Origin of the sequence: Streptomyces sp. SudanB52_2052 (genome assembly GCF_964272415.1) — a bacterium.
GTDB classification, from domain to species: Bacteria; Actinomycetota; Actinomycetes; order Streptomycetales; family Streptomycetaceae; genus Streptomyces; species Streptomyces olindensis.
The window spans coordinates 337,986-393,440 of record NZ_OZ186796.1; the positions used below are offsets into that span (position 1 = coordinate 337,986).

The window sequence follows — 55,455 nt, forward strand, 5'->3', positions numbered from 1 at the left end:
CGGGCAGGCCGTGGGGTTCGCCCTCGTCGAGGTTGCCGCGCCAGCCGACGTGGCCGTTGGACAGGGCGAACACGGACTCGCTCTGGGCCAGCACGTCCAGGTTGAGCTCCGTCTCGCGCACGGCCCAGGGTTCGACGCCGAACGCCCGTTGTGAGATCACTTCGTCTCCCCCAGTTCGGCGAGGTCCCGCACCACGATGTCGGCGCCGTGCGCGTACAGGGCGTCGGTCTGTCCGACGCGGTCGACACCGACGACGTATCCGAAACGGCCCGCGCGGCCCGCGTCCATACCGGCGAGGGCGTCCTCGAAGACGGCGCACCGGGCCGGTTCGACGCCGAGGTCCTCGGCGGCGGCGAGGAAGGTGTCGGGGTGCGGCTTGCCGGGCAGCTTGCGCTCGGCGGCGACCACGCCGTCGATCCGCACGTCGAAGAAGTGCTCGGCGCCGATCGAGCGCAGCACGTCGCGGCAGTTGGCGCTGGAGGAGACGATCGCGGTGCTCAGTCCGTGGGCGCGGACCACCTCCAGGTAGCGCAGGGTGCCCTCGTAGGCCTCGACGCCCTCGGTGCGGATCTTCTCCAGGACCAGCTCGTTCTTGCGGTTGCCGAGGCCGTGCACCGTCTCGGCGCCGGGTGGGTCGTCCGGGTCGCCGTCGGGCAGGTCGATGCCGCGGGAGGCGAGGAAGGTGCGTACGCCGTCGGCGCGCGGCCGGCCGTCGACGTACTCGTCGTAGTCGGCCGCGGCGAACGGCCGGAAGTCCTCGCCGTCCCGTTCGCGCAGGAAGGCGTCGAACATCTCCTTCCAGGCGGCCGCGTGCACGACGGCCGTCCTGGTGACGACGCCGTCGAGGTCGAAGAGGCAGGCGTGGATGTCGTCGGGAAGACCGAGCTGCGTCATACAGGTCCGGTTCCCAGACCGGGCACGTCCAGTGAGTGGCGCACGCCACACTCACCGCTACGGGGCAGCTCAGTCGTGCGGGAAGGAGTGGTGCTCGTGCGCCACGAGCCAGCGGCCGTGCTCCTTGCGCAGGCCGAACGTCAGGCGCAGGCGCAGCGTGGGCCGTTCGGCCAGTTCCTCGGGCGTGCCGCAGCGCAGCAGGGCGTGCGCGTAGGCGGTGTCGGTGCCTGCGGTGACGTCGAGGGTGTCGATCTCGAAGCGCGCGCCCTGGGCCTGCCACTCGAAGAACGGCGGCCACGCGGCGCGGTAGGCGGCCAGTCCGTGGATGCCCTCGTGCGGCGGCGGGACGTCGTACATGACGAGGTCCTCGGCGTGGTCGGCGAGGACGCCGTCGAGGTCGCCCCGGTGGACGGAGTCGGCCCAGTGGGTGATCAGTGCGCGGATCCGTGTTTCGTCGTCGGACACGGTACGGCCCTCCTTTCTCCCCCCGTGCCGGACGGTCCTGGGCGCAGGGTGACACACTCGGCTGTGTGCCGCTCACCTTCGACGACCTCGTCCGGCGCGCCCGAGCCCTGCCGCAGGGCGGCCGGCGCGCGATCCTCGGCATCGCCGGCAGCCCGGGCGCGGGCAAGTCGACGCTCGCCGAGCACCTGGTGCGGGAGCTGAACGGGTCCGGCGCCCCCTGGGTGGCGCACGTCCCGATGGACGGCTTCCACCTCGCCGACGCGGAACTGGAGCGGCTCGGCCGCCGGGACCGCAAGGGCGCGCCCGACACCTTCGACGCGGCCGGGTACGCGGCGCTGCTCGGGCGGCTGCGCGCGCAGGCGGACGACGACACCGTCTACGCGCCCGGCTTCGAGCGCGTCCTGGAGCAGCCGATCGCGGGGGCGATCCCGGTCCCGCCGACGGTCCGGTTGGTCGTCACCGAGGGCAACTACCTGCTGCTGGAGACCGGCGCCTGGGCCCGGGTCCGTCCCCGCCTCGACGAGGTGTGGTTCTGCGAACTCCCGGAGCGGGAACGCGTAAGCCGTCTGGTCGCCCGGCACGAGCGGTTCGGCAAGTCCCACCGGGAGGCCGTGGAGTGGGTGCTGCGCTCGGACCAGCGCAACGCCGAGCTGGTCGCCGCGACCCGGGACCGGGCGGACCTGGTGGTGCCGGGGCAGGCGCTGCCGGACCGTTTCCCGGCCCCACGGCGATGAGGCATGATCGACCGCATGATCAGGTCCGCCACCGTGCACGACATCCCCGAGATCCGGACGATGATCCGCGAACTCGCCGCGTACGAACGGGCCGTGGAGCAGGCCCGGGCCACCGAGGAGCAGCTGCGCGAGGCGCTGTTCGGTGCGCATCCGGCCGCCTTCGCGCTGATCGCCGAGGACGACGGGACGGGCCAGGCCGTGGGGTACGCCCTGTGGTTCCCGCGCTTCTCGACGTGGACGGGGACGCGGGGCATGCATCTGGAGGACCTGTACGTACGGCCCGCGGCGCGCGGCGGAGGACACGGCAGGGCGCTGCTCGCGTCCCTCGCCGCGCTCTGCCGGCGCCACGGCTACGACCGGTTCGAATGGTGGGTGCTGGACTGGAACGAGCCGGCGATCGGCTTCTACAAGTCGCTCGGCGCGGAGTTCCTGGACGAGTGGAAGGTCTGCCGGCTCAGCGGAGGACCTCTCGAGGAGCTCGCGGCCCAGGCACCCGCGGGCGACGCGTAGCGGGGCGGACGTCCGCCCCGGCCGGCACGCGGGTGGGTCGCCTCAGGCGGACAGCGTCAGTTCCGGTTCCGCGTGGGCGTCGCCCGCCGGGTCTCCGATCACCGCCGTGAAGGCCTCGGTGCGGACCCGGAGGGCCGTCCCCTCGCGGGCGAACTCCGGTGTGAACGCGTCGTCGCCCGGGCCGTAGCGGACCGCGAACACGTGCAGGTCCTCGGGGGCGCCGGGCGCCGGTTCGGCCTCCAGCGCGGTCGAGGCGACCAGGTGGCGCCAGCCCTCGTCGGGGTTGCCGTAGCCGCGGGGGTCGGCGGCCAGGGCGAAGGCGGCCTGCTCCTGGGTGACGGAAGCGCGGGCGTCGAAGTGGTGCGGGTCGTCGGGGGCCGGGTGGGTCAGGCGCAGTTCCGCCGCCGCCGTGGCCCGGGGTTCGGCGGTCCTGCGGACCCGGTCGCCGTCGTCGGCGGCGTAGGGCAGGCCGGCGAGCAGGTACGGCGTGCCCGGGAGGCGTTCCACCGCGACCGTCGTCCAGAGCGTGGTGCCGTCGGTGACGTACAGGGACCGCACGTGGCGCAGGACGTGGTCGCGGCCGACGACCGGCTTGGTGACCAGCTTCGCCGTCAGGCCGTCCGCGGTCACGTCCCGGACGCGGACCTCACCCATCGGGCGGCACAGCAGGAAGCCGTCGACGACCGGGCCGAAGCCGTGCTGCCGGTTGACCGCGGCCGGGAGGTAGTAGACGCCGGCCGCTTCGACCAGCGACGGGGTCATACGGGTGTCGAAGGCCACCGACACCGAGCCCGCGCGCAGCTGGTGGCGGGCGGGCGCGGTCGACGGGGTGCGGTGCCAGCGCGTGGTGTCCTGGATCTGCCAGACCAGCATCCACGCGAAGTGGCCGTCGACGCCGCCGTCCGCCTTGCACGCGTGCCGCGCCCAGCGGCTGTCGCCCCGGTAGCGGCCGAGGTCGGAGCCGATGCGGGCGCCGAAGTAGCGCAGGCCGAGGACCGACTCGAAGGCGGAGTGCTGCTCGCTGTAGCGGGGGCCGCCGTTGTCGAAGCCGCCGCCGGTGAGGCGGGCGTCGATGTAGCGGGCGAGCGCGTCGCCGTCCTCGGCGAAGACCTCCTCGCCGCTGACCCGGTGGGCCTGGGCGAGGAAGGACAGGGAGATCGGGCCGTAGTTGTTGTCGTAGGCGCCGCCGTGCTCGGGCGGCAGGAGGGCGCCGCGGTCGGCGACCCGGTGGGCGCGGATCTCGTCCTCGTAGAGCCGCAGGGCCGCCCGCCGTACTGTTCCGCCGTCGGCGGGCGGCAGGTGCCGGGCCAGCATCAGGCCGCCGACGACGCAGCCGATCGCCTGGTTGCCGGCCTCCTGCGGGTTGAAGAAGGTGACCTCCGTCAGCCAGCGCCAGTAGCCGTGGGCCACCTCCAGCAGTTCGGCGCGCTGTTGGTCGTCGACGAGGCCGTCCGCCAGGTCCAGCAGGTTCACCGCCTGGAGCAGGGCCCACACCGTGCTCGGCCAGTCGCCGATGGGGTGGGCGCCGGCCTCCAGGGTGTAACGGGCGTACGGGAGGCCGGAGTTGCGTACCTTCAGGTTCGGGTAGCCCGGGTTGTCGTCGGTGTACACCCGCTCACGCAGGTGGAAGGCGAGGCTGCGGCCGACCGCCTCCGGCAGCCTCGGGTCCTTCCCCCGCTGCCAGGCGAGCGCGAGCAGGGAGGTGACGCCGAGGGAGGTGTCGCCGATGTCGTCGACGCAGTCGGGGTGTTCGAGGTTGCCCTCGGGCGTGAGGCGCGCGAGGGCCTGCTCGGTGACGTCGGCGAGCACGGCGTCGTAAGCCTCGGGAGAGTCCGGCAGGTCGTGCAACGGGCCGAGCTGGCGAGGGAGGTGCAAGGAGATCAGCCCTTCATGCCTGAGAGGTGGCGCGCAGTGTGAGGGTCAGTGTCTGCGGTCCGTGCCCACCGAGGTAGACACGGTTTCCGGTCGTCGCGTCGGTGCCGCCGGCCACGGTGTAGTCCTGCCCGGGGTCGTACCGCAGGACGTCGCCGCAGTCCGGGCCGACGAGGGGTTCGCCCGTCTCGACGGCGGCCTCGACCCGGATCTCGTCGTCGCCGACACGGTAGGTCATCGGCTCGGTCGTCAGGCACCAGCGTCCGTCTCCGAGCGGTACGGCGCCCTGCGGCTCGCCGCCCGGCCGGAAGGTGAGCTCGAGGCACCAGGGCACCGGTGGTCCGCTGATGTCGATCCACAGCCCGGCGCCGTCCTCGCGCAGGTCCACCTCGACGCGGATCGTGTGGGAGAACTCGTGCCTCGGCCGGTCCGGGAAGGCCATCGCCGCGGAGAAGCGGCCCTCGTCCACCAGGCGGTAGGCGCCGTCGTCGCGCCTCCGGTCCTTCGGGAGCGGCTGGTAGTAGGCGGCTGCGAGGGTCTGGGTGAGGCGGTACCGGTTGCCGGAGAGCCGTTCCATGTCGGCGGCGCGGAACGGGCCCAGGTCGAAGAACACCCGCGAGAGACGGACCGCGTCGAGGACGGCGTCACCGGCGAACAGGCGCAGAAAGGTGGGGTTGCAGGCGAGGCCCGAGCGGATGCGCCGGTGTTCGGGCACGTCGGAGCCGCCGTACACCACGGTATGGGCGGTGGCCGAGGCGCGTGCGGCCAGGTGTGCGGTGCTGATGTACCGGTCGCGCGGGAGCTTCTCCGCGTCCGGGGCGGGCAGGGCGCGGCACAGATCCGGGGTGAGGAGGGTCTGGGCGAGCAGGTCGGGGTCGTCGATGCCGTCGGCGGCCGCCAGGCGGGCCGCGCGGGCGAAGTCGCCCCGGCCGGTGCGGATCGCGAGCAGCCGGTAGTGCGGCAGGTAGGGCCACAGCGGGAACGAATGCTTCTGGTCCTGGCGGCGCGAGTGGACGGTCTCCACCGTGCCGTCCGGCCTGATCAGGTCCAGGGTCGTGGTGAGGTTGCGTTCGACGGCGGCCAGCAGGTCGGTACGCCCGAGCACCTCGGCCAGCAACAGCAGCGCCGGGTTGGTCACGAGGGACGCATAGACGGCACTGCGTTCCGAGTACAGGCCCTCCGTGTCGATGTCGACGCCCTCGGCGAGCCACTCCTCGACGCGGTCGAGCAGCCGGTCGTCGGGGAACGAACGGTGCAGACGGGCGAGCGCCGCGCTCAGCTCCCAGCGGTGGTTCGGGGTGTGCACGCCACCGGTCAGGAGACTGGCGGTGGCGGCGCCGGCGATCTCGGCGAGCGCGCCCGTCACCTCGCCCAGTTCCGGTCCCGCGTCGGCGGCGAGGACGTACGCGTCGCACACGTCGTTGACGGTGAACGCGGAGTCGGGCGGTGACTGGACGTTGTCGCCGCCCGCGAAGAGACCGGAGGGCGTCTGCACGGCCCGCAGGGCCCGGAGGTGGGTCATCGCGGCGGCGACCGCCTGTCCGCTGCCGTGCAGTGCCGAGTCCGGGGACCGGTATGCCGCTGTCAGGGTTTTCACCCGCCTCGCCAGACCACGGTGCTGCACACCGACGGGTTCCTCGTCGGGGGCGGCGGCCAGCGGGACGGCCGTCCGGTCGGCGGCGCGGGCCACCGACCGGACGAACTCCTGGTCGAGCGGGACGGGCAAGGTCAGTCCTTCAGACCGGCGTTGATGTCGGCGTTCATGACGTACTTCTGGAACACCAGGAAGACGACGATCAGCGGAATCATGGAGATCACCGAACCGCCGAGCAGCACCGACCAGTTGATGTTCTGGGCGCCGACGAGACTCTGGATGCCGATCTGCACGGTGAACTTCTCGGGGTCGTTCAGCATCAGCAGCGGCCAGATGTAGTCGTTCCACCGCCACTGGAAGGACAGGATGGCGAGGGTCAGCATGATGGGCCGGGAGATCGGCACCATGATCCGCAGGAAGATCGACAGTTCACGGGCGCCGTCGATGCGGGCGGCCTCGATCAGCTCGTCGGGGACCGTCAGGAAGAACTGGCGGAACATGAAGCAGCCGGTCGCGGTGAGCAGGGCCGGGAGGATGATGCCGGCGAGCGAGTTGTACAGGCCGAGGTCGCGGACCACCAGGAACAGCGGGGCGAGCATGACCTCGCCCGGCAGCATGGTAGTGGCCAGGATGCCGACGAAGAAGGCCTTGAGCCACTTGTTGTCGTACTTGGCCAGCGCGTACCCGGTGCAGCAGCTGACCCCGACGGTGAGGATCGTCGCGATCACGCACACGATGGCCGTGTTGATGAAGTACTGGGAGAAGTTGGCGCTGTCCCACGCCGCCTCGTAGCCCGACACGGTGGGGTTGCGGGGGAACAGGGTCAGCGGCAGGGAGAACAGGTCTCCGGCCGGCTTGAAGGAGCTGAGGACGAACCACAGCACCGGCAGCGCGTAGACGGCCGCCAGGACCCACAGCAGGGTCGTCGCGGGCACCGCGCGCCGCAGCCCGCCGCCACTCCCGCCACGGGGCCTCTTCTTGGAGACGGCCCGTACGGAACCGGTGTCGACCTTGCGCGGCATGTCTGTGGTTGTCATCGGTTCTCCACCCGCCGGTTGACCATCATCTGGATGATCGCGACGACCATCAGGATGAGCATGAGCACGAACGACGCGGCGCTCGCGTAGCCGATCTGGCCCGTCTTGAAGCCGGTCTGGTAGATGTACTGGACGAGCAGGTTGTTCGACGTTCCGGGTCCGCCGTTGTTGAGGGAGGCGAACAGCGGATACTCCTTCATCGCGTGGATCGTGTTGAGCAGGATGACGATGAAGGACGTGGGCGCGATGCTCGGCAGCGTGATGTTGATGAACTGGCGCCAGGGACCGGCGCCGTCGAGCGCGGCCGCCTCGTAGTACGAGGTCGGCACGTTCTTGATCGCCGCGATGAACAGCAGCATGGAGAAGCCCGTCCAGGCCCAGGACGCCGCCACCACGACCACGATCAGCGACAGGTCCGCGTTCGACTGCCACGGGACGGCGCTGCCGCCGACCTTCTCGATGAGGTAGTTGACCAGTCCGAAGTTCTCACCGAACAGCCACCGCCACAGGACGCCCACGACGATGGGCGACAGCAGCCACGGGATGAAGAAGAAGACCCGGGCGACCGACACGCCCTTGGCGTGCTTGCTCACCAGCACGTTGGCGATGAGCAGGGAGAACACGAAGTTCAGCGGGACGAAGAGCACGGTGTACAGCAGCGTCCGGGTCAGCGCGTCGAAGAAGGTGGAGTCTCCGAACAGGCGGCTGTAGTTGTCCACCCCGACGAACTGGAACGCCCCCACGCCCGTGTAGTTCGTGAAGGAGTAGACGAGCCCGATCACCGCCGGCCAGAGGAAGAACAGCGCGAAGAGCACGACGTTGGCCGCGATGAGGACGAGCGGCGCAAGGGTGTACTTACTGCGGCTCCTGGGCGGGCTCGCGGACACGTCCGGGGCGCGTTTGGTCATCTTCCTGACTCCGTGCTGGTGGAATGGGTTCCTGTGGGCTCAGGCCATGAGCCCGGCGTCGGACAGGCCCTGGCCCGGGCGGCGGCGTCTCGACCCCGCCGCCCGGGCCCCGAAGGCCTGCGGTCAGCCGCCGACCTGCTGGTTGTAGCCGGCCACGATGTTGTCCAGGGCCTTGTCGGCCGACTGCTGGCCGTTGATCGCCTTGCCGAGCTCCGTCTTGGTCGGGTCCTCGGTGAGGCTCTTGCCCTTCAGCACCCAGTTCGTCTGCGCGGTGTTGAAGTAGCCGGAGATGGGGGCGTAGAGCGGGATCGACTCGTTGTAGAGCTTGAACGCCGCCTGCGCCGCCTCCGACTTGAAGGGGTACTTCGGGTTCAGGCCGCTCTCGACGGGCAGGAAGCCGGACGTCTCGCACAGCACCTGGTAGTGGGCCGGTTCGTACAGCCAGGACAGGAACTTCTTCGCGGCGGCGGCCGCGTCGGCGTTGTTGTTGAAGCCCACCGTCATGCCGCCGCTGTTGACGTCACTGGCCTGCACCGGCTGGGCGGGGGTCGGGACGCTCGCCCACTCGAACTTCTTGATGCTGTCCGCGAAGGCGGCGACCTGCCACACGCCGGACCAGTAGGCGACGACGTCACCGCTCTGGAACATGGCGGACGGGTCGGCGCCGCTGGTCCACACCGACTTCGGCATGGTCTTGTCGTCGTTCCAGCCGACGAAGGTGTTCACGGCCTTCTTGGTCGCCGCGTCCACCGAGAACTTGCCGGAGGAGTCCGCGTGGACGTACTTCCCGCCCATCTCGTACACCATGGCGCGGAGCCGGGACGGCGACTGGTCGAAGGTCAGGGAGTACTTGGCGCCGGTCTTCTCCCGGACCGTGTTCGCCGCCTTGATGAACTCGGTCCAGGTCCAGGTCTTCTCGGGCGAGGTCGGGAAGGAGACACCGGCCTTCTCGAACAGCGACTTGTTGATGAACATGCCGGACGCGGTGATGTCCGAGGGGATGGACAGCACCTTCCCGGACGAGTCCTTGGCCACGAAGTTGGCGTTGATCTTGTTGGACTTCTTGTTGGCGATGTCGCTGAGGTCGATCAGCTTGTTCGACCAGATCGGGTCCAGCGCCGGGACGGCCGCCACGTCGGGCAGGGAGTTCGCCTGCGCGGCGTTGTGCAGCTTGGTGGTGTAGCCCTCGTAGGGGATGTTGACGAGCTTGACCTTGACGCCGGTTTCCTTCTTGTACTGCGCCACCATCTTCTTCCAGCCCGCGTCCTGCCCCGGAACCGTGGAGATCCAGAACGTCAGCGACTTGGAGGTCCCGCCGGAGCCGGATTCCGATCCGCAGGCGGTGAGCAGGAGGGCCCCTGCCGTGGCCACGGCAGCGAGGGGAACAACACGGCGTATGCCGCCGCGGCCGAGCCGGCGGGAACGCCGTACACCCAGACTGGTCATCTTCAGTCCCTTTTCGTCGTAGCGGAAGAAGCACGGCGCCAGCCGAGGCGGCACGGGTGCATGGTGCGGGGGGTTTCGCTTTCCGGGGGCACGGCCTCGCCCGGCCGCTTCGCCCTGACGGGTGGGGTCCCCGGCCATGACGGCCGACGTCGCACGAGCACGCCCTCGTGCGGCTGCCGTACTTCGCGTACGGGCGGGAGGCTTACCCGGAGTCGGCGTCCCGGCCGACTCAGAAAGCGCTTGTCCGGACATTGGCAGACCGATGACGCAGCCGTCAATGCTTCGCCCGCACAGCTCCGGTCACGGTTTGGATTCCATGGGCCACCGCGAGCCTGCTGGCGCCCGCCACCGTGCCGGTGTCGCCCACCACGCTGCTGACGACCTCGGTGGGCCAGCTCAGCCGGGCCAACTCGGCACGCACACCGGGCAGGAGCTGGGGATCCGCGCCGGTGCCGCCGCCCAGCACGATCAGCCCGGGGTCCAGCACGGCGGCCACGGCGGCGGCCAGCCGGCCGACGTCGGCGGCGTGCGAGGCGACCACGGCACGGGCCGTGGCATGCCCCTGCCCGGCGAGGGCGAGGAGCCGCTCCGCGGTGCGCGGGCGAGGCCCGTCGCCCTCCCGCCAGGCCTCGGCGGCCCGGCGGAGCAGGGTGCGCGAGCCCATGCGCTGCTCCAGGCCCTCGTGGCGCGGGGCGCGGTCGTCGTCCCAGGGGTAGGGCAGCCGTGCCACCTCACCGGCGGCGCCGTTCGCTCCGCGCAGCACCCGGCCGCCGATGACGACGGCGAGACCGATGCCGACGCCGATGCGCAGGTAGCCGAAGGTGTCCCGGCCGACGGCGGCACCCTCGTGCAGCTCGGCGAGGGCGGCGCAGTTGACGTTGTTCTCCAGGTGGACGGGGACGCCCTCCGGCAGGGCGACGGCCATGGCGTCGAAGACGGGGCCGGCCTTGGCGGTCGCGGGGCGTTCCCCGGCGCCCTCCCGGTCGCGGGTGGTGACGTCACCGACGGCGACGACGACGGCCCGCAGCGGGGCCCCGGCGGGCAGCGTGTCGAGGACCTTGCGGACGGTGTCGGCCGCCTCCGGCCGGGAGCCGGTGCCCTCGGCGAGCAGGGTGCCGTCCAGGGCGCAGGCGCGCACCCGCGTCTTGGCGGGCCCCAGGTCGACCGCGAGCACGGCGCCGGCGGCCGGTCCCAGCCGGTACACGGCGGCGCTGCGGCCGGTGGAGCCGGAGGCACGCCCGGAGTGGGCGGCGAGCTCCACGGCCTCCAGTTCGGCCACGGCGGTGGAGACGGTCGGTTTGGAAAGGCCCGCACCGGCCGCCAGCTGGGGTCGGGTGGCCGTGCCCGCCCCGGCCAGTACGTCGAACACCACACGGGCACTCTCACTCAGGTGCATGGTCTCCCCAGGTCGTGCTGCGGCCGAGCAGGGTGGCCGCAAGGGTGGCGCGGCACCGGGAATTCCGTGCCTCTTGACGCACCCTACTTCGTTAGTTAACTTCCTAACGAACTTCACGGTACTCGCCTGCCGTGGCCCGCAGAAGCCCGTCCCGGGGCTTCCCTACCTCTTCAACTGCCGTGGTCCGACGGACGGTTCGCCTGCCGATCGGCGTGACCACGCAACGACGAAAGAGGACCCGTGCAGGACTCGACGCCCTCCGTGGTCGGTATCGACGTGGGCGGCACCAAGACACAGCTGCGCGCCCTCGCGGGCGGCGGGACCGTCGCCGACCGCGTCCGCAGCAGTACGGGATGGCGGCCGCACGACCCCGGGGCCGCCGCCGACTGGCTGGCCGCGCTGATCCTCGACTCCCTGCCCGCGGACGTACGCCCGGCCGCCGTCGCCGTGGGCGGTCACGCCTGCGAGACACCGCGCCAGTGCGAACGGATCCGGGCCGCGCTCCAGGAACGGCTGGGGGTGCCCGCGCTGGTCGTGGGCGACGCCGAGCTGCTCGTCCCCGCCGCCGGGCTGGAGAAGGGCGTCGGCCTGGTGGCCGGTACCGGTTCGGTCGCGGTGGGACGGCTGCCCGACGGCGGCCCCGTCCAGGTCGGCGGCTGGGGCGCGGTCCTCGGCGACGAGGGCGGCGCCGCCGGACTCGTCCGCGAGGCCGCGCGGGCCGTCTGGGCGGCGCACGACCGCGGCGAGAAGCCCGACGCGCTGGCGGCCGGACTGGTGGAGTCCTTCGGTGTGGCCGAGGTGCCCGCGCTGGGCGCGGCGCTGGAGGCGGCCACGGACGTGTCCGCCGAGTGGGGCCGGCACTCACCGGTGGTGTTCTCGGCCGCGGAGGCCGGCTCGCCGCTCGCCCGGGATGTGATCGCCGACGGCGGCCGGGCGCTCGCCGCGCTCGTCGTCCGCCTCGCCGCCCGCGGAGTCGCGGTGGACGACGTGGTGGTGGCGGGCGGCACGGTGCTCGCCCAGCCCGCGCTGTACGAGGCGTTCACCCGCGCGCTCGCCGAAGCCCTGCCCGGAGCCCGGCCGCAGCCCCTGCGCGTGCCGCCGGTCGAGGGCGCGGTGGCGCTGGCCCGTTCTCTTCCCTGAGCCCGGCGACCGCCGTTCACGCCCCGGACACCACCCCGTGGCCGGACCCTCTTCGCAGGGTCACGACCCGGCCGTAGATCTTCGCTCGTCACCCCGGCCGCACGGCCGAAGCTCGCCCAGCAGTACCCCTTGAACAGAACTCAAGAGAGGCGCACCCATGCCGTCATCAGCCGGGCACCGCACCGCCGCCACCGTCGACCGGCGGGGCTTCCTCAGGACCTCCCTCGGGGCGTCGGCGGGCCTGCTCGCCGCACCGGCCTTCGTCACCTGGCTGGGCGCGGCGGACGCGAAGGCGGCCACCGGCCTCGCCGCGTTCGTCGACGACTACAAGTCCAACGTCCTGACGAACCAGACTCCCGAGACCAACGCGGTCGTCCGGGTCCTGGGCGGCATGGCCGAGGTGTGGAAGACCGGCGACGCCTGGGACACCGGCCACGTCCTGGATCGCGAGGTGCTGCGCGCCAACATGCGCTACTGCGCCCGCGTCACGCGGGCCCGCACCGAGGCCCAGGCGAAGGAGGCGTTCCTCTACGACCGCCAGCACCAGAGCTACGCCATGATCGCCGGTCTCGGACCGCTCGCCGGGCTGTACAAGGCGGGCGCCAGGGCGGTCACGTCGATCACCAGCGCCCCGGACGGCACGCCCCCCGGCAAGGTCAGCGACACCCTGCCCGCCGACGCCCCGGCCGGGTCCGCGCTCGGGGCGGGCTCCCACGACTCGGAGCTGGGCAGGGTCGCGAAGCTGGTCGACACGGTGCGCGGCCCGTTCGCCTCGGGCAACCCGGCCAAGTTCGCCTTCCAGTACCCGCGTCCGTGGCGGATGAACGAGGACAGCGAGGTCGTCGACACCGGGGAGAAGGACGCCCTCGGCTACCCGGTGTACGACTCGCAGGTCGTCGTCGCCCCGCAGCTGCTGCGCCAGCGCTCCGAGAACCCGGAGGAGGACGGCGGTTTCCCCAGCGGCCACACCAACGCCTTCCACCTGGCCGCGCTGGCCTTCGCGTACGCGGTGCCCGAGCGGTTCCAGGAGCTGGTGACGCGCGCGTTCGAACTCAGCCACACACGGATCATGGCGGGCATGCACTCCACCGTCGACGTCATCGGCGGCCGGGTCATGGCCACCGCGCTGACCGCCGCGACGCTGGCCGACCCGGCGAACGCCGAGCTCAAGGCGGCGGCCCGCGCCCAGGCCCTCGCCTACTTCACGCGGCGGACGGGCACCACGGCGGACACGCTGTACGCCTACGCCCACTCCGACACCACCGACGCGTACGCCGACCGCGAGGCCAACGCCCGCGCGGTCGAGCCCAGGCTGACGTACGTGCTGCCGCGCCGCGGCCGCAAGGACCCGCTCACCGTACCCAAGGGCGCGGAGGTGCTGCTGGAGACGCGGCTGCCGTACCTGACCGCGGACCAGCGGCGCGAGGTGCTGCGGACGACGGCGCTGCCCTCCGGGTACGTCCTGCTGGACGGTTTCGAGCAGTGGGGCCGTCTGAACCTGTTCGCCGCGGCGGACGGGTACGGCGCCTTCGACACCGACGTCACCGTGACGCTGGACGCGGCGGCCGGCGGCTTCCACGCGGCCGACAGCTGGCGCAACGACATCGAGGGCGACGGCGGGCTGACCAAGCGCGGCACGGGCACGCTCACCCTCACCGGCCACAACCGCTACCACGGCGGGACGGTCGTCGAGGCCGGCACGCTGGTCGCCGCGTCACCCAACGCCCTGGGCCAGGGCGACGTCCGGGTGACGGGCGGCACGCTGCGCGCGGACCAGGTGCTGCGGGTGCGGGGCTCCTACGTCCAGGAGGGCGACTCCACGCTGGAGCTGCTGCTGCGCCGGAACCACGGCCCGGCCCTCACCGTGAGCCGGCGCGTCCTGCTGGGCGGGGGCGGCGTGCTGTCGCTGCGACTCGACCCCGAGCGTCCGCCGGTCGCCGGGACGACCGTCCCGGTGCTGTCGGCTCCGCGGCTGCGCGGCCGCTTCGACCGGGTGGAGCTGGACTCGGCGACGCTCAAGGCCGTGCCCGTCCACACGGCTGACGGACTGTCGGTGCGACTCGTGCGGCGGTGACGCCGTGCGCGGCGGGGGCTGATGCACAGTGGGTCCATGAGGGACCTGCTCGCTCCCGCCGCTCCCTGGCCGGTTCCGCTCTCGTCGGGGGCGACGCGGCGGCCGGTGGGACGGTGGCCGGGCGGACGGTGGCCGGTGCGGCTCCTGGTCGCGCTGCTGCTCGCGCAGATGGCCTTCGCGATGGTCACGACCGCGGTGCGGCAGACCCCCACGATCGACGAACCGGTGTACGTGGGCGCGGCGGCCGAGTACGTGCGCGAGCACCGGCTGCGCCACAACCCCGAGCATCCGCCGCTCGGCAAGCTGGTCATCGGGGTGGGTGTCGCCCTCGCGGATCCGCACATCGACGCGTCGTTCACCGGCGACCAGGGCCGGGTGGGGCGGCACCTGCTCTACGAGTCGGGCAACGATCCCTGGCGGCTGATGCTGTGGGCCCGCCTTCCGATGATCGTGCTGACCTCGCTGTTCGGGCTGGTGGTGTTCGCCTTCGCCCGTGAACTGGCCGGTACTGTGGGCGGGTTGGCCGCGCTCGCCCTGTACTGCCTCTCCCCCGACGTCATCGCCCACGGCTCGCTCGCCACGCTCGACGTGCCGGCCGCCGGGTTCGTGCTGACGTCGGCGTGGCTGGTGTGGCGGGCCCGTCGCCGGCCCCGGCTGTACGTCCCGCTCGCGGGGATCGCGCTGGGCGCCGCCCTGGCGACCAGGATGAGCACGTTGCCCGCCGTCGCGGTGCTGATGGTGTCGGCCGCGATGTCGGTGTGGCACGCCCGCGCAGGCGGCCGGCGCCTGGTGCGGGCGGTGGCCGGGGCGGGCGTGGTGGCCCTGGCCGCGATCGGGGTGGTGTGGGCCGTGTACCTGGTCGTCGATCCGCGGCTGCGCTGGACTCCGGAGCAGCAGGTGCCCGTGGTGCACGGGGCGCGGGGTCTGCTCGTGGATCTGCTGCCGTTCCCGGAGGCCTACCGGGACGGGATGCGCGTGCAGTTCGGGCTGGAGAACCGGCCGTGGCAGGGCTTCCTGTTCGGTCGGCTGTACGAGGGCTCGCTCTGGTACTACCTGCCGGCCGCGCTGCTGGTGAAGACGCCGCTGGGGGCGCTCGCGCTGTGGGCCGCCGGTGCCGTCGTGCTGGTGGCCGTACGGCGGCTGCGGCCCGCGGCACCGTATGTGCTGGCCGCTCCCGTGGTGCTGCTGGCGGCGGCCATGCAGGGGGCGCGGGACCTCGGGACCCGGTACGCCGTGTTCCTGCCGTTGTTCCTCGCGGTGGCGGCGGGGTGCCTGCTCGTGGTGCGGCGGCGGTGGGTGCCGGTCGCGGTGGCCGTGCTGGTGGCGTTCGTCGGGGTCGGTTCGGTGCGGACGTACCCCTTTTATCTGCCCTACTCCAACGAGGCGTTCGGGGGGCCGGGCAGGACGCGGGAGTGGCTGCACGACTCGAACGTGGACTGGGGGCAGGATCTCGGGCGGCTCGCCGAGCGGCTGCGGGAGGGGTACGCGGGTCAGCGGGTGTGGCTCGTCTACAAAGGGAGTGGGGTACCGGGGTTCTACGGCATCCGGAGTGCCGATCCCCGCCGGGTGCCCGTCTCCGAGGTGCGCGGGCTGTTGGTGGTGTCCGACTCCGCGGCGGCCAAGGCCACGGGGCGGCTGGCCGCGTTGATCGGCGGCAGCCGCCCCGTCGAGCATGTCGGGCACTCGATCACGATCTATCGCCGCTGAACGTCGTCGAGTCAGTGCGCGGCGTGGAAGAAACCGTCGGTGCTCACGTTGGGCATCACCCTGCTGGCCACCCGGTAGCGGCCGTTGGGCACCTCGGGGCACCTCGCCACGTGCACCGCCAGGGGGCCCGCCCACTCGTAGCCGCGGCGGTCCGCGTGGCGGCAGAGACTGTCGGTGAGGGCCTGGCCCACGTCGACGCCGGTGCGGGTCAGGTGCTCGTGCACGTCGTCGGGCAGTTCCACGTCGTAGGCGTTGGGGACCATGACACGGCCCTCACCGCACACCACGGCGTTGTCGTCGCACTCGCGTCGCAGGGCGTCGAGGACCTCGACCGGTTCCTTGTCGCGGACCCGCGCCCACAGCGCGTCCCATCGGCTCTCCAGGGTCTCTTCCAGCGCGCTCAGGGCGCCCATGCGGTATCACCTGCCGGAAACGTCGTCGGTTCGGTTGCGGTGGCCCGGGGTGGGCGTCCTACCGCTCGTCGTAGTCGTCGGGACGCACCTCGGCCTCCTCCAGGGCCTCGCGCATCGTGCGGCCGGTCGCGCCCGGCGGGCGGTTCCGGTTCTCGTCCTGCTGTTCCAGGACCTCGTCGGTCGTCTCGGTCTTGGGCCGGTTCTCCTCGGGGACGGTCATGACCGTGGCTCCTCGCGCGTCGTACGGGATCTTCTGCGGCGGCGGGTTCCCGCCCGGCGCCCGGGTATCCACGCGCCGGGCACCTCATGTGCTCCCGCGAAGAATCCCTGGTCACCACGGTGCGTGAGCTATGTTGAACGTCCCTGGGAGACGAAGGAGGCGCACCGGTGCCATCGCCGCAGCAGGCACGCGCACAGGCATCCGCGATCACCTCGGGGAAGGCCGCCCCGGAAGCGGAGGTCTCTCCGTCCGCCCAGCTCAGAACCCTCTTCGACCGGCCCCGGCTGTCCCCCGGCCAGCGACGCATCGCCCAGTACCTGATCGAGCACATCACCGAGGCGGCGTTCCTGTCGATCACGGATCTCGCGGACCGGGTCGGGGTGAGCCAGCCCTCGGTGACGCGGTTCGCGTCCGCGGTCGGCTTCAGCGGCTACCCGGCGCTGCGGGAGAAGCTCCAGTCGATCGCGCTCGGCACCCTCGCCGGCGGACCGGCCGAGGAGAACCAGGGCAACGAGCTGCAGGCGGCGGTCGACGCCGAGATCGAGAACCTGGAGAACCTGCGGCGGGACTTCGCCGACCCGAACCTGGTGATCGACATCGGCCGCAAGCTGTCCTCGTCCACGCCGCTGACCGTCCTGGGCCTGCGCATCTCCGTCTCGCTCGCCGAGTACTTCGCCTACGCCGCCCGCCGGATCCACCCCGACGTCCGGCTGGTGACCCGCGGCGGCAGCGTCGCCTACGACGCGCTGCTCCAGTCCCGGGAGGCGGGCGGCACCTGGGTGCTGGCGTTCTCCATGCCCCGGCACGCCCAGGAGACCCTGACGGCCGTCCGGGTCGCGCGGGGCGCCGGGCTCAAGGTGGCCCTGATCACGGACCTGGCGCTCGGGCCGCTCGCCGACGAGGCCGACGTCGCCTTCGCCACCGGGACCGGGTCCCGCCTGGTCTTCGACTCCTACGCAGCCCCGGGCGTGATGTGCTCGGCGCTGCTCCAGGCCATGACCGACGCGGACCCGGAGCGGACACAGGCGCGGCTGGAGGAGTACGAGCAGGTCGCCGACCAACACCAGTTCTTCCTCCGGGACTGAGCCTCCTCGGGGACCGGGCGGCAGGCATGCCGTTCACACACGGGGACCATCCACAACAAAGCGCGCATGAATGTTTTCATGCTCCTTGCAAACCGGTTGGCATATATAAATACTGCTCACGGATCGCGACCCGGCTGTTCCGGATCCGTTCCGCACCCGAGGAGGCCGGGTCCTACCCGCTTCGGCGTCCCGGGTGTCCGTGGCGGCCCCGGTCATCCCCTAGACCGGGGCCGCCCCGACCCGTCGTCCACCCTCACGACGCCGCACACCCGGAAGCGAAGATCATGCCCCTGACGTCCACGCGCATCAGCCCGGACTGGCCCTGCCAGGTCAAGACCCCCGGGAGCTACGACTGGGAGCGCTCGGCGGCCAAGTGGCTGCGCGAGCTGGTGCCCGCGCGCTACGCCGGATACCCCGTGTTCGTCCGCCACCCGGTGCTCCTCGCCCGGCACGCCCAGATCCAGGTCCAGCACGAGATCCGGGTGGCCCGCACCGCCCTGCAGACCGCCCGCGCCGACCTGCCCGGTCTCGGGCTGCACGAAGGCGTCATCGAGCACACGATCAAGCTGTACGCGGCCGAGCTCATGCAGCTGCAGCACATCGCGCGCAGCGTCCGGGCGGTCACCCAGGCGCTGGTGGAGGCGAACCGCCCGACCTGATCCCCCGGGGCATGACCCGCGCCGCGCGTGGCACCCAGAAGTGAATGAGCACCACACAAGTCCGGCGCGGCGAGCCGGTGACCACGGTCCTGACCTGGCAGGTGCGCCCCGGCCGGGAGCGGCAGTTCGAGGAGTGGACGCGCGGCATCACCCGCTGCGCCAGAGAGTTCCCCGGCAACGAGGGCGTCTCCTGGCTGACGCCTGAGGACGGCCACCGCTACCACGCGGTACTGCGCTGGTCCGACCAGCACCGGCTCGCCGCCTGGCTGGAGTCCGAGGAACGGGCCCACTGGCACCGGCGGATCGAGGACATCGCCACCGAGGTCAGCAGCGAACGCCAGTCGACGACCGGCATGGAGACCTGGTTCAGCCTGCCGGGCACCACGGTGCAGGCCCCGCCCCGGTGGAAGATGGTCCTCACCACCTTCCTCGGCGCCTATCCGTTCACCCTGCTCGTCCAGTGGCTGGTGACTCCGCACACCACGGGCTGGCCGCTGCCGCTGCGGGCCGCCGTGTTCCCGCTGGTGCTGCTGCCGGTGCTGACGTACCTGGTGATGCCGCGGCTCAGCCGGCTGCTGCGGCTGTGGCTCTATCCGCGCGACGGCCACTGAGCGGTCCCTCCCGGGCCCCGATGGGGCTGATGAGGCCGCAGGGATGCGTGAGCACTCCGTGCTCACGAGGCGGTCTTCGAATCGGGCCGGGTGTGCGATGCTCAACGCGTGACGAGCGAGCCCGTGACACCGCCGGACCCCGGCGGGCCACCGGACCTGGCCGAACTGGCCAGGATCGTCGCCCGGCAGCGCGCCGAGCTGGACCGGCTGCGCGACCAGGCGGCGACGTCGGCCGTCGTGGAGCGGGCCAAGGGCGCGGTGATGGCGCTGACCGGGTGTTCCGCGGACGCCGCCGGAGAGCGGCTGCTCCAGCGGGCCAAGGCGGCTCGTCACACACTGCTGGAGGAGTGCTGGATCACGCTCGGCAGCCTGGCGCCGACGCCGCCCGGCCCGGGCGAGGCGACCGAGCCCGTCGACACCGACGCCCCGGTCTCCGGGACGGACCTCCTGGAGGGGTCGGCCGCACCGGACGATGTCGCCGCCGCCCTGGCCCGCCTCGGCCAGGCCCTCGTCCGGGTGGCGACACCGCACGACCTCGCGCGGTGCCTGCTGGAGCACCTCGGGCCCGACATGGCGGCGGACGCGATCATGATCTACGCCCGCAGGCCCGACGGCGGCCTCGCGCTCATCGGGCACGCGGGCATCGGCGACAGGCTGGCCTCCCAGTGGGGCCGGGTCCCGCCGCTCAGCGGGGTCGCGGCGCTGGAGGCCCTGCGCGCGGGCGAGCCGCGGTGGCTGGAGGACCTGCCCTCGGACGCGCGGCGGTACCTGCTGATCGGGGAGCCTCCCGAGCGGTGGCGGTCGCGGGCCTGGCTCCCCGTGGTCACCGCGGGCCCGGCCGAGGTCTGCATCGGCGTGCTGCGCCGCCGGGCCGGGGCCTTCACCTCGCGCGACCGCGCTCACCTGCGGGGCGTCACCGATCTGTGCGCCGGGCGGCTGCGCGCCCTGGACACCCCGGCCGAGCGGTCCACCGACACCGCCACGGTCGCGGTGCAGGCGCTGTTCGATGCCCTGCCGGTCTCGGCGATGCTGCTCACGCCGGTGCGCGCCGCCTCGGGTGAGCCGGAGGACTTCCGGGTGGAGGCCGCGACCGCCCAGGTGGGCGACCTGCTGGGCCGGACCGGCGAGGAACCGGCCGGGCGGCGGCTGCTGGAGTTCCGGCCGGCCCTGGCGGGCGGGCCGCTGTGGCGGGACTGCCTGCACGTCCTGGCCACCGGGGAGCCGCGCGAAGGCGAGCCCTTCGCCCACGAGGAGACGGTGGCGGACGTCGCGGAGCTGTTCACGTACACGACACGGGTGGCGCCGCTGGGCGACGCCCTGGTCGTCTCCTGGATCCGGCACGGCTCCTCCGACCGGCAGGAGCAGCGGCTGGCGGAGCTGCAGCGGCTGGGCAACCTCGGCTGGGCGAACTGGAACCTGGTCACCCGGGAGGGCTCCTGGTCGACGCAGGCGTTCACGCTCCTCGGCCGGGACGCCGCGGACGGCCCGGTGCGGCTGACCGAGATGCCGGAACTGGCCCTGCCGGAGGACACTCCCGCGTTGACCCGCGCCGTCGGCGAGCTCGTCCAGGCGGGGCGGGCGTTCGACGTGCCGTTCCGGATCAGGACGACCGGCGGCATCCGGCATCTGCGGCTGGTGGCCGAGGCGGTGGCCGACTCGTACGGCACGCCCGTCGAGGTGCACGGCTTCGTGCAGGACATGACCGCCCGGCGGCGGGCGGAGCTGGCCCTGGTCGAGAGCGAGCGGGCGATCCTCACGCAGCACGACGTGCTCCAGGCCGAACGGACCCTGGCCTCCCGGCTGCAGCACGCGCTGCTGCCGATGGCCAACCGGCCGGTGCACCTGGCCGGGCTGCGCGTCGAGGTCGCCTATCTGCCGGCCCAGTCCGATGTGCACGTCGGCGGCGACTGGTTCAGCGCGATCGAACTGCCCGACGGGGACGCGCTGCTGGTGGTCGGCGACGTCGCCGGGCACGGCGTCGACGCGGTCGCCACGATGGCGCAGCTCCGGTTCACCGCGAAGGGCATGGTCATCACGGGCTCGTCGCTGACCGGCGCGCTCGCCCGGCTCAACACCCTGCTGCTGCACTCGCGGGACTCGCACGCGACCGCGACGATGGTGCTGGCCCGCTACGACCCGCGCCGGCGGCGCCTGGTCTGGGCGCAGGCGGGGCATCCCCCGCCCCTGCTCCTGCGGGACGGCGAGGCCCGGTACCTGGACCGCCCGAGGGGCATGCTGCTCGGGGCGACCGCGACGCCGGTGTTCGAGGAGGCCGAGTGCCGTCTCGCACCCGGCGACCGGCTCATCCTGTACACGGACGGCCTCGTCGAGCACCCCCCGGAGAGCATCGACCTCGGTCTTGAGCGGCTCGCCGAGGCGGTCGCGGCCCCGCACACCGACGGGCCCGTGTCGCTGGGGTCGTTGCTCGCGCGGATGCTGCCGGACGAGCGGCGGGACGACGTGTGCGTCGTGGACGTCCGGGTTCCGGGGATCATGGAGACGTAGGCACGCGCAGGGCGGAAGCGCGCGTCTTGGATACATAGGCGCGGGACGGAAGCGCGTGTCTATGAGTCGCCGCGATGCCGCCAGTACCACCACAGGCCCACGACGAGCGCCAGTAGGAACAGGGCGGGCAGCACCAGGCCGGGGATGCGGGAGCCGTTCATGGGCGGGGGCCTTCGTTCGGGGCGGATCGGGCGCCTCGCGGGCGCCCCGGCCCAGGGTGACGCCGGGCGGGCCCGCGCATCCGCCGCTTTTCCCAGCCGTTGCCGGGCGTTCGACCGCCGGGGGCACGAGGTCAGTCGACCGGGTGACCCGGCGGGATGCCGACGGCGTCGGAGAGGCGCAGCAGCGGACCGTCGTACGTCTCCCGGCCGCCCCACTCGACCGGGTCGAGAACGAAGCCGATGTGGTCGCCGCCCCCGGCGCGTGTCATGACGCGGCCGACGAACCAGGCCGGGGCCTCCTCCAGGACGAGTGCCCCGCCGTACGCCTCCCGCAGCCGCACGTCCCTCAACTTGTCCGTGCGGTCGCCGGTGCGCCCGCCGAACAGCTCGGCGAGGGCGTGCTGTTCGCGGGCGAGCAGGTGAACGGCGAGCACCTCGGCGTTCCGGGCCACCCGGAAGGTGTGGTTCAGCTCGGACAGCCACACCACGAAACGCACGGGACGGATCGAGCACTGCGAGGCGAATCCGACGAGGCAGCCCGCCCGTTCGCCGCCTGCGGCGGCCGTGACCACACACATGTCCGGGTTCAGCCGTCCGATGAACGCGTCCATGTCCGCCATGTCCACACCGCTCCTTCGCCCTCACGCCTGCCGGCCCTCGGCTTCACCTCACCATGGTGGCCGGGTGGGTGCCAGGCGGGAGGCGGGGGATGCCGGGCCGGGGTGCGTCAGGTCGTGGTCGGCGGGGTGCGGGACTCCAGTGCGGTCCGGGTGTCGTTGCCGTAGACGCCGGTCTCGTCGCCGCGGATGCCGTACCAGAGCTGGAAGCGGGCCACCGCCGCCGTGAGGGTGGGGTCGTAGCGGCCGTTGGTGGAGCCGCCCCGGTAGACGTCCGGGATGCGCAGCAGGCGTTCCTGGAGTTCGGTGACCTCGGGGCCGGTGGCCCCCTCGCGGAGCGTGCCGGGGCCGTCGGGGTCCACCGGTGCGGTGGCCTGCGGCGGCGTGGGGGCGGGGGCAGAGGCCGAGGCGGAGGCCGGGGGCCTGGGGGCGGGGGCCGCCGTGTCGTCCGTCTTCTCGCCGCGCAGCAGCAGCGCGCCGCCGAAGCCGATCACCGCGGCCGCGACGACGGCCACCGCCACGGCGGCGCGGCGCAGACCGGCCCCCGGGGGTGCCGTGTGGGCGTCCGCGGAGCGGCGGGTCGCGCGGGCCACGGGCGGGAGTTCCTGCGTCAGGGCCTCGGAGCCGGCCGGCGGTCCCGGCAGGGTGACGGACTCGTAGCCGCCCGGCTCGGGGCCGCGGGGTGCCGTGGGGGCCGCGCCGGTCTCCTCGCGGAACTCCCTCATCAGCTCGGCGAGGGCGTCGGTGCGGCGCGGCCGCAGGACGCGGATGGGTTCCAGGGCCGGGCCGTCGTGCGGCGGCCGGGGCTCGGACGGTGTCGACACGCGTGCTCTCCTTGCGTCCGGGCTCGGGGGCGCCCGTCTTCGGGGGTCGTCCTGCCGCTAGATACGCGGCTGCCGCGCCGGCAGTTCAGCGGGCGCTCGGGCCAGGGATGCAGAGCACTCAGTTCCTTCCAAGGAGTGCACTGAGTGCCATATGTGGCCCGGCGGGTGCTACGTTCCCGCTCATGAGCTCCGAGAAAGCCGACGCCGGGACCGGAAAGACGCCCATGCGGGACGCCCTGGTGGCGGCGGCGTTCCAGCTGTTCCTCGAACGGGGTTACGAGCAGACGACGGTCGACGACATCGTGGCGCTCGCCGGGGTGGGACGGCGCTCCTTCTTCCGCTACTTCCCCTCCAAGGAGGACGTGGTCTTCCCCGACCACGAGCGGTGCCTGGCGGACATGACGGCCTTCCTCGCCGAGGGCGCGGACGACGACGAGCCCGTGCGGCGGGTGTGCGACGCGGCCCGGCTGGTGCTGCGGATGTACGCCGAGAACCCGACGTTCTCGGTACAGCGCTACCGGCTCACCCGGGAGGTGCCCGGGCTGCGCGCCTATGAGCTGTCGGTGGTGTGGCGCTACGAGCGGGCCCTCGCCTCGTACCTGCGGCGGCGGTACGAGGCCCGCCGGGACGGGACCCTGCAGGCCGACGTGATCGCGGCGGCGGTGGTCGCGGCGCACAACAACGCGCTGCGCTCCTGGCTGCGTTCGGACGGGCAGGGCGAGGCGAGCGCCGCGGTGGACCACGCGCTGGCGTACGTGCAGTCCGCCTTCGGCGAGGCGCCGGTGCCTCCGGCCGGGGAGCGGCCCGAGGACGTGGTGGTCGTCGTCTCGCGGCGCGGAGCGCCCCTGTGGCGGGTGGTGCAGGAGATCGAGACGACGCTGGGGCGGGCCTGAGTGCCCCCACATTGAGGGTACGGAGTGCCTTTACGAGTGGCACTGAGTGCCATACGCTGTGCTCCGTGCACGGTGGCACGGCCAACCGCGCACGCGTGTGCGCGGGCGACCGCGCCCATGGGATTCCGGCCGAGTGCAGGGAGTTGACCAGCGTGTACCACCACTCAGGAAGCGTCGCTCAGCAGGCAGCCGGCTCCGCGACGGGTCTCCTCGACCCGAGGGGCCAGGACTCGGAGGCCATCCTCTTCCAGCGCTGCACCTGGTGCGGCACCGCCATGTACCACCGGGTGCTCTGTCCGGTCTGCCGGGGCAGCGAGCTGCGCACGGAGCGCGCCGAGGGCACGGGCACGGTACGCCACTCCACGGTGGTGCACCGCAACACGCCCGCGGCGCGCAACGTGTCCCTGATCGAGATGTCCGAGGGGTTCGTCGTGCGCGGCCGGGTGATGGGCCCGCCCATCGGCATCCACAGCGGGGACCGGGTGCGGCTGTCCACGGCCAAGGACCCGGTCCGGGGCGAGCCGGTCTTCCAACTGCTGGACGAGCCGTACCGGGCCTGGAGCTGACGCCTGGTCAGTCTTCCGGGAGCAGTTCGCCGGTGCGCACGGGCCGCCCGGTCTCGAAGCTCCGGTTGGCCGCCAGGCCCACGGCCAGGGCCAGCGCTCCGTCGCGCTCGGTGGCCGTCGGGTGGGTCGCCGCCGCGGTGTCCGCCGCACGGGTCGGGTCGGCGGGTCCGAACAGCGCGTCGAGCATGCGCGGGTCACCGCCGCCGTGTGCCTCGTGGGCGATCGCGAGCGGCACGTCCACCGGAGGCTGCCACAGCGGGCGCAGGGTCAGGCGGGCGCCGCCCGTGTGTTCCGCCGCCGTGTCCCCGTGCAGGGCGCCCGCGGCCGACGCGACCCGGGTCAGGGGTGGCTGCCAGCGGCTCTCCTCGACCTCCAGCTCCAGCCGGCCCCCGTTGCCGTTGAACATCACCCGGTAGCCCTCCCACGGGGCGTAGGCGGTCAGGTGGTACGTCATCGTCGCGCCGCGCGCGTAGCGCACGAGGACGGACATGTCGTCCTCGATGGTGACCGGCCCGTCGAAGACGTTCCGGTCGCGCAGGTAGCCGTCGTCGCGCTCGGCGTCGAGGTAGAGGGCGCGCAGGGTGTCGTTGGCCGCGAGGTCCAGGGCGAAGGGGTCGTCGGCGGCCCGGTCGGCGCCGTGGGCGCGGTGGTAGTCCCGGCGCAGTCCGTGCCGCTCCCCCGCCTCGCGGCCGTAGAAACCGAGCCGTCCGTAGCCGAAGGCCTCCGCGGGCTCGTCGGCGAGCCACCAGTTGACCAGGTCGAAGTGGTGCGAGGACTTGTGCACCAGCAGGCCGCCGCTGTGCCGCTTCTCGCGGTGCCAGCGGCGGAAGTAGTCGGCGCCGTGCCGCACGTCGAGCAGCCACTCGAAGTGCACCGACAGCACCTCGCCGATCGCGCCGTCGGCGAGCAGGGCGCGGACCTTCTCGTGCACGGGGTTGAAGCGGTAGTTGAAGGCGACGGTCAGGGAGTTGCCGGTCTCGCGGACGGTGCCGAGGATGCGGGCGCAGCGCTCGGCGTCGACGGTCATCGGCTTCTCGGTGACGACCCGGCAGCCCGCGCGCAGGGCCGGGACGATGTAGCGGTCGTGCTCGGCGTCGACGGTGGTGACGACGACCTCGTCGATGTCCTCCTTCGCCAGCAGGTCGGCGAAGCGGTCCGGCTCCCACACGGCGGCCGCCGGTGCGCCGGCCTCGGCCAGCAGGCGGTTGTGGAAGGCCATCCGGGTCGGGCTGGGGTCGCACAGCGCGGCCACCAGGTGGCCGGGGCGTGCGGCGAGGCCGCGGGTGAAGAGCTGGGCCCGGTGGCCGGTGCCGACGACGGCTGCGCGCAGGACGGGAGTTCGGCTCATGGCAGGTGACCTTTCCCGGGGAGGGGCCGTCCACTCCCCCGGAGCCGAAAGCGCTTGCGGGAAGGCGGTCAGAGGGTGACGCGCAGGCCCACGGTGCCGTCCACGCCCCGCCGCAGCCGACTGCCGAGCAGGGTGAGCCGGCCGGTGAGGCCGTACTTGCGGGCGATCAGCTCGCGGTAGCGGGCGGTGGTGGCCGCGTCGCAGATCTCGGCGGTCGCGGGCACCTGGTCGCCGGTGGGGTTGCCGCGCGCGTCGCAGGGGCCGACCAGGACGTCGGGGCGGTTGCGGATCCGCTTCACCTTCCAGGAGTCGGCGGGTGTCCAGACGCCGAGCGCGTCGCCGTCCCGTACCACCCAGACCGGGGTGGCGACCGGCGTGCCGTTCCTGCGGTAGCTGGTGATCAGCAGGTATTTGCCCGTGGCCAGTCGGTCCAGCGCCGTGTCGTCCATGCCGGGCAGTGTACGAGCGCCCGCCCGGCCTCAGTCCAGCGCCGCCGCCATCCTCCGCACCGCCTCCGTGATCACCTCGCGGGAGGTCGCCAGGTTGAGGCGGACGTGCCCGGCGCCGCCGGTGCCGAAGGGGATGCCGGAGTTGAGGGCGACCCGGCCGCGGCGCAGGAAGACGTCCGCCGGGTCGTCGCCGAGGCCGAGGGCGCGGCAGTCGAGCCAGGCGAGGTAGGTGGCGTCGCCCGGGCGGTAGCGGATGGCGGGCAGGTGCTCGGCCAGCAGGTCCGCGAGCAGCCGCCGATTGGTGTCGAGCCCGGCCAGCAGGGCGTCCAGCCAGGCGACGCCGTCGCGCAGGGCGGCGGTGTGGGCGATGATGCCGACGTGGCTGGGGCCGTGACCGACCTCCTCGGGCATCCGGGCCAGGTCGGCGGCGGCGTCGGGCCCGGCGACGGCGAGGGCGGCCTTGAGCCCGGCCAGGTTCCACGCCTTCGAGGCCGACATCAACGACAGGCCGCGCTCGCCGCCGGGCACGCTCAGGTACGGCACGAACCGCGCGTCGCCCACCACGAGCGGCGCGTGGATCTCGTCGGCGACGACACGCACGCCGTACCGCTCGGCGAGCGCGGCGACGGCGGACAGCTCCTCGGCCGTGTGCACGGTTCCGGTCGGGTTGTGGGGGCTGCACAGCAGGAGGGCGGCCCGCCGCCCGTCCGCGACGGCCTGCCGGAAGGTCTCCTCCAGGACGCCGGGGTCGATGCGGCCGTCCGCGCCGAGCGGGGCCTGAACCACCCGACGGTCCATGTGCTCCAGGAAGTGGTAGAACGGCGGGTACACCGGCGAGTTCACGACCACCGCGTCCCCGTACCCGGTGACCAGCTTGAGCATCTCGACCACGCCCAGCATGACGTCGGGCACGATCGCGGTGCGCTCCACCGCGAGGCCGTCCCAGTCCCACCGCTTCTCGGCGAAGGCGGCCAGGGCCTGCGCGTAGGCGGTGCCGGCGGGGTAGCCGGTGTCGCCGAGCTCCAGCGCGTCGGTGACGGCGCGTACGACGGGCTCGGCGAGCGGGACGTCCATCTCGGCCACCCACAGCGGCAGCACGTCCTCGGGGTAGGTGCGCCACTTCATGCTGGTACGGCGCCTGAGGCGGTCGAGGGTGAGGAGCTGCAGGGGGTTCGGTTCACCGGACGTCTCGTGCGGGATCCTGGTCATGGGCACACGATAGGGGGCCGTGCGGTGACCGGGAATCTTGAGGACGGGGAGCGGGGGGCGGCCACGGGCCGGTTCCTGGAGATCGCCTGTGACGAGTCGGGCTCGGACGGCGAGAACCTCACCGGCGGCAACACGGACGTGTTCGCGCACGCCAGTGTGTCGCTGCCCGTGACGGCGGCAGCGGCGGCCGTGCGCGAGATCCGGGGCCGGATCCGCTCACCGGCCGAGGAGTACAAGGCGACCCACCTGCTGCGGGAGAAGCATCGCGCGGTCCTGGAGTGGCTGCTCGCGCCGGACGGTCCGGTCCACGGGCGGGCGCGGGTGCACCTCATGGAGAAGTCGTTCTTCGTGGTGGACCGGGCCGTCGGCCTGCTGCTGGGCGATCCGGCCGCGGCCGTCACCCTCTTCCGGGCCGGACACCGGACCTTCGGGGAGGAGGGCTGGCGGGCGTTCCTGGAGGCGGCCAACCGACTGCTGCGGGTCCGCCACGACGGGGACCCGGTGGAGGCCTTCTACGGCACGGTCGACGCCCTGCGCCGGGACCGTCCGCGCTCGGACGCCGCGGAGATCCTGGAGCAGCTGGCGGCGACCCGGCCCAGGGCGGTCTCCTACCGGGCGGAGTTCCTCGCCGGGCCGCCGCTGATCCCGGTGCTCGACCCGCTGCTCCCGGCGATCGTGCGGACGGCCGCGCTGTGGAGCGGGGACGGGCGGCCGGTCCGGCTGGTGCACGACCGGCAGAACATGCTGACGCCGGACCGCGTCGCGTGGATCGAGGAGGCGGCCCGGCGAGCCGGGGTCGGTCTCGCGGGGCTGCGGCTCGTCGTGGCGCGCGAGGACGCGCGGGTGCAGGTGGCGGACTTCCTGGCCGGAATCGCCCGCAAGATCGCTTCCGATGAGCTGAACGGGCGCGGGGATCCGGCGCTCACCGCTCTGCTGCGGCCCTACGTCGATCCGGCCTCGGTGTGGGGCGACGCGCGGAGCCGGGCCCTGCTCGCCGACCCGGTGGCGGGCTGACGGCTCAAAAGATCACGCGTGCGGTGAACACGGCAGGGCTGCGGCCCGTATGGATGAGGGGCGCTCAACTCAAGGAGGGCCCCGCGGTGTTCACACCGTGATGTTCTGGTTCGGGAGCCATGCATGAGGCACGCACGACGACGGGTCGTCCGGCGAGTGACACGGCTGGCGGCCGTCGGCGGACTCCTCCTCGGAGGAGCGATGGTCACACGCGCCGTGGCGAGCGAGCCCCCGGACCCCTCGATCGGCGTCCCGTACTCCGCGCGGCCCGCCACCGGCATGGGCACCGACCTCGTGTCCCGGCTCGGGACCTCCCGCACGGCGGGCAGCTGGGTCGACTCGGCCGGGCGGCCGGTCGTCGCGGTCACCGACGAGAAGGCCGCCGCCGAGGTGGAGCGCGCCGGGGCCCGGGCGAAGATGGTCCGCCACAGCATGAGCGACCTCAAGTCCGCGACGGCCACGCTGCGTTCGGCCCCCAGAGTGGCGGGTACGGCGTGGGCCCTGGACTACAAGAGCAACGAGGTGGTCGTCCGGGGTGACAGCACCGTCTCCGCCGCCGACTGGTCCCGGCTGACCGAGGTCGCGGAGGGCATCGGCGGTTTCGTGCGCATGGAGCGCACCGAGGGCAGGTTCACGACGCGGATCAACGGCGCGGAGCCGATCCTGTCGACGGCCGGGCGCTGTTCGGCGGGGTTCAACGTCACCGACGGGAAGAGCGACTACATCCTCACGGCCGGGCACTGCGGACCCGACGGTTCCGTGTGGTTCTCCGACGACCGGGGCCGGGACCAGGTCGGCACCTCGCTCAGGGGGAGCTTCCCCGGCGACGACTACTCCCTGGTGAAGTACGACAGCGGCCGCGCGGGCGAGGGCGCGGACGTCGTGGCCGTCGGGGACGGCAAGGGCGTGCGGATCACGGGCGTGGCCGATCCGGAGGTCGGGCAGAAGATCTTCCGCAGCGGCAGCACCAGCGGGCTGCGCGAGGGGGAGGTGACCGCGCTGAACGCGACGGTCAACTACCCCGAGGGGACGGTCACCGGGCTCATCGAGACGAACGTGTGCGCCGAACCGGGCGACAGCGGCGGCCCGATGTTCGCGGACGGGATCGCGCTGGGCCTGACGTCCGGCGGCAGCGGGGACTGCGCGCAGGGGGGTACGACGTTCTTCCAGCCGGTGACGAAGGCGCTGACCGAGCTGGACGTCAAGCTGATCGTGGCCAAGCAGGCCGGGGGCGGCACCGGTGCCGCGCCCGCGCCGTCGGCCCCGCAGGGCGCCGCCGCCTCGCCCGGTTCGTCGGCGCCGGTGACGGGCGAGGACGTGTCGGGCCTGCTGACCCGGCTCGGTGATCCGCGCAACGTGGGTCCCGGCCTGCTGGTCATCGCGGGCAGTCTGGTCGCGCTGGTGGCGACCCGGTGGATCCGCGCCGAGCAGGACCGCAAGGCGTATCGGCAGTACTACTCGGCCACCTGGGGGTGACACCGGTTCCGGCACGTCACCGGGTACCCCGGTCACCCCAGGGTGAGCAGCACCGTCGCGACTCCGGCTCCCAGCAGTCCCCTCACCTGGCGGAGGCTGATCCGCTCGCGCAGGAGGGCGAGGCCGAGGACGACGGGCAGCGCCGGATAGAGGGAGGCGAGGACGACGGCCACGGCCAGCAACTGCCGCTGGGCGGCGAGCAGATACAGCACGAGGCCGAGTGCCGCCCCGGCCCCGATGAGGACGGCCTGGAGGCAGCGGACCGGCGGCAGCTTCAGCCGGCGGGCGTGGCGGGCGGCGTCCGGCAGCAGGACGAGGACCGCGGCGACCCGGCCCGCCGCGACGGGCCACAGCCCGCTCCCGGGGTCCGCCTGGCCGAGGGCGAGGTACTGCACGGCCACGCCCGCGCTGGCGAGCAGCCCGTCCGCCGTGCCCTTCCCGGTGCCTGCGTCCGGGCTCCCGGCAGCTTCCGAGCCGCGGACTCCGCCCCGGCCTCCGGCGACGAACCACAGCGAGGGCACCGTGACGGCGATGCCGAGCCAGGCGACGGCGCCGGGACGGTCGCCGAGGAGGAGCACCCCGCACAGCACCGACAGCGCCACGCCGGTGACGGCGCTCACGGGCACGACGACGCTCATGGCGCCGCGGCTCAGCCCGCGGTTGAGGAACCGCATGGCGACACCGCTGCCGACGCCGGACAGCGCGCCCCACAGCAGGTCGGTGGGGTGGACGGAGTCGGCGGGCAGGAGGAGTGCGGCGGCGCAGGCGAGCAGGAGGCCGCCCAGCTGGCCGAGGAAGGTGACGGCGGCGTGGTGGACGCGCCGGGACAGCAGACCGCCGGCGAAGTCGACGATGCCGTAGACAACGGCCGAGGAAAGTGCGAGAAGGGCACCCATTGGATCAGGGGTGCCCCGGGACGAGGCTCCGATGCGTCAGGGGGCCTGGAGGAGGTTCACGCCGCCGGAGCCGACTGCGGGACCGCGGCGGCCCACTCCAGGACGAGCCGCTGGTATTCCTCGCGCTGCTCGACGCTCAGTGTCCCGCCCGACCGGCGCCACAGGGCCCGGATCTCCTCGTTGACCTCGTCAGCCGATCGCTGGGAAGAGGATTCAACAGTGGTGGACATGGTGTGAAGCATACGTCGCCGCAAGTGAAGACGGCGTGAGTAATCGTGAGTTAAACGGTCATTTCGGACAGTGTTGCTGATCACGTCCATCTCCCGGTAAACGTGAGCCTGTTCACGCTTCGGCCGACCCCAGCACCAGCACCTTGATGGCCAATACGGCCGCGCCGCGTGCCCAATCGTGAAAATCGGACACCTTGGTCTCCAGCTCGACCGGGGCGGCCAGCGGGTGCCGCTGGTCGCGGACGGTCTCCTCGACCGTCTTGCCGGCCACGTCCATCAGCCCGACCCCCTCCCCCGCGAGCAGGATCCTCTGCGGCATCACGAAGTTGGAGATCTGCGCGACGAGCGTCCCCAGGGCGCGCGCGGCCTCCTCCACGACCCGGGCGGGCACCGGGTCCCCGGCGGCGGCCAGCGCGAGGATCTCCTCGTAGGTCCGGTCGACGCCGGTGGCGGCCTGGACCTGGTAGCGGATGTTGGGGATGGTCAGCATCGAGACGGCACTGCCGCGCCGGCCGTCGGGGGTGAGCGGCCCGTTGGGGTCCACGATCCAGTGGCGGCCGAAGCCGCGGTCCTCCTCCGCGAAGGGCACCCGCTTGCCGCCCAGGACGAGCCCGTAGCCGAGGCCGGCGCCGATGGTGAGCACGACGAAGCGCTCCAGACCGCGCCCGGCGCCGAACCAGGTCTCGGCGTCGACCAGGGCCGCGACGTCGTTCTCGACGACCACCGGCAACCCGGTGCGCTCCTCGACGAGTTCGGCCAGGGGGACGTCCCGCCACAGCAGGAAGGGCGACTCGCCGACCACGGCACGATCCTGGACGAAACCGCCGACCCCGATGCCGATCCCGGCGAGCCGAGGGTGGCCGACGGCCAGTTCGGCGGTCATCGCGGCGAGCACGTCGGCGACCTCCGCGGGGTCGTGGGTGGTGAGCGGACGGTCGTGGCGGGCGACGACATGGCTTCGCAGCGTGGTGACGACGCCGTACACCATGTCCTCGGTGATCTTGTAGCCGAGGAAGTAGCCGGAGTCGGCGACGACGTCCAGCGGCTGTGAAGGCCGGCCCTGGCGCGCCTCCGCCGGTACGCCCGCCTCGGCCACCTCGACCAGCAGGCCCGACTCGATCAGCGGCTTGGTCAGCCGAGTGAGGCTCCCGGCCGACAGGCCCAGCCTGCGGGCGAGTTCGCTGCGCGACAGCGGCCCGTTGACGAGCACCTCGATCGCCACCGAGCGCTCCCCCGGGCTCAGCGGCAGCCAGCCGGCGGTGCCTGCGGTCATCAGCGTTCTGCTCCCTCACCTTTTTTTCGCACTGAAACCAACATGACCACTCTACGGCGCTGATGGTTCCTGCGAAAAGATGTTTGCACCCCTCTTGACGCCGCAATTGTTTCGCGCCAAAAGTAAGTCCCGCCAGAGGACGAGCCGCCGCATGCGAGGGAGTCTCCCGTGACCATCGCCTCCAGCAGCCCTCCATCGCGTCTGCCCGCGGGCGGCGCGGCGGAGGCGCGCAGCAAACCCAGGACACGCCGGACCGAGGCGGGCGAGAACCGAGGGGACGGCCGGCTGGCCGCGGTGTTCATCGCGCCGGCCCTGCTCGGCTTCGTGGTCTTCCTGCTCTGGCCGACGCTGCGGGGCGTCTACCTGAGCTTCACCCGCTTCAATCTGCTGACGCCGGCGGAGTGGGTGGGCCTGGACAACTACGTCCGCATGGTCAACGACCCCATCTTCTGGGACTCGCTGTGGGTCACCGTCGAGTACGTCGTCATCAACATCGGCGTCCAGACGGTCGCGGCCCTCGCCATCGCGGTGCTGCTCCAGCGGCTCACGCAGTCGGCGATGCTGCGCGGCATCGTGCTCACGCCGTACCTGATGTCGAACGTGGTGGCCGGTCTGGTCTGGCTGTGGATCCTCGACACGCAGCTCGGCATCGGCAACGAGATCATCAGCGCCGTCGGCGTCGACCGCATCCCGTTCCTCGCCGACGAGACCTGGGCGATCCCGACGATCGCGCTCATCAACGTGTGGCGGCACGTCGGCTACACCGCGCTGCTGCTGTTCGCCGGTCTCCAGGCCATCCCGAACGACATGTACGAGGCGGCCCGGGTGGACGGCGCGAGCGAGTGGCGGATGTTCTGGCGGATCACCATGCCGCTGCTGCGGCCGGTCCTCGCGGTCGTGCTGATCATGACGGTGATCGGCTCGTTCCAGGTGTTCGACACCGTCGCCGTCACCACCGCGGGCGGCCCGGCGAACGCGACCAACGTGCTCCAGTACTACATCTACGGATCCGCCTTCGGCCGCTTCCAGTTCGGTTACGCCTCGGCCATGTCCGTCGCCCTCCTGGTCGTGCTGAGCGCGATCACCATCCTCCAGTACCGGCTCACCCGGGCCGGCCGGACCGACCTCGGCTGACGGAAGGGAGACACCGGCATGACCGCCGTGACGACAACGACGCCGACGCGGGTGCGGCCGGCCCGGCGCGGGTTCCCCTTCGGGCGGGCCGTCGCCTGGACCGTGATGGGGCTGATCGTCCTCATCACCCTGCTGCCGTTCTACTGGATCCTGCGCACCGCGCTCTCCACCAACGCGGGCCTCAGCGCGGACCCGACCAACCCGCTGCCGGTGGACCTCACCACCAGCGGCTTCGAGCGGGCCCTGGGCCTGCAGTCCGCCGAGGAGGCCATCGCGCAGGGCGGCGCGGGCGGCGGGCTGGACTTCTGGCGCTACCTGCTCAACTCGGTGCTCGTCTCGACCCTGATCACCGTCTGCCAGATCTTCTTCTCGGCGATGGCCGCGTACGCCTTCTCGCGGCTGCGCTGGCGCGGGCGGGACCAGGTCTTCGGCCTGTTCCTCGCCGGGATGATGGTGCCGGCCATCTTCACGCTGCTGCCGAACTTCGTGCTCATCAAGCAGCTCCACCTGGTGGACACGCTCCTCGGCATCGCCCTGCCGACGATGTTCATGACCCCGTTCGCGGTGTTCTTCCTGCGCCAGTTCTTCATGAACATCCCCAAGGAGGTGGAGGAGGCCGCGCTGCTCGACGGCGCCGGGAAGATCAAGATCTTCTTCCGGGTGGTGCTGCCGATGGCGTCCACGCCGATCATCACGCTGGGCGTGCTGACGTACATCACCTCCTGGAACGACTACTTCTGGCCGCTGATGGTCTCCTACAGCGACAGCTCGCGCGTGCTGACGGTGGCGCTGGCGATCTTCCGGGCGCAGACCCCGGCGACCGGCGTCGACTGGTCCGGGCTCATGGCGGCGACGCTGATCGCCGCGCTGCCGATGCTGGTGCTGTTCGCCTGTTTCGCGCGCCGCATCGTCAGCTCCATCGGCTTCACCGGGATCAAGTAAGGGAACTGTGATGCGAATTCGTACGCTCGTCGCGGCGACGGGAGCGCTGGCGCTGTCCCTGGTCAGCGGATGCGCGCAGGGCGGCGCCGCCGGCTCTTCCGCGAACACGGTCACCTACTGGCTGTGGGACGCCAACCAGCTTCCCGCCTACCAGGCCTGCGCCAAAGGGTTCGAGAAGGAGAACCCCGGACTGAAGGTGAAGATCACCCAGTTGGGCTGGTCCGACTACTGGACCAAGCTCACCGCCGGGTTCATCGCGGGCACCCAGCCGGACGTGTTCACCGACCACATCCAGAACTTCGGCCAGTACGCCGACCTGAAGGTCCTCGAACCCCTCGACGACCTCGGGATCAAGGACTCCGACTACCAGCCGGGCCTCGCCGCCAACTGGGTCGGCAAGGACGGCCACCGCTACGGCGCCCCCAAGGACTGGGACACCGTCGCGCTGTTCTACAACTCCAGGATGACGAAGGACGCCGGCCTCACCGCGGAGCAGCTGAACAGCCTGTCGTGGAACCCGAAGGACGGCGGCACCTTCGAGAAGGCCATCGCCCGTCTCACGATCGACAGGAACGGCAAGCGGGGCGACGAGCCGGGCTTCGACAAGAACAACGTGAAGGTGTACGGCCTGGCCACCAACGGCGGCGGCTTCGGCGACGGCCAGACCCAGTGGAGCAACTTCGCCGCCTCCGCGGGCTGGAGCTACCTCGACAAGCCGCGCTGGGGCACGAAGTACCAGTACGACAGCAAGGCCTTCCAGTCGGTCGTCCAGTGGTACTTCGGGCTGGCGAAGAAGGGCTACATGCCTCCGCTGTCCGACTACAACGTCCAGTCCAACCAGGCGAACACGCAGGTCGCCGCGGGCAAGGCGGCCACCGCGTTCGACGGGGCCTGGATGATCTCCACCTACGCGGGCTTCAAGGGCAGGGACATCAAGACGGCCCTGACGCCGGTCGGGCCGACCGGCAAGCGCGCCACGATGATGAACGGCCTCGCCGACTCCGTCACCAAGGCCTCCAAGAACAAGGCGGGCGCCAAGAAGTGGGTGGCGTACCTGGCCTCCGACAAGTGCCAGAAGGTCGTCGGCGGCTACGGCGTCGTCTTCCCCGCCACCAAGGCCGGGACCGAGGCGGCCGTCGCCGCGTACCGCGAGAAGGGCATCGACGTCTCGTCGTTCACCGAGCCGGTGGCCGACAAGAAGAACTTCCGGACCTTCTCCTACCCGATCGCGAGCTACTCGGCGGACATGACGGCGCTCATGTCCCCTGCCATGGAGGACATCTACGGCAACGGAAAGCCCGTGAGCAGCCTCGATCAGACCAACGACCAGATCAACCTCATCCTCTCCCAGTGAAGGGCACGCGTTCCATGACGTTCTCCCTCGGCATCGTCGGCGCCGGACAGTTCTCGGGCCAGTTCGCCACCCTGTTCCAGGCACACCCCGGCGTCAGCGCCGTCTACGTCACCGACCTGCTGCCTGAGCGGGCGGAGCAACTCGCCGCCGCGCAGGGGCTGGCCGGCACCTTCCCGTCGTACCAGGCCATGCTGGAGTCGGAGGACGTCGACGCGGTCGCGATCTTCACGCAGCGGTGGACGCACGGGCCGCTGGTGCTCCAGGGACTCAACGCCGGCAAGCACGTGTACTCGGCGGTCCCCATGGCGATCAGCACCGAGGAGATCGCGGCGATCATCGACGCGGTCAAGGCCACCGGGCTGACCTACATGATGGGCGAGACCAGCGAGTACAACCCGGCCACCGTGCACGCCCGCAACCAGATCGCCGAGGGCGCCTTCGGGCGGCTCTTCTACGCCGAGGGCGACTACGTCCACGACATGGACCTGGGGTTCTACGAGGCCTACCAGTACAGCGGCGGCGAGAACTGGAAGGCGACCGCCAGCTATCCCCCGCTGCTGTACCCGACGCACGCGGTCGGCGGGGTGCTGGGCGCCTGGCGGACGCACGCGGTGAGCGTGTCGGCGATCGGGGTCGTCGACGACCGGGGCGACGGTGTCTTCGACAAGGAGATCAGCCAGTTCGGCAACGACTTCTCCAACGCCACCGCGCTGTTCGAGGTGGCGGGCGGCGGCTCGTTCCGTACGAACGAGTTCCGGCGGGTCGGCTACCCCTCGCACATACGGGAGTCGCGGTTCCGCTTCTTCGGGACCGAGGCGAGCATGGAGCAGCTCGCCACGGTCGCCCTGTGGCAGGACAAGAAGGGCGTGAAGGACATCAGCGAACTGCTGGAGCCCAAGCCCACCATGTCCCCCGACGACCCGTCACTCCAGCACATCGCGCCGGAGCTGCGGGCCGCCTTCACCTCCGGGTCGGCTCCCGTGCACGACCGCGCGCGGCTGCCGCGGGAGTTCGACCACCTCCACAACGGCCACGAGGGCAGCCACCACTTCCTGGTGGACGACTTCGTGACCGCCGTCAACGAGCGGACCCTGCCGTCGGTGAACGCCTGGGTGGCCGCCCGCTACACCCTGCCGGGCATCATCGCGCACGAGTCGGCGCGGCAGGGCGGGGTACGGCTGGAGATCCCGGACTTCGGGGACGCGCCGCAGTGAGGGTCGGGTGCGAGCCGGGTGCCCGGTATCAGGTGCCCGGCTTGCGGCCGTACACGAAGACGTCGTCGCCCTTCTTCAGCAGCGACCAGTACTTCTTCGCGTCGGTCTTGGTCATGTTGACGCAGCCGCGGGAGCCCGGCGGGTTCCACATGCTGACGCTCGCCTGGTGGAAGGCCTGGCCGCCGTCGAAGAACTGGGCGTACGGCATCGGCACGTCGTAGATGGACGAGACGTGGTCGATGTTGCGCCAGTAGATCTTCTTCAGGCCGGTGCGGGTCTCGTCCCCGTCACGGCCGGTGCGGACCGGGACGGGGCCGTAGACGAGCTTCTTGCCGTCCTGGATCCAGCTCAGCTGGAGGCTCAGGTTCACGCAGGCGATCCGGCCCTTGTTCACCGGGCACTTGCCGTCCTTGTTGGGGTTGTTCCCGACGGCCTTCTGCTTCAGCATCAGGTCCATCACGCCCCAGGTGACGGAACCGGCGTAGCCGATGTTCGGGGTGATGCCGTGCTTGGTCTGGAAGGCCTTGATGGCCTTGCAGTCCGCGGCGGACTGCTTGCCGTCGACCGGACGGCCGAGGAATTTCTCCACCTGCTTCTGGTACGGGCCGGTCTGCGTGGTGCAGCTCGCGGCCGCGGCCGGCGTGGCGCCGAGCGCGAGCGTGAGCGGTGCCACCAGTGCGGTGAGCCCGAGTGCGACGGCACCCCGTCTGCGTACGTCCCCCATGGCTGGTCATGCCCCTTCGCGGTAAATGGTCGCTGAAGTGCGATCCCTGCCAGCTAGACGGGCGGTCGGCGGAATCGGTTGTGCGGATCCGCGCGTCGGGACGGAACGGTGACATACCTCACCGCGTCGTGATGATCCGGACAGTGCCGCGGCGGCCGGGGCCGGAGGGCCTGCCGGCGGGGGCTCAGCGGTAGCCGGTGGTGTCGGCCGGCTTGCCCGCGTCCTGGACCTCGACCAGGTAGCGCCAGGCGTCCGGCCGGCTGCCGTCGAGGTCGGTGAAGCCGTAGACCCGGGCCAGGCCGCCGCTGGAGAGGGAGGCGCCGTTGAAGCGGGCCACGTCCGGGTCGGTGGCCAATGCGGTCACCGCCCGGCCCACGTAGCGCGGGGTCTCCGAGATGGCGAAGTGGGGGACGCGTTCCAGGGCGTCGCGCCAGTTGTCCTCCCGCACCCCGTAGGTGTCGAGCATCAGCTCCGAGCGCAGCCAGCCGGGGGTGAGGGCGACGGCGGTGGCGCCGTGCGGGCCGAGCTCGTGGCCGAGGGCGAAGGCCATGCGCAGGACGGCGCTCTTGGCGAGGTCGTAGAAGAAGTTCACGCGGTAGTGGTCGCCGTTGTAGTCGGCGGTGCCGTCGGTGACCTCGACGACCAGGCCGCCGGGGTGGCGCAGCAGCAGGGGCAGGGCGTGGTGGCTGGTGATGGCGTGGGTCTCGACCGCGAGGCGGAGCAGGCGCAGCCCGTTGTCGAGGTCGTGCTCCCACAGCGGGCTGTCCCACTCGAAGAGCATCTCGCCGCCCCAGATGTCGTTGACGAGGACGTCGAGGCGGCCCTGTTCGTCCGCGATGCGGTCCACGAGGACGCGGACCTGCTTCGGGTCGAGGTGGTCGGTGGGGACCGCGATGCCGCGGCCGCCGGCCTCGGTGACCAGGTCGGCGGTGTCCTCGATGGTCTCGGGACGGTCGTACTCCGAGCGGCGCTCGCGGGTGGTGCGGCCGGTGACGTAGACCGTGGCGCCGGCCGCGCCGAGTTCCACGGCGATCCCCCGTCCGGCGCCCCGGGTCGCCCCGGCGACCAGTGCGACCTTGCCCTTGAGCGGAGCTGACATGTCCGGCCTCCCGTGCCCTCGACTGCGTGTCGCGTTCCAGGGTGGCGGGTAAGCCGGACATCTTCTGTCGCCTTTTTCGGGAGACACGTCGCTCTCCCGGGCGGCGTGCCCCGTCAGTGGCCGCGGGCGATCCACTCCTGCAGGTGCGGCGCCTCCGCGCCGATGGTCGTGGAGTCGCCGTGGCCGGTGCGGACCGTCGTCCCGGGCGGCAGGGTGAGCAGCCGGTCGCGGATCGAGTCGATGATCGTCGGGAAGTGCGAGAAGGACCGGCCGGTGGCGCCGGGACCGCCCTGGAAGAGGGTGTCGCCGGTGAAGACGGTGCCCAGGCCCGGGTCGTACAGGCACACCGCGCCGGGCGCGTGCCCCGGGGTGTGCAGCACCCGCAGGTCGGCGCCGCCGGCCTCGATCACCTGGCCGTCGACCAGCCAGGCGTCGGGTTCGCGGTCGGGGTGGGTCTGCTTCCACAGCGGCAGGTCGTCGCGGTGCAGCCAGATGGTGGCGCCGGTGCGCTCGGCGAGGGCCGGGGCGGCGTCGATGTGGTCGTTGTGGGCGTGCGTGCAGACGATGGCGGTGAGCCGGCGGTTCCCGACGGCTTCGGCGATGGCGTCGGCGTCATGGGCGGCGTCGATGACGATCGCCTCGTGGTCGTCGCCGACGATCCACACGTTGTTGTCGACGTCCCAGGTGCCGCCGTCGAGGCTGAACTGACCGGAGGTGACGAGGTGTTCGACGCGCGTCGCCATCAGAGCACCACCACCGAGCGCAGCACGTCGCCGTGGTGCATCCGCTCGAACGCCTTCTCCACCTCGTCCAGCTGGATGGTCTCGGTGACGAACGCCCCGAGGTCCAGGCGTCCTTGCAGATGCAGGTCGATCAGCATGGGGAAGTCCCGGGAGGGCAGGCAGTCGCCGTACCAGGACGACTTCAGGGCCCCGCCGCGGCCGAAGACGTCGAGCAGGGGCAGTTCGAGTTTCATCTCCGGCGTGGGGACGCCGACGAGGACGACCGTGCCGGCCAGGTCGCGGGCGTAGAAGGCCTGCTTGTAGGTCTCGGGGCGGCCGACGGCCTCGATGACGACGTCGACGCCGAAACCTCCGGTCAGTTCGCGGATCGCCTCGACGGGGTCGGTCTCGCGCGAGTTGACGGTGTGCGTGGCGCCCATGGAGCGGGCGGTCTCCAGCTTGCGGTCGTCGATGTCGACGGCGATGATCCGCGCCGCCCCGGCCAGGTGCGACCCGGCGATGGCCGCGTCGCCGACGCCGCCGCAGCCGATGACCGCGACCGTGTCGCCCCGGCCGACGTTCCCCGTGTTGATCGCGGCGCCGATGCCGGCCATCACACCGCAGCCGAGCAGCCCGGCGACCTGCGGGGCGACGGCCGGGTCGACCTTGGTGCACTGCCCGGCGGCGACGAGGGTCTTCTCGGCGAAGGCACCGATCCCGAGGGCCGGGGACAGCTCGGTCCCGTCGGTGAGCGTCATCTTCTGCTGGGCGTTGTGGGTGTCGAAGCAGTACCAGGGCCGACCGCGCAGACAGGCCCGGCACGTCCCGCACACGGCGCGCCAGTTGAGGATCACGAAGTCACCGGGCTCGACGTCGCTCACGCCCTCCCCGACCGCCTCCACCACGCCCGCGGCCTCGTGGCCGAGCAGGAAGGGGAAGTCGTCGTTGATGCCGCCCTGCTTGTAGTGCAGGTCGGTGTGGCACACGCCGCAGGCCTGGACGCGCACGACCGCCTCGCCCGGGCCGGGGTCGGGCACGAGGACCGTCTCGATGCGCACCGGCTCGTCCTTGCCGGGCGCGATCACGCCGCGCACTTCCTGCGCCATGGTGCTGACTCCTTCGTGGGCCGGGATCCGTACCTTCCGACCCTACGTGCGACTGATCGGTAAGGGGCGGGGATCGGCCACCCGGTTGTCCGCGAAAGGGCAGGCCGGACCGGTCGGCGCCGACGTAGCCTGAACGCTCCGCCCGACGCCGAAGGAGCGACGTGACCATCGCAGAGACCGAGACCGCCCCACCCCCCTGGCGGCAGCTCCTCGGATACGTACGGCCGCACCGCTGGTCCCTGATCGCCGGTGCCCTGCTCTCGCTGGTCACCGGGGCGACGGGGCTGCTGCTGCCGTTGGTGGCCCGGGGTCTCATCGACGATCTGGCGCACGAGCGGGCCATCACCGGGGCGCTGCTGATCATGTCGGCCCTGATCGTGACCAACGCGGCGGTGGGCGCGCTGGGTTCGTACGTGCTGCAGCGCACCGCCGAGTCCGTGGTGCTCGGCGCGCGGCGGGCCCTGTCGTCGTACCTGCTGCGGCTGCGGATCACGGCCGTGGACCGCAGCGAGCCCGGGGACCTGATGGCCCGCATCACGTCCGACACCACCCTGCTGCGCCAGGTCACCACCCAGTCGCTGGTCGGTCTGGGCACGGGCGGACTGACGCTGGTCGCGACGGTGGTGATGATGGGCCTGGTGGACGCCGTGCTGCTGGGCGTCACCCTGGCCGTGATCCTGTGCGCGGGCGTGGTCCTCGGTGTGATCGTGCCGCGCATCAACAAGGCGAGCCGGCAGGCGCAGGACGCGGTCGGGGCCATGGGTGCCTCGCTGGAGCGGATCCTCGGTGCCCTGCGCACCGTGAAGGCGTCCGGTGCGGAACACCGGGAGGAGCGCACGCTGCACGAGGCGGCGAAGGAGTCGTGGCGGCAGAGCGTGCGGGCCGCCAAGTGGTCGGCGGCAGCGGGCAACACCGCGGGGCTGGCCATGCAGACGGCCTTCATCACGGTGCTCGCGGTGGGCGGCGCCCGCGTCGCGACCGGCGCCATCGACGTGGGCACGCTGGTCGCGTTCCTGCTGTACGTCTTCTACCTGATGTCGCCGATACAGCAGGTCGTCGGCGCCGTCACGCAGTACCAGACGGGTGCCGCGGCCCTCACCCGCATCCAGGAGGCGCTGCGGCTGCCCGCCGAGCCGGTGGCCGCGCCCGCGCCGCTGCCCTCCACCGGCACGCCCCCGGCGGAGCTGGCCTTCGAGGACGTGCGCTTCCGCTACGCCGAGGACCTGCCGTACGTCCACCACGGCGTGACGTTCGCCGTGCCCGCGCAGGGCATGACGGCGTTCGTGGGCCCGTCCGGCGCGGGCAAGACCACCGTGTTCTCGCTGATCGAGCGGTTCTACGACCCCGACTCCGGCGTGATCCGGCTGGACGGCCGGGACCTGTCCGACTGGGAGCTGCCGCGGCTGCGCGCCGCGATCGGCTACGTGGAGCAGGACGCGCCGGTGCTGTCGGGCTCGCTGCGGGACAACCTGCTGCTGGGGAATCCGGAGGCGGACGACGAGGCGCTCACGCGGGTGCTGAAGACGACCCGTCTGGACGGCCTGGTCGCCCGGCTCCCCGCCGGTCTCGACACACTCGTCGGGCACCGGGGCACGAAGCTGTCGGGCGGTGAGCGGCAGCGGGTCGCGATCGCCCGCGCCCTGCTGCGCAGGCCCCGGCTGCTGCTGCTCGACGAGGCCACCTCGCAGCTGGACGCGGTGAACGAGGCGGCGCTGCGCGACACCGTCGCCGACGTCGCCCGGACGACCACGGTCCTGGTGGTGGCGCACCGGCTGTCGACGGTGACCATGGCCGACCGGATCGTGGTGATGGACGCGGGCCGGGTCCGGGCCGTCGGCACCCACCGCGAGCTCGTGACGGCCGACCCGCTCTACGCGGAGCTCGCGGCGACGCAGTTCCTGGCCGCGGCGGACTGAGCCCGGGCGTGTGTCAGGGCCGCCCGGAAACCGGGCGGCCCTCCCACACGCGGCCGTCGTCAGCGGACGTTCGGAACGAAACCGAAGACCGGGGAGACCAGGCCGACGACCTGGTTCAGCTGGTTGAGATCGTTGAGGCGGTTCAGGCCGGCCAGCTGGGAGGAGGGCCGCGGGATCTCGTCCTTGTGCTCGGCGGGGATGTCGCTGACGGTCAGCGAGTCGAGCGTGGCCATCGGGCTGAGCGGGCTCTTCGCTTCCGCGTCGGCCGCGTTCGCCATCGGCGCGGCGAGGCCGGTGACACCCGCGGCGAGACCAACGGCGGCGACGATACGTCGTGTTGAGATCATGCCTGTCGCAACGTCGGCGGGGCCCGGCGGACACGGGCGGGCGGTCTCGCTCACCGGTCAGGCCCAGCGTCCCCTGCGCTTGCCGAGCCCGCCGGGCGGGTGGAGGCTCGACAGGAGAGGCCCTTCTCGAAGGAGGTCACCATGGGAACCGCCGCAGAGCCCGCCTTCGACCGGGAGACACTCCGCCGTGGCCTGGAGGGGGAGAACCCGGACATCCTGCTCTCCCTCTACGCCGACGACGCCGAGATGCGGATCGTGGACCGCACGACCCAGCCCAGCCACCCCAAGGTGCTGCACGGCCGCGACGAGATCGGCCGGATGCTGGAGGACGTCTACAGCCGCGACATGACGCACAAGCTGGAGCGCTGCGTCATCCAGGGCGACGAGGCCGCCTACAGCGAGAGCTGCGAGTACTCCGACGGCGTCCGCGTGCTGTCGGAGTCCATGCTCTCGCTGCGGGGCGGCAAGATCGCCGAGCAGACGCTGGTGCAGGCCTGGGACGAGTAGGGAGGGGGACCTCCCCTAGACCCTCGGGGCAGGGCGCAGCACCTGGATCAGGCTGGCGTAGCTGTCCTGGCCGTGGCCCGCGGCGCTCGCCTTCTCCATCGCGGTCTTGAGCAGCTCGGGCAGGGCGTTGTCGACGCCCCGGGCCGCCGCCGCGTGGATCAGGTGGTCGATGGCCGCGATCTGCACGTCGACGGTGGCGTCGTCGCCCGGGTAGCGGCCGTCGTCCACCTGGGGCGCGTAGCGGGTGAGGAAGCCCGCCACCGTCGTCAGCCAGCGGATCGCGACGGGGGTGAAGGCGGCGGCCGGTGTCCCCTCGGCGCCGACCAGGGCCGTTCCGTGCAGCCAGCCGGTCATCGTGGACCACATCACGCCGAGCAGGGCGGTGTCGTAGAGGGAGGCGAGGCCGGGGTCGGCGCCCAGGTACAGGGGGTCGCCGAGGGCCGTCAGGACGGGGCGGTGGGTGTCGAAGACCTCCTCGGAGCCGCTGTAGAGGAACATCATGGCCGGGTCGCCCACGCCGGGCGGGGTGGTCATGATGGCGCCGTCGAGGTAGTCGGCCCCGAGGGTGCCCGCCCAGGCGACGGCCTCCTGGGCCTGCTCGGGGGAGCCGGAGGTGAGGTTGACCAGGGTTCTGCCCTGGAGGGACTGCGCGATCGGGTCGACGACCGTGTGCAGCGCCTCGTAGTCCAGGACGCAGGCGATGACCAGCGGGGAGGCGGCGATCGCCTCCTGAGGTGTCGCGGCCGCGCGGGCGCCGCGCTCGACCAGGGGCCGGGCCTTGTCCGGGGACCGGTTCCAGACCGTGGTCGGGTGGCCCCGGTCCAGCAGCGCGGCGGCCAGGGCCGAGCCCATCTGGCCCAGGCCCAGGACGGTGACGGCCTGCTGTCGTGCGGTCATGCGGCAACTCCTCGCGTGTACAGGGGGGTTCGTACGTGCTGTGTGATCACGTGCGACCACGCTCGCAGGGTGCGAGGATCCGGAACAGTGACAGCGGTGACGGCCTCCACCAAATTCCTGCCATACGCTTCGGGGCATGAGTGCCGGTTCCGTGGCCGTGGTGGTCACCGAGGAGATCGGGGTCCCTTCGTGGGACCTGTACGAACTGAGCATCCCCTGCACGGTGTTCGGCAAGCCGCAGCCCGATCTCGCCGACCCCTGGTACGAGCTGAGGCTCTGCGGGGTCGGGGCCGAGGAGGCGAACGGTCACGGGCTGAGTCTGCGCACGCCCTACGGCCTGGACGACCTGGTCGGCGCCGACACGGTCATCGTGCCGTCGGTGCCCGACCCGTGCGTCGAGGAGGGCAGGCCGCTGCCGCCGGAGCTGACCGACGCCCTGCGCCGGGCCCATGCGGCGGGCGCCCGGATGGTGTCCCTGTGCACCGGCGCGTTCGCGCTGGCCGAGGCGGGACTGCTGGACGGGCGGCGCGCGACCGCCCACTGGATGCACACCGCCCAACTCGCCGAGCGCTACCCGAAGGTGGAGGTCGACGCGTCGGTGCTGTACGTCGACGACGGCGATGTCCTCACCAGCGCCGGGCTCACCGCCGGTCTCGACCTGTGCCTGCACCTGGTGCGGCGTGACCTCGGCGCGCACGTCGCCAACCAGTTGGCCCGCCGCATGGTCGTGCCCGCGCACCGGCCGGGCGGGCAGGCGCAGTTCATCGAGCTGTCGGTACCGGCGAGTGACGACGAGGGGCTGGCCCCCGTGCTCGCCTGGGCGCGGGCCCACCTGGACCGGCCGTTGACCGTCGCGGACCTGGCCCGCCGGGCCGCGATGAGCCCGCGCACGTTCTACCGGCGCCTGCAGGCGGCCACGGGCACGACACCGCTCCAGTGGCTCCTGGACCAGCGGCTCGGGCGCGCCCGGTCCCTGCTGGAGTCGACGGACCTGCCGATCGAGAAGGTCGGCGAGCTGAGCGGCCTCGGCACGGCCAACAACCTCCGCCACCACTTCCTCAAGCACCTCGGCGTGTCGCCCGGGGACTACCGGCGGGCCTTCCCCGGTTCCCAGCCGAGCGGACGCGGGCCCGTCCGGGGCTGACTTCAGCTCCGCGGGCTCCATCCCGGCGGCCACAGGATGCCCAGCAACTGCCGCACCAGTTCGTCGACGACCTCGTCGAGCGTCGCGTCCACCCAGCCGGCGCTCCAGTCGTGCAGCAGGCCGTTGACGCTGCCGATGAACCCGGTCGCCGCGAGGCGGTAGTCGCGGGGCGCCGCCTCCCCGCGCGCGGCGGCCGCGTCGGCCTCGGCGCAGATGAGGTCGACCCAGCCGGCGCGGCGGGCGAGCCGCTGCTCCTCCAGGCGCGGGCTGACGCCGATGACCTCGACGAAGGTGATGCGGATCCGGCGCGGATCGGCGGCGATGTTCCCGGCGTAGGCGCGGAAGATCGCCGTCGCACGCTCGACGAGCGGCAGGTCCGCCGCGTCGGCGGCCGCCTCCAGCACCGCCGCCTCGGCCCAGCCGTTGACCTGGAGGTGCAGCGCGGCGAGCACGTCCTCCAGGGTGCGGAACTCCTCGTAGAACTGACGGGTGGACAGCCCGGCCGCCTCGCTGAGCGCCGCGACGGTGGTGGCGCGGAAGCCGGGGGTGTCGCCGAACAGGTGGAGCGCGGCGTCCAGGAACCTCCGGCGCCGCTCCGCCTGCCGCTCCTCGGCGGTCTTGCCGCCGTAGCGGCCGGTCGGCGCTCTGAGTCTGCCCGGCACCGGCTCTCCCCCTTCGTCGTTCGAACACCAATTTTGTCGTGCACGCGGTCTTGTGGAGAACACCTCCCCTTCCTTACTTTGCAGTAAGTTGACTCTGAAAGCACGTGTGTTCAGATTCCTCACCCCACCGCAGAGGAGGGATCAGCCATGCCCGTCTTCCGACGACGGCATCTGTGCTCCCTGGGCGCCGCCCTCGCCCTGACCGTCACCGTCCCCGCGACCGCCGCCCAGGCGGCCGCTCCGGGCGCCTCCGCCGCGCTGCGCGAGGTGATGTTCGTGGGCAACAACTGGGACGGCACCGCCGATGTCATCGGATCGACCGGTGACTTCGGGAAGATCGGCCGGATCGACGTCATCCCCGACAAGGACCAGCGGATGGCGGAGATCAACGCCGATCCGATCAAGTGGATCTACTTCATGGCGATCCGCAACAGCGTCGGCGAGGGCCACGACCAGTTCGTCGACGACATGTACTCCACGCCGGACGGCCGCTCGATGGTCGTCTCGCGGCCGAGCTTCGCCGACGTGGTCTCCATCGACCTGGCCACCGGCGACATCAACTGGCGCTTCCCCGTGTCCGGTTACCGCTCCGACCACATGGCCGTCTCCCCCGACGGCAAGCGGGTCGCGGTGTCGGCGTCGACCTCGAACACCGTGCACGTGCTGGACATCGTCACCGGCAAGGAGCTGGGCAGGTTCGCCACCGGCGACAAGCCGCACGAGAACATCTTCACCCAGGACGGCAAGTACATCTACAACATGGCGATCGGCGACGTGAACACGCACACCGACGCTCCGTGGCTGGACTGGACGAAGGGCGACCGCCGCATCACCGTCGTCGACGCGACCACGTACCAGCAGGTCAAGGTCATCGACATGCGCCCGCGGCTGGACGCCCTCGGCCTGAAGGACCACTCCGACGCGGTCCGCCCGGCCGTGTTCTCGCCGGACGAGTCGAAGCTCTACTTCCAGGTGTCGTTCTTCAACGGCTTCTTCGAGTACGACCTCGCCTCAGACAAGATCACCCGGACGAAGACGCTGCCGAAGAACCCGACGACCAGCGACGACCGCACCACGTTCGTCAACGACTCGCGCCACCACGGCATCTCGATGAGCCCGGACGGCAAGAAGCTGTGCGTGGCCGGGACCATGGACGACTACGCGACGGTCGTCGACCGCGCCACCCTCCAGGAGGGCCCGCTCGTCACCGCCTCCAAGCCCTACTGGGCCACGGTCAGCGGTGACGGCAGGTCCTGCGTGGTCTCCGAGAGCGGCACCGACCAGGTCACGGCCATCGACTTCGCCACCGGCAGGAAGGTCGTGTCCGTACCGGTCGGTGACCACCCGCAGCGCGTCCGGCTCGGCCGGGTGGCGGCCGACTGGACGAGCCCGTCCGCTAGCTGACCTCCTTCGCCGCCCACGCGGCCAGTTCGGAGCGGGCCGCGGCGAGCAGGTCCGCCGAGGGAGCCGTCGCCCCGTTGGTCACCAGCGCGTAGTGCAGGACCCCCGAGTCCGGCGCGGTGAGCAGCAGGCGGCGGCTTCCCGTGCCACCGGGCTCGGCGGCAACCCCGACCGGGGTCGTCGAGGTGTACGCCGGCGGGGCGTGGACCGTGCCCAGGTCGGAGACGACCGTGGTGGACGCGGCCGGGAAGCTCGCCGGCAGGTGCAGTTCGGTGGGCGCCGACGTGCCGTTCGAACGCCACAGCAGCAGCCCGTACTGCCCGGACCCCACCAGCCGCTGGACGTTCGGCAGCGAGTTCGGCACGGGGTTCCAGGTCAGGGTCGTCGAGCCGTCCCGGGAGCGGTCCTCGTAGGTGAAGCCGACGGTCGTGCCGGCCGTGGCGCTCGGGTAGAGGCGGTCCAGCAGCCGGGCGTCCTGGCGCAGCACGGGCCTGCCCGCGTCGTCGAGGCGCACGGCGGACAAGTCCTCGTCGTTCCAGGCGTCGCCCTCGGTGAGGACCTTGTCGGGGTTGCCGTTCATCAGCTCGCGGTGGCGGCCGTTGTAGATGTCCCACTGCCACTGCGAGCCGGAGAGCACCGGCCCCGAAGCCGCCGGGTCGGACCACCAGTCGGCGCCCTTCACACGGGAGTCGAGCGCCTGGTACATCGCCTTGAGGACGGTCGGCGCCTTGTCGGAGACGTTGCCCGCCAGCGGGTGCCCGAACTCGCTGACCACGGCGGCCGTCCGCGCGGCGGCGGCCCGGTCGCGGACGGTGCGGAAGTCGCCCGTGTACTGGCCGTCGGCGGCCTTGCCCCACATGAAGACGCCGGAGATGGCCTTCTGGTCGTAGAAGTGGGTGTTGAACACATAGCGCGGGCCCAGCTTGCCGGCGTCCAGCAGGCCGCCCTCCTGCTTCTGGAAGTCGAGGTTGGCGTTCCAGAAGAGGTTCGGCTCCACGAAGGCGGGCTTGTCACGCCAGCCGGCCGCGTCCATGCGGGCGCGGAACTTCTCGTAGAACGGCCACAGCACGTCCTTCTCCCAGGCGCGGCTGGTCTGCCCGGAGTCGTAGACGCCCGCGTGCGGCTCGTTGTACGGGTCGAAGCCGGCGACGCCCTTGAACTGGTCGGCGTTCAGGTGCTGTTGCACGTACGCCATGGTCTTCTGAGCGGTGGTCAGGAACGCGTCCTGCACGCCGTGCGCGTTGTGCCAGAAGTCGTACGACGCCCGCTTCACGGCCTCGTTCTGGGTGATGTTCTGCCCCCAGAAGAGGCAGATGCCGCAGGACTCGTCGGGGTAGTTCCCGGCGTCCACCGCCCACTGGGGGGCGCCGTCGCCGGTGTACCAGCTGTCGGCGTCGAACAGGTACCGGGAGTAGAGGTCCTGGTGGAAGTCGGGGTAGACGCGGATGCCCGCGTCCAGGAAGGCCTTCATCTGGTCGGTGGCGGCGGCCAGGTAGGCGGTGTCCACCCGGCCGCGCTCGGGCTCGGCGTAGGCCCAGGAGAGCAGGAAGCGGACGGTGTTTCCGCCGCCGAGAGCGCGCAGCGCGGTCGCCGACTTGCGGGCGTCGGCGACCGAGGCGAAGGGCAGGCCCTTGTTCTCGGCGAGCTTGGTCTCGCCGGAGACGTTGTAGCCGCGCAGCACGACCTCGCGGCCGTGGGCGTCGGCGAAGCGGCCGTCCCGCACGGTGACGGTCGGGTCGTCGAACCAGAGGGAACCGGGAGGGGATGCGGCGGTGGCGGGCGGGACGCCGGCCACCGACACGGAGCCGAACAGGACGGACAGGACGACCAGGAGACGCGCTCGGATAGTCGGCATGTCCACTACAGTCCGGTGATATCAGGACACCGTCAACACCCCTGACTCCGGAGTAAGTTCCCTCTCGGCCAGCGCGCACACCTCAGCCGCCCACTCTTCGTGTCACGTTCAACAAGTACTCCTTCCTGTTCAGCGGGTTGTGGTCGGTGCGCGGACGCTCGGGGACCGTGCCGTGCGCAACTGGCGCATAGTGTGCGAAGGCGCTCTCCAGCTCGCCCTCGCCCCGGGTGAGCCCGGGCAGCCGCTGTCCGAGGGCGTGCACCCGGGCCGCCGGCACGGTGCCTTCGAGGACGCAGACGTCCTGCCGGTTCCGCGTCGTCTCGGGCACGGCCGCGAGTCCGGCCAGCACCGGCAGCAGGGCGCCGAGGGTGTCGGCCGGGGCCTCGACGCGGAAGCGGTGCATCGGCTCGTGGACCCGGGTCCCGGCCCGCCGCAGCGCCTCGACGAGCACCAGCGGCGTCAAACCGCGGAAGTCGGCCCCGGTGCTGGACATGCTCTTGTCGAAGCCCTGGTGGGCGTGGCTCTGCCGGGGCCAGTAGCCGCTGTGGGTCATGGTGACCACGCAGTCGGTGACCCGCCAGCCGTGCAGCCCCTGGTCGAGGGTCTCGCGCACGGTGTCCTCGACGGCCTTGAAGAAGGCGTACGGCATCGCGCCGAGCTCCACCTCCAGCCGGAACGCGACGCCCGCGCCGGCCGGCGCGGGGTCGACGCGCAGGCCGACCGTCGCGAGGAACGGGTTCTCGTCCTTCTTGATGAACTCCGCGGCCTGCCCGGTGCCGACGACCCGTTCGACGCACAGCGGTGTGGTCTCGCGGAAGGTGACGTCGAGGCCGTACTCGTCGGCGAGGGTGGCCTGGAGGACCTCCTTCTGCACCTCGCCGTAGAGGGAGACGGAGGTCTCCTGCCGGCGTTCGTCGTGGCGCAGGCCGATCAGCGGGTCCTGTTCGGCGAGCCGGGTGAGCGCGAGGTGGAGCGCTCCCCGGTTCACCTCCGGGCCGGGGACGACGACGGTCTCCAGGGTCGGCGGGGCGAAGACCTGCTCGTAGCCCTTGCGGGGCGCGCCGAGCGCGTCGCCGATCCTGATGTCGCCGAGGCCGGTGAGGCGGGCGATCTGGCCGGCGACGACGGCGTCCGCGGGGGTGTCCGTGCCGTGGGCGAAGACGCTGATCCCGGTGACCCGGCGTTCGGTGCCGTCCGTTCCGCAGGGGATCCGGTCGCGGGTGCGCAGGGTGCCGGAGAACATCCGGGCGTAGGCGGCCTTCTCCCCCGCCGGGCCCCGTTCGACCTTGAACACGGTCGCGGAGACCGGCCCGTCCGCGTCCCCGTCGGCCGGCGGCAGCAGTGTCTCGATGCCGGTCAGGAGCGCGTCGACACCGGCGCCCGTGGCGGCGGAGCCGAAGTAGACCGGGTGGACCAGGGCCTCACGGGTCTGCGCAACGAGGGCTCGGTGCAGCAGGGCGTCCGTGACGGTGTCCTCGACGTACGCGGACAGCAGGGTGTCGTCGTGGTCGGCGAGGACGTCCAGCGCGGCGGCGGGTCCGGGCCCGGGGACGAAGCGGGCCGCGCGCGTGCCGAGGCCGGTGGTGGTCCCCATGGGCACGATCGCGGGGGTCAGCCGGGCCGAGATGCCCCGCAGCACCTCCTCGTGACCCGCCCCGCGCCGGTCGATCTTGTTGACGAAGAGCAGGGTCGGGATGCGCAGCCGCCGCAGCGTCCGCATCAGCACCCGCGTCTGGGCCTGCACCCCCTCGACGGCGGAGATCACGAGGACGACCCCGTCCAGCACGCCGAGCACGCGCTCCACCTCGGCGATGAAGTCCGGGTGACCGGGCGTGTCGATGAGGTTGACGGTCACACCGTCGAGCGGGAACGAGACGACGGCGGACTTGATGGTGATGCCGCGCTGCCGCTCCAGTGCGAGGGTGTCGGTGCGGGTGCTGCCGTCGTCGACGCTGCCGATCTCGTCGATCACCCCGGCCGAATGGAGCAGCCGCTCGGTCAGGCTGGTCTTACCCGCGTCGACATGGGCGAGGATTCCAAGGTTGAGCATGTGCACGAAGCGTCATGTCCTTCGGAGAGGGGGCTGTTCCTGCCTGGGGGGACATGAACGCAGTGCGCATCCGGAACTCCTCGGGACTCGGGCACGTGGTGGACCTGTGCAGTGCAGCAGACCGGCGCCGGGGGCCACAACGGAATTAACCGCCGCCCGGGGTACCCGGGGGGCGTGTGCAAGGAGAGGAGCGGCTCGTGCGTGACGTTCTCCCGGTACTCGGCCGCTGGTACAGGGCCGGGCTCCCGTTCGGTCTCGCGACGGTCGTCGAGGTCAGCCGCAGCGCGCCGCGCGACCCGGGTGCGGCGATGGCGGTGGGCCCGGACGGCGAGGTCGTGGGCAGTGTGTCCGGGGGGTGTGTCGAGGGTGCGGTGTTCGAGCTGGCGCAGGAGGTCGTGGCGAGCGGCGAGGCCCGGCTGGAGACCTTCGGCTACAGCGACGAGGACGCCTTCGCCGTGGGCCTGACCTGCGGTGGTGAGATCACGGTGCTCGTGCGTCCCGTCGCGCCCGGGCTGGATCCGGGGTTCGGCGCGGTCGTGGACGCGGTCGCGGCGGGAGAGCCGGTGGTCGTGGCCACGGTGACCGGCGGTCCGGCGCGGCGCGGGGCGACGCTGGCCGTCTGGCCGGACCGGGTCTCGGGCACGCTCGGCGCGAGCGGCCTGGACGCCGCCGTCACCGCCGACGCGCGCGGCGAGCTCGCCCTGGGCGCCACCGGCCTGCGGCACTACGGGCCCGGGGGGCAGCGCCGCGAGGACTCCGTCGGCGTGTTCCTGCAGTCCTTCGCGCCGCCGCCGCGGATGCTGGTCTTCGGCGCGATCGACTACGCGGCGGCCGTGGCCCGCATCGGGGACTTCCTCGGCTACCGGGTCACCGTCTGCGACGCCCGCCCGGTCTTCGCGACGCCCCGCCGCTTCCCCGAGGGCGTCGAGGTGGTCGCCGCGTGGCCGCACCGCTATCTGCGCGACACGGACACCGACGAGCGCACGGTGATCTGCGTTCTCACGCACGATCCCAAGTTCGACGTGCCGCTGCTGACGGAGGCGCTGCGCCGCCCGGCCGCCTACATCGGGGCGATGGGCAGCCGCCGCACCCACGACGACCGGGCGAAGCGGCTGGTGGAGGCCGGGCTCACGCGGCACGAGCTGTCCCGGCTGCGCTCGCCGGTCGGACTCGACCTCGGGGCCCGTACGCCCGAGGAGGTGGCGGTGTCGGTCGCGGCCGAGATCGTGGCGCTGCGCTGGGGAGGCACCGGTGCCCCGCTGACCGTCACACAGGGAGCGGTGCACCCGCCCCGCCCCGACGGGACGGACACCGGACGCCGGGCGCGCCCTGCCCTACAGTGACGCCATGAGCAACCCCTCCGAAGCTCCTGTCGCACCCGTCGAGGCCTATGAACCCCCTTACTACGTGGCGGTGTTCACCTCGATACGGACCGAGGACCAGAGCGGCTACAGCGAGACCGCCGCACGCATGGAGGAGCTGGTGAAGGAGGTGCCCGGGTTCCTGGGGATGGACCACGCGCACACTCCCGGCGGGCTGTCCATCACCGTCGGGTACTTCCGCGACGCCGACGCGCTGACGGAGTGGCGGTCCAACGCCGAGCACCGCGCGGCGCAGAAGCGCGGACAGGCCGAGTGGTACGAGAGCTACACGCTGCACGTGGCGAAGGTGGAGCGGAGCCACGGGTTCTCGCGCGCGTAGGCGGTCAGCGCGGTGTGCGGGGCGGCAGCCGGTGCAGTGCCACGTCGGTGAGCAGGCCGTCGGCGACGGTGGCGGTCATGTACGTGCAGTGCGGCTGCCGGCGGCGGTCGGTCGGCGAGCCCGGGTTGAGCAGCCGCAGACCGCTGGGCGCGGTGGTGTCCCAGGGGATGTGGCTGTGGCCGAAGACCAGCACGTCGAGGTCGGGGAAGCGGGCGGCGCAGCGCTGCTCGCGGCCCTGGGCGGGGCCCGTCTCGTGGATCACGCCGAAGCGCAGCCCGCCCAGTTCCACGTAGGCCACCTCGGGCAGCCGGGCGCGCAGGTCCGGCCCGTCGTTGTTGCCGTACACGGCGACGAGCCTGCGGGAGCGGGCCTCGAGCAGGTCGAGGGTGGCGGTGTCGACCCAGTCCCCGGCGTGGAAGACGACGTCGGCCCGCGGGAGTTCGGCCAGCAGGGGGGCGGGCAGTTCCCTGGCCCGCTTGGGCAGGTGGGTGTCGGACATGATCAGCAGGCGCACGATCTCAGCCTAAAGGTGCTGTATCCACTTATGCGGAGGAGTCAGCATCCAGACGTCGCCGACCGACCGGCGCACCCCGAACGGACGGACGGCCCGGCCCAGTTGCCCGCCGCCGAGATGATCACGGCACGGTCTCGGCGGCGGTCCGAACGTGAGACCGCCCACCCGACCGGGTTAGCATCGGGCAACGCGCAGTACAACAGGACGTCTACGGCGAGCGACCCGAAGGGGCCCCGAAACCCGATGCCGGTCAAGGTCAGCGTCATCATCCCCGTCTACAACCCGGGGATCTACATCGAGGACTGCATCTCCTCGCTGCAGCGGCAGTCGCTGCCTCCCGACGAGTACGAGGTGATCTTCGTCGACGACGGCTCGACCGACGAGACCCCCGCCCGGCTCGACGCGCTCGCCGCCGAGGACCCCCGGATGAAGGTCATCCACCAGGAGAACTCCGGCTGGTCGGGCAAGCCCCGCAACGTCGGCATCGAGGCCTCCCGCGGCGAGTTCGTCATGTTCGTCGACAACGACGACTACCTGGGCGACGAGGCCCTGGAGCGGATGTACGACTACGGCGTGGCCAACGGCGCCGACGTGATCGTGGGCAAGATGGCCGGCAAGGGACGCGGCGTGCCGGTGGAGCTGTTCCGCCGCAACCACCCGCGCGCCACCGTCGAGAACGCCCCGCTCATCGACAGCCTCACCCCGCACAAGATGATCCGCCGGGCCTTCCTGGACCGCATCGGCCTGCGCTTCCCCGAGGGCAGACGGCGGCTGGAGGACCACGTCTTCATCGCCGAGGCGTATCTGCGCGCGGAGAACGTCTCCGTGCTCAGCGACTACGTCTGCTACTACCACCTGCGGCGGGACGACGGCTCCAACGCCGGCTTCGAACGCTTCGACCCCGTCGGCTACTTCAAGAACCTCCGCGAAGCCCTCGACGTCGTCGAGCGCTACACCGAGCCCGGCCCGGTGCGCGACCGGCTCTTCCGGCGCTGGCTGCGGGTGGAGATGGTCGAGCGGCTGCGGGCCCGGCGCTTCCTGAAGCTGCCCGACGACTACCGCCGGGAGCTGTTCGCGGAGATCCACGAGGTCGTCGTCGAGCGCTTCGGCCCCGGCGTGGCGGCCGGTCTGCAGCCGACGCAGCAGGTCGTCGCCGCGCTGACCGCGGCCGACCGGTACGACGACGTGGTGTCCTTCGCCCAGTGGGAGGCGGGGCTCGCCCCGCGGGCGACCCCCGGCGAGGTGGAATGGCGGGAGGGCTCCCTGCGGGTCTCCTTCACGGCCGAGTACCTCTCCGGCGGCGAGCCGATGGCCTTCCCCGCCGGCGCCGAGGCGACGCCGCTGCCGGACGCGCCGAAGGACGTCCCGGAGGCGGTGGCGTGGGTGGCCTCGGAGACCGCCGCGCGGTTCGGGCAGGCCACGGCCGATCTGCTGCTGCGGGAGCGCTCCAGCGCCGCGCAGTACTTCCAGCCGGTGGAGTTCAGCCGGGAGACGGTACCCGTCGGGGACGGCGAGGAGGTCCGGCTGGTGCTGCGGGCGACCGCCACCGTCGATCCGGCCGCCCTGCCGGGGGACGGCGTCTGGGACGCGGTCGTCCGGGTCAAGCTCGGTGGGTGGACCAAGGAATGCCGCCTGGGTCCGGTGACGCGGCCGGACCGGCCCACGCCCGGGGCGGGTGTCGTCGGCGGGCGCGCGGTCCGGCCGTACTGGACGGACCCGCACGGCAACCTCTCCCTGGAACTGGGTACACGGGGCAAGCGGCTCGGGCTGGGCGGCGTGCAGCAGGGGGACGTCACGGTCTCCGCGGGAGTGTTCCGGGTGCGGCTTCCCCTGCACGTGCCCGGGGACACGGACGTGCGGCTGAGGTTCGTCTCCTCGAGCCGGATCGTCGAGACGCCGGGCACGCTGTCCCCGGATGTGCGGGGGGCGGGCTCGGTCCT

General features: G+C 72.1%; 53 protein-coding genes (2 of these 53 running past the window's edge). 24 read left to right on the plus strand and 29 right to left on the minus strand.

The features are described from left to right. The 3 genes from ACSUPV_RS01590 to ACSUPV_RS01600 form a co-directional block, all read right to left on the minus strand. Nucleotides 1-160, minus strand: the start of a protein-coding gene (locus ACSUPV_RS01590; protein WP_436946767.1) for a glycoside hydrolase family 65 protein. 2,195 nt of this gene lie to the left of the window's left edge; only the first 160 of its 2,355 coding nucleotides appear in the window; it begins with the start codon at nt 158-160; the stop codon falls past the left edge of the window. Next, the gene (locus ACSUPV_RS01595) at nt 157-894 is read right to left on the minus strand and encodes an HAD family hydrolase (RefSeq protein WP_031120391.1); all 738 of its coding nucleotides are present in this window, start codon (nt 892-894) and stop codon (nt 157-159) included. Before ACSUPV_RS01595 ends, ACSUPV_RS01590 begins: the two co-directional genes overlap by 4 nt. 69 nt (nt 895-963) lie before the next feature. After that, nucleotides 964-1,359 carry a YybH family protein gene (locus tag ACSUPV_RS01600; RefSeq protein ID WP_037764058.1) on the minus strand — a complete coding sequence of 132 codons (396 nt, stop codon included), beginning with the start codon at nt 1,357-1,359 and terminating at the stop codon, nt 964-966. A 65-nt stretch (nt 1,360-1,424) separates the two neighbouring features. Here ACSUPV_RS01600 and ACSUPV_RS01605 point away from each other — a divergent pair, with 65 nt between their 5' ends. Beyond that, the gene (locus ACSUPV_RS01605) at nt 1,425-2,093 is read left to right on the plus strand and encodes a nucleoside/nucleotide kinase family protein (protein WP_436946768.1); all 669 of its coding nucleotides are present in this window, start codon (nt 1,425-1,427) and stop codon (nt 2,091-2,093) included. A 15-nt stretch (nt 2,094-2,108) separates the two neighbouring features. Then, a complete protein-coding gene (locus ACSUPV_RS01610; RefSeq protein ID WP_037764877.1) occupies nt 2,109-2,603 on the plus strand; it encodes a GNAT family N-acetyltransferase in 495 nt (164 codons plus the stop codon). 42 nt (nt 2,604-2,645) lie between these two features. Here ACSUPV_RS01610 and ACSUPV_RS01615 read toward each other — a convergent pair whose 3' ends face one another. The 6 genes from ACSUPV_RS01615 to ACSUPV_RS01640 form a co-directional block, all read right to left on the minus strand. Then, entirely contained in the window at nt 2,646-4,478 is a 1,833-nt protein-coding gene (locus ACSUPV_RS01615; RefSeq protein ID WP_037764063.1) for a hypothetical protein, read from the minus strand. Between the two features lie 13 nt (nt 4,479-4,491). Beyond that, the gene (locus ACSUPV_RS01620; RefSeq protein ID WP_436946769.1) at nt 4,492-6,201 is read right to left on the minus strand and encodes a hypothetical protein; all 1,710 of its coding nucleotides are present in this window, start codon (nt 6,199-6,201) and stop codon (nt 4,492-4,494) included. 2 nt (nt 6,202-6,203) lie between these two features. Then, the gene (locus ACSUPV_RS01625; protein ID WP_037764069.1) at nt 6,204-7,106 is read right to left on the minus strand and encodes a carbohydrate ABC transporter permease; all 903 of its coding nucleotides are present in this window, start codon (nt 7,104-7,106) and stop codon (nt 6,204-6,206) included. Further along, a complete protein-coding gene (locus tag ACSUPV_RS01630; RefSeq protein ID WP_031120401.1) occupies nt 7,103-8,014 on the minus strand; it encodes a carbohydrate ABC transporter permease in 912 nt (303 codons plus the stop codon). The genes ACSUPV_RS01625 and ACSUPV_RS01630 overlap by 4 nt, the downstream gene beginning before the upstream one ends. A 123-nt stretch (nt 8,015-8,137) precedes the next feature. Next, nucleotides 8,138-9,460 (minus strand): ABC transporter substrate-binding protein, encoded by a 1,323-nt coding sequence (locus ACSUPV_RS01635; RefSeq protein ID WP_031120402.1) that lies wholly within the window; start codon nt 9,458-9,460, stop codon nt 8,138-8,140. 274 nt (nt 9,461-9,734) lie between these two features. Further along, a complete protein-coding gene (locus ACSUPV_RS01640; RefSeq protein ID WP_037764072.1) occupies nt 9,735-10,856 on the minus strand; it encodes an ROK family protein in 1,122 nt (373 codons plus the stop codon). A 240-nt stretch (nt 10,857-11,096) separates the two neighbouring features. Between ACSUPV_RS01640 and ACSUPV_RS01645 the strand changes: the two genes are divergently transcribed. The 3 genes from ACSUPV_RS01645 to ACSUPV_RS01655 all read left to right on the plus strand — a co-directional run bounded on the left by ACSUPV_RS01645 (nt 11,097) and on the right by ACSUPV_RS01655 (nt 15,777). Continuing rightward, nucleotides 11,097-11,996 carry an N-acetylglucosamine kinase gene (locus ACSUPV_RS01645; protein ID WP_031120404.1) on the plus strand — a complete coding sequence of 300 codons (900 nt, stop codon included), beginning with the start codon at nt 11,097-11,099 and terminating at the stop codon, nt 11,994-11,996. A 157-nt stretch (nt 11,997-12,153) separates the two neighbouring features. Beyond that, nucleotides 12,154-14,070: a phosphatase PAP2 family protein gene (locus ACSUPV_RS01650; RefSeq protein WP_382608501.1), complete on the plus strand. Its 1,917-nt coding sequence runs from the start codon at nt 12,154-12,156 to the stop codon at nt 14,068-14,070. Nucleotides 14,071-14,091: 21 nt separating this feature from the next. Further along, entirely contained in the window at nt 14,092-15,777 is a 1,686-nt protein-coding gene (locus tag ACSUPV_RS01655) for an ArnT family glycosyltransferase (RefSeq protein WP_382608504.1), read from the plus strand. A gap of 11 nt (nt 15,778-15,788) precedes the next feature. On the opposite strand, the gene ACSUPV_RS01660 is transcribed toward ACSUPV_RS01655, so the two are convergent. Together ACSUPV_RS01660 and ACSUPV_RS01665 are read right to left on the minus strand one after the other, a co-directional pair. Further along, nucleotides 15,789-16,190 carry a DUF3662 domain-containing protein gene (locus ACSUPV_RS01660; protein WP_031120407.1) on the minus strand — a complete coding sequence of 134 codons (402 nt, stop codon included), beginning with the start codon at nt 16,188-16,190 and terminating at the stop codon, nt 15,789-15,791. 58 nt (nt 16,191-16,248) lie between these two features. Continuing rightward, nucleotides 16,249-16,482, minus strand: a complete 234-nt coding sequence (locus ACSUPV_RS01665; protein ID WP_359792423.1) for a hypothetical protein — start codon at nt 16,480-16,482, stop codon at nt 16,249-16,251. 95 nt (nt 16,483-16,577) lie between these two features. Here ACSUPV_RS01665 and ACSUPV_RS01670 point away from each other — a divergent pair, with 95 nt between their 5' ends. From ACSUPV_RS01670 to ACSUPV_RS01685, 4 genes are all read left to right on the plus strand, one after another. Then, nucleotides 16,578-17,495: a MurR/RpiR family transcriptional regulator gene (locus ACSUPV_RS01670; protein WP_031120408.1), complete on the plus strand. Its 918-nt coding sequence runs from the start codon at nt 16,578-16,580 to the stop codon at nt 17,493-17,495. Between the two features lie 284 nt (nt 17,496-17,779). Then, a complete protein-coding gene (locus ACSUPV_RS01675) occupies nt 17,780-18,154 on the plus strand; it encodes a hypothetical protein (RefSeq protein WP_031120409.1) in 375 nt (124 codons plus the stop codon). Nucleotides 18,155-18,198: 44 nt separating this feature from the next. Beyond that, the gene (locus ACSUPV_RS01680) at nt 18,199-18,765 is read left to right on the plus strand and encodes an antibiotic biosynthesis monooxygenase (RefSeq protein ID WP_031120410.1); all 567 of its coding nucleotides are present in this window, start codon (nt 18,199-18,201) and stop codon (nt 18,763-18,765) included. Between the two features lie 108 nt (nt 18,766-18,873). After that, a complete protein-coding gene (locus tag ACSUPV_RS01685) occupies nt 18,874-21,270 on the plus strand; it encodes a SpoIIE family protein phosphatase (protein WP_436946770.1) in 2,397 nt (798 codons plus the stop codon). Between the two features lie 292 nt (nt 21,271-21,562). Here ACSUPV_RS01685 and ACSUPV_RS01690 read toward each other — a convergent pair whose 3' ends face one another. Further along, nucleotides 21,563-22,051 (minus strand): flavin reductase family protein, encoded by a 489-nt coding sequence (locus ACSUPV_RS01690; protein ID WP_031120412.1) that lies wholly within the window; start codon nt 22,049-22,051, stop codon nt 21,563-21,565. Between the two features lie 107 nt (nt 22,052-22,158). Then, the gene (locus tag ACSUPV_RS01695) at nt 22,159-22,872 is read right to left on the minus strand and encodes a peptidoglycan-binding domain-containing protein (protein WP_037764082.1); all 714 of its coding nucleotides are present in this window, start codon (nt 22,870-22,872) and stop codon (nt 22,159-22,161) included. Nucleotides 22,873-23,054: 182 nt separating this feature from the next. Here ACSUPV_RS01695 and ACSUPV_RS01700 point away from each other — a divergent pair, with 182 nt between their 5' ends. Continuing rightward, nucleotides 23,055-23,765: a TetR family transcriptional regulator gene (locus ACSUPV_RS01700; RefSeq protein ID WP_382608518.1), complete on the plus strand. Its 711-nt coding sequence runs from the start codon at nt 23,055-23,057 to the stop codon at nt 23,763-23,765. 152 nt (nt 23,766-23,917) lie between these two features. Further along, on the plus strand, nt 23,918-24,331 hold the full coding sequence (locus ACSUPV_RS01705) for a Zn-ribbon domain-containing OB-fold protein (RefSeq protein WP_031120415.1): 414 nt from the start codon (nt 23,918-23,920) through the stop codon (nt 24,329-24,331). A 7-nt stretch (nt 24,332-24,338) separates the two neighbouring features. Here the strand turns inward: ACSUPV_RS01705 and ACSUPV_RS01710 are convergent, their stop codons facing one another. The 3 genes from ACSUPV_RS01710 to ACSUPV_RS01720 form a co-directional block, all read right to left on the minus strand. After that, nucleotides 24,339-25,679 carry a Gfo/Idh/MocA family protein gene (locus ACSUPV_RS01710; RefSeq protein WP_436946771.1) on the minus strand — a complete coding sequence of 447 codons (1,341 nt, stop codon included), beginning with the start codon at nt 25,677-25,679 and terminating at the stop codon, nt 24,339-24,341. A 68-nt stretch (nt 25,680-25,747) separates the two neighbouring features. Beyond that, nucleotides 25,748-26,128 carry a PPOX class F420-dependent oxidoreductase gene (locus ACSUPV_RS01715; RefSeq protein ID WP_031120417.1) on the minus strand — a complete coding sequence of 127 codons (381 nt, stop codon included), beginning with the start codon at nt 26,126-26,128 and terminating at the stop codon, nt 25,748-25,750. Nucleotides 26,129-26,158: 30 nt separating this feature from the next. Further along, on the minus strand, nt 26,159-27,337 hold the full coding sequence (locus ACSUPV_RS01720; RefSeq protein ID WP_031120418.1) for a MalY/PatB family protein: 1,179 nt from the start codon (nt 27,335-27,337) through the stop codon (nt 26,159-26,161). 24 nt (nt 27,338-27,361) lie between these two features. Here ACSUPV_RS01720 and ACSUPV_RS01725 point away from each other — a divergent pair, with 24 nt between their 5' ends. Together ACSUPV_RS01725 and ACSUPV_RS01730 are read left to right on the plus strand one after the other, a co-directional pair. Then, nucleotides 27,362-28,351 carry a hypothetical protein gene (locus ACSUPV_RS01725; protein WP_037764097.1) on the plus strand — a complete coding sequence of 330 codons (990 nt, stop codon included), beginning with the start codon at nt 27,362-27,364 and terminating at the stop codon, nt 28,349-28,351. 123 nt (nt 28,352-28,474) lie between these two features. After that, nucleotides 28,475-29,827, plus strand: a complete 1,353-nt coding sequence (locus tag ACSUPV_RS01730; protein ID WP_031120420.1) for a S1 family peptidase — start codon at nt 28,475-28,477, stop codon at nt 29,825-29,827. 32 nt (nt 29,828-29,859) lie between these two features. Here the strand turns inward: ACSUPV_RS01730 and ACSUPV_RS01735 are convergent, their stop codons facing one another. The 3 genes from ACSUPV_RS01735 to ACSUPV_RS01745 form a co-directional block, all read right to left on the minus strand. Then, nucleotides 29,860-30,723, minus strand: a complete 864-nt coding sequence (locus ACSUPV_RS01735) for an EamA family transporter (protein ID WP_436946772.1) — start codon at nt 30,721-30,723, stop codon at nt 29,860-29,862. Between the two features lie 56 nt (nt 30,724-30,779). Continuing rightward, a complete protein-coding gene (locus tag ACSUPV_RS01740; RefSeq protein ID WP_037764103.1) occupies nt 30,780-30,965 on the minus strand; it encodes a hypothetical protein in 186 nt (61 codons plus the stop codon). Between the two features lie 100 nt (nt 30,966-31,065). After that, the gene (locus ACSUPV_RS01745; protein ID WP_037764105.1) at nt 31,066-32,226 is read right to left on the minus strand and encodes an ROK family transcriptional regulator; all 1,161 of its coding nucleotides are present in this window, start codon (nt 32,224-32,226) and stop codon (nt 31,066-31,068) included. Nucleotides 32,227-32,394: 168 nt separating this feature from the next. Between ACSUPV_RS01745 and ACSUPV_RS01750 the strand changes: the two genes are divergently transcribed. Genes ACSUPV_RS01750 through ACSUPV_RS01765 form a run of 4 tightly spaced genes read left to right on the plus strand, consistent with a single transcriptional unit; the run spans nt 32,395 to nt 36,870 of the window. Further along, the gene (locus ACSUPV_RS01750) at nt 32,395-33,360 is read left to right on the plus strand and encodes a carbohydrate ABC transporter permease (protein ID WP_436946773.1); all 966 of its coding nucleotides are present in this window, start codon (nt 32,395-32,397) and stop codon (nt 33,358-33,360) included. Between the two features lie 18 nt (nt 33,361-33,378). Next, on the plus strand, nt 33,379-34,302 hold the full coding sequence (locus ACSUPV_RS01755; RefSeq protein ID WP_436946774.1) for a carbohydrate ABC transporter permease: 924 nt from the start codon (nt 33,379-33,381) through the stop codon (nt 34,300-34,302). 10 nt (nt 34,303-34,312) lie between these two features. Beyond that, on the plus strand, nt 34,313-35,656 hold the full coding sequence (locus tag ACSUPV_RS01760) for an ABC transporter substrate-binding protein (RefSeq protein ID WP_436946775.1): 1,344 nt from the start codon (nt 34,313-34,315) through the stop codon (nt 35,654-35,656). A gap of 14 nt (nt 35,657-35,670) precedes the next feature. Then, nucleotides 35,671-36,870, plus strand: a complete 1,200-nt coding sequence (locus ACSUPV_RS01765) for a Gfo/Idh/MocA family protein (protein WP_031120427.1) — start codon at nt 35,671-35,673, stop codon at nt 36,868-36,870. Nucleotides 36,871-36,898: 28 nt separating this feature from the next. Here the strand turns inward: ACSUPV_RS01765 and ACSUPV_RS01770 are convergent, their stop codons facing one another. The 4 genes from ACSUPV_RS01770 to ACSUPV_RS01785 all read right to left on the minus strand — a co-directional run bounded on the left by ACSUPV_RS01770 (nt 36,899) and on the right by ACSUPV_RS01785 (nt 40,521). After that, nucleotides 36,899-37,594, minus strand: a complete 696-nt coding sequence (locus ACSUPV_RS01770; protein ID WP_031120428.1) for a L,D-transpeptidase family protein — start codon at nt 37,592-37,594, stop codon at nt 36,899-36,901. A 184-nt stretch (nt 37,595-37,778) separates the two neighbouring features. After that, nucleotides 37,779-38,693, minus strand: a complete 915-nt coding sequence (locus ACSUPV_RS01775) for an SDR family oxidoreductase (protein WP_359792383.1) — start codon at nt 38,691-38,693, stop codon at nt 37,779-37,781. Between the two features lie 113 nt (nt 38,694-38,806). Further along, nucleotides 38,807-39,436, minus strand: coding sequence for an MBL fold metallo-hydrolase (locus ACSUPV_RS01780; protein ID WP_037764121.1), 630 nt, complete (start codon nt 39,434-39,436; stop codon nt 38,807-38,809). Beyond that, nucleotides 39,436-40,521 carry an S-(hydroxymethyl)mycothiol dehydrogenase gene (locus ACSUPV_RS01785; RefSeq protein ID WP_436946776.1) on the minus strand — a complete coding sequence of 362 codons (1,086 nt, stop codon included), beginning with the start codon at nt 40,519-40,521 and terminating at the stop codon, nt 39,436-39,438. Before ACSUPV_RS01785 ends, ACSUPV_RS01780 begins: the two co-directional genes overlap by 1 nt. Before the next feature lie 161 nt (nt 40,522-40,682). On the opposite strand from ACSUPV_RS01785, the gene ACSUPV_RS01790 reads away from it, so the two are divergent. Further along, the gene (locus tag ACSUPV_RS01790) at nt 40,683-42,437 is read left to right on the plus strand and encodes an ABC transporter ATP-binding protein (RefSeq protein WP_037764127.1); all 1,755 of its coding nucleotides are present in this window, start codon (nt 40,683-40,685) and stop codon (nt 42,435-42,437) included. A gap of 59 nt (nt 42,438-42,496) precedes the next feature. Here the strand turns inward: ACSUPV_RS01790 and ACSUPV_RS01795 are convergent, their stop codons facing one another. Beyond that, nucleotides 42,497-42,784, minus strand: a complete 288-nt coding sequence (locus ACSUPV_RS01795) for a hypothetical protein (RefSeq protein ID WP_359792390.1) — start codon at nt 42,782-42,784, stop codon at nt 42,497-42,499. 141 nt (nt 42,785-42,925) lie between these two features. Here ACSUPV_RS01795 and ACSUPV_RS01800 point away from each other — a divergent pair, with 141 nt between their 5' ends. Then, on the plus strand, nt 42,926-43,291 hold the full coding sequence (locus tag ACSUPV_RS01800) for a nuclear transport factor 2 family protein (protein ID WP_031117841.1): 366 nt from the start codon (nt 42,926-42,928) through the stop codon (nt 43,289-43,291). Nucleotides 43,292-43,306: 15 nt separating this feature from the next. On the opposite strand, the gene ACSUPV_RS01805 is transcribed toward ACSUPV_RS01800, so the two are convergent. Then, nucleotides 43,307-44,188: an NAD(P)-dependent oxidoreductase gene (locus tag ACSUPV_RS01805; RefSeq protein ID WP_359792392.1), complete on the minus strand. Its 882-nt coding sequence runs from the start codon at nt 44,186-44,188 to the stop codon at nt 43,307-43,309. A gap of 157 nt (nt 44,189-44,345) precedes the next feature. Between ACSUPV_RS01805 and ACSUPV_RS01810 the strand changes: the two genes are divergently transcribed. Beyond that, a complete protein-coding gene (locus ACSUPV_RS01810; RefSeq protein WP_031117839.1) occupies nt 44,346-45,332 on the plus strand; it encodes a GlxA family transcriptional regulator in 987 nt (328 codons plus the stop codon). Between the two features lie 2 nt (nt 45,333-45,334). On the opposite strand, the gene ACSUPV_RS01815 is transcribed toward ACSUPV_RS01810, so the two are convergent. Further along, on the minus strand, nt 45,335-45,994 hold the full coding sequence (locus ACSUPV_RS01815; protein ID WP_037764136.1) for a TetR/AcrR family transcriptional regulator: 660 nt from the start codon (nt 45,992-45,994) through the stop codon (nt 45,335-45,337). Nucleotides 45,995-46,141: 147 nt separating this feature from the next. Here ACSUPV_RS01815 and ACSUPV_RS01820 point away from each other — a divergent pair, with 147 nt between their 5' ends. Then, a complete protein-coding gene (locus ACSUPV_RS01820; protein WP_436946777.1) occupies nt 46,142-47,398 on the plus strand; it encodes a YncE family protein in 1,257 nt (418 codons plus the stop codon). Here ACSUPV_RS01820 and ACSUPV_RS01825 read toward each other — a convergent pair. Further along, nucleotides 47,391-49,250, minus strand: coding sequence for an endoglycosylceramidase (locus ACSUPV_RS01825; protein ID WP_436946778.1), 1,860 nt, complete (start codon nt 49,248-49,250; stop codon nt 47,391-47,393). The two genes, ACSUPV_RS01820 and ACSUPV_RS01825, sit on opposite strands and share 8 nt — an antisense overlap. An 82-nt stretch (nt 49,251-49,332) precedes the next feature. Further along, nucleotides 49,333-51,306, minus strand: a complete 1,974-nt coding sequence (locus ACSUPV_RS01830) for a GTP-binding protein (protein ID WP_436946779.1) — start codon at nt 51,304-51,306, stop codon at nt 49,333-49,335. 191 nt (nt 51,307-51,497) lie between these two features. Between ACSUPV_RS01830 and ACSUPV_RS01835 the strand changes: the two genes are divergently transcribed. Continuing rightward, on the plus strand, nt 51,498-52,643 hold the full coding sequence (locus ACSUPV_RS01835) for an XdhC family protein (RefSeq protein WP_037764138.1): 1,146 nt from the start codon (nt 51,498-51,500) through the stop codon (nt 52,641-52,643). Between the two features lie 4 nt (nt 52,644-52,647). Next, the gene (locus ACSUPV_RS01840) at nt 52,648-53,001 is read left to right on the plus strand and encodes an antibiotic biosynthesis monooxygenase family protein (RefSeq protein ID WP_359792405.1); all 354 of its coding nucleotides are present in this window, start codon (nt 52,648-52,650) and stop codon (nt 52,999-53,001) included. Between the two features lie 4 nt (nt 53,002-53,005). On the opposite strand, the gene ACSUPV_RS01845 is transcribed toward ACSUPV_RS01840, so the two are convergent. After that, nucleotides 53,006-53,515: a metallophosphoesterase family protein gene (locus tag ACSUPV_RS01845; protein WP_031117829.1), complete on the minus strand. Its 510-nt coding sequence runs from the start codon at nt 53,513-53,515 to the stop codon at nt 53,006-53,008. A 243-nt stretch (nt 53,516-53,758) separates the two neighbouring features. Between ACSUPV_RS01845 and ACSUPV_RS01850 the strand changes: the two genes are divergently transcribed. After that, nucleotides 53,759-55,455: the 5' portion of a glycosyltransferase family 2 protein gene (locus tag ACSUPV_RS01850; RefSeq protein ID WP_436946780.1), read on the plus strand. 247 nt of this gene lie beyond the right edge of the window; 1,697 of the gene's 1,944 nt are visible here — the first part of the coding sequence; the start codon lies at nt 53,759-53,761; the stop codon falls past the right edge of the window.

Coding starts and splice junctions, on each gene's coding strand:
- ACSUPV_RS01595 (WP_031120391.1), bottom strand. CDS start 894: ATGACGCAGCTCGGTCTTCCCGACGACATCCACGCCTGCCTCTTCGAC.
- ACSUPV_RS01610 (WP_037764877.1), top strand. CDS start 2,109: ATGATCAGGTCCGCCACCGTGCACGACATCCCCGAGATCCGGACGATG.
- ACSUPV_RS01625 (WP_037764069.1), bottom strand. CDS start 7,106: ATGACAACCACAGACATGCCGCGCAAGGTCGACACCGGTTCCGTACGG.
- ACSUPV_RS01630 (WP_031120401.1), bottom strand. CDS start 8,014: ATGACCAAACGCGCCCCGGACGTGTCCGCGAGCCCGCCCAGGAGCCGC.
- ACSUPV_RS01635 (WP_031120402.1), bottom strand. CDS start 9,460: ATGACCAGTCTGGGTGTACGGCGTTCCCGCCGGCTCGGCCGCGGCGGC.
- ACSUPV_RS01640 (WP_037764072.1), bottom strand. CDS start 10,856: ATGCACCTGAGTGAGAGTGCCCGTGTGGTGTTCGACGTACTGGCCGGG.
- ACSUPV_RS01650 (WP_382608501.1), top strand. CDS start 12,154: ATGCCGTCATCAGCCGGGCACCGCACCGCCGCCACCGTCGACCGGCGG.
- ACSUPV_RS01655 (WP_382608504.1), top strand. CDS start 14,092: ATGCACAGTGGGTCCATGAGGGACCTGCTCGCTCCCGCCGCTCCCTGG.
- ACSUPV_RS01660 (WP_031120407.1), bottom strand. CDS start 16,190: ATGGGCGCCCTGAGCGCGCTGGAAGAGACCCTGGAGAGCCGATGGGAC.
- ACSUPV_RS01675 (WP_031120409.1), top strand. CDS start 17,780: ATGCCCCTGACGTCCACGCGCATCAGCCCGGACTGGCCCTGCCAGGTC.
- ACSUPV_RS01680 (WP_031120410.1), top strand. CDS start 18,199: ATGAGCACCACACAAGTCCGGCGCGGCGAGCCGGTGACCACGGTCCTG.
- ACSUPV_RS01690 (WP_031120412.1), bottom strand. CDS start 22,051: ATGGCGGACATGGACGCGTTCATCGGACGGCTGAACCCGGACATGTGT.
- ACSUPV_RS01700 (WP_382608518.1), top strand. CDS start 23,055: ATGAGCTCCGAGAAAGCCGACGCCGGGACCGGAAAGACGCCCATGCGG.
- ACSUPV_RS01710 (WP_436946771.1), bottom strand. CDS start 25,679: ATGAGCCGAACTCCCGTCCTGCGCGCAGCCGTCGTCGGCACCGGCCAC.
- ACSUPV_RS01715 (WP_031120417.1), bottom strand. CDS start 26,128: ATGGACGACACGGCGCTGGACCGACTGGCCACGGGCAAATACCTGCTG.
- ACSUPV_RS01720 (WP_031120418.1), bottom strand. CDS start 27,337: ATGACCAGGATCCCGCACGAGACGTCCGGTGAACCGAACCCCCTGCAG.
- ACSUPV_RS01730 (WP_031120420.1), top strand. CDS start 28,475: ATGAGGCACGCACGACGACGGGTCGTCCGGCGAGTGACACGGCTGGCG.
- ACSUPV_RS01735 (WP_436946772.1), bottom strand. CDS start 30,723: ATGGGTGCCCTTCTCGCACTTTCCTCGGCCGTTGTCTACGGCATCGTC.
- ACSUPV_RS01740 (WP_037764103.1), bottom strand. CDS start 30,965: ATGCTTCACACCATGTCCACCACTGTTGAATCCTCTTCCCAGCGATCG.
- ACSUPV_RS01745 (WP_037764105.1), bottom strand. CDS start 32,226: ATGACCGCAGGCACCGCCGGCTGGCTGCCGCTGAGCCCGGGGGAGCGC.
- ACSUPV_RS01755 (WP_436946774.1), top strand. CDS start 33,379: ATGACCGCCGTGACGACAACGACGCCGACGCGGGTGCGGCCGGCCCGG.
- ACSUPV_RS01760 (WP_436946775.1), top strand. CDS start 34,313: ATGCGAATTCGTACGCTCGTCGCGGCGACGGGAGCGCTGGCGCTGTCC.
- ACSUPV_RS01765 (WP_031120427.1), top strand. CDS start 35,671: ATGACGTTCTCCCTCGGCATCGTCGGCGCCGGACAGTTCTCGGGCCAG.
- ACSUPV_RS01770 (WP_031120428.1), bottom strand. CDS start 37,594: ATGGGGGACGTACGCAGACGGGGTGCCGTCGCACTCGGGCTCACCGCA.
- ACSUPV_RS01775 (WP_359792383.1), bottom strand. CDS start 38,693: ATGTCAGCTCCGCTCAAGGGCAAGGTCGCACTGGTCGCCGGGGCGACC.
- ACSUPV_RS01780 (WP_037764121.1), bottom strand. CDS start 39,436: ATGGCGACGCGCGTCGAACACCTCGTCACCTCCGGTCAGTTCAGCCTC.
- ACSUPV_RS01785 (WP_436946776.1), bottom strand. CDS start 40,521: ATGGCGCAGGAAGTGCGCGGCGTGATCGCGCCCGGCAAGGACGAGCCG.
- ACSUPV_RS01795 (WP_359792390.1), bottom strand. CDS start 42,784: ATGATCTCAACACGACGTATCGTCGCCGCCGTTGGTCTCGCCGCGGGT.
- ACSUPV_RS01800 (WP_031117841.1), top strand. CDS start 42,926: ATGGGAACCGCCGCAGAGCCCGCCTTCGACCGGGAGACACTCCGCCGT.
- ACSUPV_RS01805 (WP_359792392.1), bottom strand. CDS start 44,188: ATGACCGCACGACAGCAGGCCGTCACCGTCCTGGGCCTGGGCCAGATG.
- ACSUPV_RS01820 (WP_436946777.1), top strand. CDS start 46,142: ATGCCCGTCTTCCGACGACGGCATCTGTGCTCCCTGGGCGCCGCCCTC.
- ACSUPV_RS01825 (WP_436946778.1), bottom strand. CDS start 49,250: ATGCCGACTATCCGAGCGCGTCTCCTGGTCGTCCTGTCCGTCCTGTTC.
- ACSUPV_RS01840 (WP_359792405.1), top strand. CDS start 52,648: ATGAGCAACCCCTCCGAAGCTCCTGTCGCACCCGTCGAGGCCTATGAA.